We start from the raw sequence: 57671 nt of genomic DNA, 5'->3' as shown, positions 1-57671 counted from the left end.
GCATAGATGTCTTGTCGATCGGTCTGACGTTTCACTTGTGACTGCTCCCCGCCCTAAGCGCTGACGCGCCACGGGCGAGGCTTCCCAATTCTCAGGCAGCAGCCGGCGACATGCCGGACTTATGCAAGCCTCCATGGGCAGAGACGGACAGCCCTTCCGCCTTTAGCTGGATGATGCCTCGATGCCGTATGTTCAGCGCCGCGTTGATGTCCCGGTCGTGCTGCATGTGGCAGGAAGGGCACTCCCACGACCGGACGCTCAACGGCATGGCGTCCATCTTGTGCTGGCAGACATGACAGGTCTCGGAGCTGGCATACCACGGGTCGATTTTGACCAGATGCTTGCCCTGCTCCTTGGTCTTGTAGTCCAGCTTGGTGATCAAAGCGTGCCATGACGCATCGCCGATATACTTGGCGAGGCGGGTGTTTTTCATCATGTTGCGGACTTTCAGTGTCTCGACGAGCACCGCTTGGTTGTCGTCAACGATCTGTCGAGAGAGCTTGTGCTGAACCCCAGACCACGAAGTGCGGGTTGAGCCGCTGTTCGGGGGTGGCGTAACTAAGCGGTTCGCCCTCCTGAGTTTCCACCCGCCCACCGGCTTGCTCGACCACCGCTTGGGCGGCGCCGGTATCCCATAGGCAGGTGGGACCGAGGCGCGGGTAAACGTCCGCACGTCCCTCCGCCACCAGGCAGAGCTTGAGCGAACTGCCCATGGGCACCAACTCATGCTCGCCCAGTTGCTCAAGCCAGGCCGCCAGGTCGGGGCTGGGATGGGAACGGCTACCGACCACCCGCCACGGGGAACCTGCGGAAGGCTTGCCGGCGACTTGGATCGGCGTGCGCTCACCCTCTTTCCCAACCTTGAACGCCCCAACACCCTGCGCTGCCAGGTAGGCGGTGTCCAGGGCCGGCGCTACCACCACGCCCAGCACGGGCTTGCCATGCTCGATCAGGGCGATATTGACGGTAAACTCGTCGTTGCGCTTGATGAACTCCTTGGTACCGTCCAGCGGGTCGACCAGCCAGTAGCGGCCTTGCGCATCCGCCCCCGGAAAGGCGTCGATATCCTCTTCCGAGAGAATCGTGATCGCCTCGGGCAATGCCTTCAGCCCCGCCACGATCACGTCATGTGCGGCCTTGTCGGCTTCGGTGAGCGGGCTCTTGTCCTCTTTCTCCTCGACGCTGAAGTCGCGGGCGTAGGTCTGCATGATGGCGTCGCCGGCTTCGCGGGCGATGCGCTCCACGGCGTCCAGCAGTTCGGCGCGGTTCATGGTCATTCGAATCCTCCATAGTGGCCGTGCATCGTCGGCTCCGTTGTCAGGCGATGATGCCGTGCTCGCGCAGCGTGGCAATCACGGCCTCGGCCGCTTGTTCCGGGCTCTGAGTCGAGGTATCCAGGCGCAGCTCGGGGTTCTCCGGCGGCTCGTAGGCTGAATCGATGCCGGTGAAGTTCTTCAGCTCGCCGCGCCGCGCCTTTTTGTACAGCCCCTTGGGGTCGCGTTCCTCGGCCACTTCCAGTGGCGTATCGACAAAGATCTCGATGAACTCACCCTCCCCCATGAGATCGCGGGCCATGCAGCGCTCGCTGCGGAAGGGCGAAATGAAGGCAGTGAGCACGATCAGTCCGGCATCGGCCATCAGGCGAGCCACTTCGGCCACCCGGCGAATGTTCTCGACACGGTCGGCATCGGTGAAGCCCAAGTCACGGTTAAGACCGTGACGCACGTTGTCTCCGTCCAGCAGGTAGGTGTGCTGGCCGGCATCATGCAGCTTCGTCTCCACCAGGTTGGCGATGGTCGACTTGCCAGCGCCGGAAAGCCCGGTGAGCCACAGCACGGCGGGCTTCTGACCCTTGGCGAGAGCGCGCGCCCGCTTGTGGATGTTCACGTGCTGCATGTGGATGTTCTGGCTGCGCCGCAGGGCGAAGTGCAGCATGCCCGCGCCGACGGTGTTATTGGTCAGACGATCGATGAGGATGAAGCCACCGGTATCCGGGCTCTTCCGGTAGGGATCGAAGGCCACGGTGCGGTCCAGGCTCAGTGTGCACACTGCGATAGCATTGAGGTCTAGCTGCTTGGCGGCCACATGCTCCAGCGTGTTGACGTTGATCTGGTACTTGATGTCGCTTACGGTCGCCGAGACCCAACGCGTACCCAGCTTCATCAGGTAGGGGCGACCGGGCAGCAGCGGCTGCTCGTGCATCCACACCAGCGTAGTCTCGAACTGGTCAGCGGTCTGGGCGGGTTGTTCGATGCCTGAGATCATGTCGCCGCGGGAGATATCGATCTCGTCTTCCAGCAGCAGCGTGACGGACTGCCCGGCAACGGCCTGTTCCAGATCGCCATCGAAGGTGTAGATTCGCTTGACGGTGCTGCTCTGGCCCGAAGGCTGCACCCGGATGGCATCGCCCGGCTTGACCACACCGCTGGCGATCATGCCGGTAAACCCTCGGAAATCAAGGTTGGGGCGATTGACCCACTGCACCGGCATGCGGAAAGGCGCACGCTGCTGAGACTCGTCATCCAACTCCACGGTTTCCAGATAGCCCATCAGCGTGGTGCCGTGGTACCAGGGCATGCGAGAACTGTGCTCAATGACGTTGTCGCCCTTGAGCGCCGACATCGGGATAAAGGTGATCTCTTCGAGCCCGAGCTGCTTGGCGAAGTCGCGATACTCTTCGACGATCGCCTCGAACCGCGCCTTGGAGTAGTCCACCAGATCCATCTTGTTGATGGCGACCACCACATGACGCATGCCGATCAGCGACATCAGGAAGCTGTGGCGGCGGGTCTGGGTGAGAATGCCATGGCGGGCGTCCACCATCAGGATGGCCGCGTCGGCGGTGGAGGCCCCGGTGACCATGTTGCGTGTGTACTGTTCGTGTCCCGGGGTATCGGCAACGATGAACTTGCGCTTATCGGTGGAGAAGAAGCGGTAGGCCACGTCGATGGTGATGCCCTGCTCGCGCTCGGCGGCCAGGCCATCCACCAGCAGGGCGAAATCGATGTCGCTGCCCTGGGTGCCATACTTCTTCGAGTCCGCTTCGATGGCCGCCAATTGATCCTCGAACAGCAGCTTGGACTCGAACAGCAGCCGCCCGATCAGGGTGCTCTTGCCGTCGTCCACGCTGCCGCAGGTAATGAAGCGCAACAGGCCCTTGTGTTCGTGTGCCTTGAGGTAGCCCTCGATATCGCCGGCGATCATGTCGGATGCGTGTGCCATTAGAAATAGCCCTCCTGTTTTTTCTTCTCCATGGAGGCGGCGCTGTCGTGGTCGATCACGCGGCCCTGGCGCTCGGAGGTCCTGGTCAGGAGCATCTCCTGGATGATCGCCGGCAAGGTGTCGGCTTCCGATTCGATGGCTCCAGTGAGCGGGTAGCAGCCCAGCGTACGGAAACGCACCTTGCGCAGCATGGGCACTTCGCCGGGTTCGAGCGGCATGCGCTCGTCATCGACCATGATCAAGGCGCCGTCGCGTTCCACTACGGGCCGCTCCGCGGCGTAGTAGAGCGGCACAATGGGGATGCCCTGAAGGTAGATGTACTGCCAGATATCGAGCTCGGTCCAGTTCGACAGAGGGAACACACGGATCGATTCGCCCTTGTGCCGGCGCGTGTTGTAGAGCTTCCACAGTTCCGGGCGCTGGTTCTTCGGGTCCCAGCGGTGCTGGGCGGTACGGAAGGAGAAGACACGCTCCTTGGCGCGGGATTTCTCTTCGTCGCGGCGGGCACCGCCGAAGGCGGCATCGAAGCCATACTTGTCCAGCGCCTGCTTGAGCCCCTCGGTCTTCATCACGTCAGTATGAATGGCCGAGCCGTGGGTGAAGGGGTTGATGTCCTTCTCCACGCCTTCCGGGTTGATATGGACCAGCAGGTCCATGCCCATCTCCTTGGCCATGTTGTCGCGGAAGTCATACATGGCGCGAAATTTCCAGCGTGTATCCACGTGTAGTAACGGGAAGGGCGGCGGCGAGGGGGCAAAGGCTTTGCGCGCCAGGTGCAGCATGACCGCGCTGTCCTTGCCGACCGAGTAGAGCATGACGGGGTTGTCGGTTTCCGCGACCACCTCGCGCATGATCTGGATACTCTCGGCTTCCAGCCGTTGAAGATGGGTTAACGATGTCATAGCCGGGTCCGGTGAAGGGCGTGAGATGAGAAAGACAGCCCCTCCCCTCGGGGCATGGCTTCCTGAGCTCTACGCAGGGTTTATTAAACGTTACGTCGCTTGCTTTCCGCGCCCAGGGCGTCGGGCGGCACATTGATCAAGTGGAAATCGGGATGCTCTTCCAGCCAGGCCCTTATCTCAGGGCTGGCCTGGAACCAGGCGCCATGGAACACCAAAGCAATCGGGCCATCGGCCTGCTGCAGCAACCGCTCGAACAGGGCCAGGTAGTGTTCGGCCTGGGGCGGCGCTGCCAGGCAGTGCATGAACAGCGCGCCACGCTTGCCATGCAGGTAGAGCTGGTAGCAGCGCGGGTGGTTTGGACGTGCCGGCACGACCCGTACGCCACCCAGCCAGCGGACTCCATCGGCCCGCTCCACAGACTCGAGCGAAGGCTGCACCTGCTGGCGATACCAGCGCCCCGCGGCCGAACGCCGGCGGGCGAGGCCGTCGAGTGCCAACGGCACCGGTGCCAGCCCCCTGGCGTCCCACCAGTGCTCGATGGCCCGCGCCGACACCGCTACGCCGAGCGGGGTTGGCTGCACCTGCAACCACTCGGCCAGGGCCTTGCTGCTCCAGGCCGGCAGCGGTGCAGGCGGCAACGCCGCTAGCTGCTTCTCCAGTGCCTGTTGCTGCGGTTCGCCCAAGGCGTTCGCCTGACCCGCGGGCCGGCCGCGCGGGCGTAGCGGCACCGCCTCCCAGCCCCCTTCTCGAAACGCCTTCCAGGCCGCCGATACGGTCGGTGCCGAAAGCCCGGTCTGTCGGCAGGCTTCGGCGACCGTTTGGCCGTCGAGGCGCAGTCGCACCGCTTTCAGGCGGCGCTGGCTCAGCGATTCAGGCGAAAAATCTTTAGTGGCCAAACATTCACCAACAGTCTGTTTTCAAGTGATTTTTAAGACATATAAGTAAATTAAAAAAAGGCGCAGTTAGACAGCATCATAAAAGGCTGAGTAGAATCGCACAAGCGCTAACGCAGCCAATCCAGGCCGTTTCGCATCCCCTAACCGAATGATCAAGGACACGGCATGATCCCCTGGGTTGTACTGCTCTCCATCGCCGGCTTGCTCGCCCTGTTGGTAACCGGCCTGGTACGTCCCGCCATCGCCTTCGTGACATTGGCTGCCGCTTACCTGCTGCTGGGCCTGATCGATACCACCACGCTACTCCAGCAGTTCACTAACCCGGCGCTGGCCACCCTGCTGCTGTTGCTGCTGGTATCGCTTGCCCTGGAACGCTCGCCACTGCTGGATCGGCTGGCTCAGCACATGTTCAAGGGCCGGCCGCAAATGGCCACGGCACGTCTGATGGGAACCACTGCCGTGCTATCCGCTTTTCTCAACAACACCGCCGTGGTAGCCACCTTTCTCGGCGCTATTTCACGTCAGCGACATATCGCCCCTTCACGGCTGCTGATTCCGCTCTCCTACGCCTCGATCCTGGGCGGGATGACCACTCTAGTAGGCACTTCCACCAACCTGGTGGTGAGTTCCTTCACGCTAGGCAGTGCCGGCTTCGAGCTCGGCATGTTCCAGTTCAGCCTGGTGGGTCTGCCAGTAGCCGCCTTGACGTTCATGGTGCTGCTATGGCGAGCAAAGGCCTTGCCGCATCACGTACCTGAAGACACTGCCGACAAGCTGGCCTATTTCCTGGCCGCCGACCTCCAGGCCGACTCGCCCCTTATCGGCCATAGCATCGAGGCCAACGGACTGCGCCGGCTCGATGGGCTCTATCTGCTCGAGATCGAGCGCCAGGGCCGGTTGATTAGCCCAGTCGGGCCGGAGGAGATACTCCAGGCAGGCGATACGCTGGTTTTTACCGGCGAAGTGGGCAAGGTGCAGACGCTACAGCGCTTTCCCGGCCTGAAGCTGTTCGGTCATCATGCCGATGATCTCCTGGCCACCAACCTGGTGGAAGTAGTGATCTCCCACGAATCGGAGCTGGCTGGGCAAACACTGCAGGACGTGGACTTTCGCAGCATGTTCAATGCCGGCGTGGTAGGCATACGGCGGGGAGGCAAGCGTCTGGAAGGGCAACTCGGCAAGATCCCACTGCGAGTGGGTGATTGCCTGCTGTTGGCGGTGGGTGGCGACTTTCGCCAACATCGTAATATTGATCGCAACTTCCACCTGCTCAGCGGAAGCTTCACGCGACCGCGGCTCAAGCGCAGCGAGAGCCTACTGACTCTACTGGGCTTCGCTACGGCAATTGGTCTGGCAGCACTCAACCTGCTGCCGCTCTTCCATGGTTTGCTGCTGTTACTCGGGGGGCTGGTACTGGCCCGGGTTCTCAGCGTGGCAGAGCTGCGCCGGCGCTTTCCCTTCGAGCTGTGGCTGATCATCGGCTCGGCGCTGGCGATCTCCCAGGCGCTGGGGAACTCGGGCGCGGGGGCACTGCTGGCGCAGGGCATTCAGCAGCTGTTCAACGGCCATGGCGTCTATCCCGCCTTCATCGGCTGCTACCTGCTGACGCTGCTACTCTCCGAGACCGTGACCAACAACGCCGCCGCGGCGCTCGCCTTCCCGGTGGCCTGGTCCACTGCCCAGGCCTTCGGCGTCGACCCGCTGCCCTTCATCATGGCCGTGGCCTACGGCGCCAGCGCCTGTTTTCTGATCCCTTACGGCTACCAGACCCACCTGATGGTCTATTCGCCGGGACGCTACCGCATCGCAGATTTCATCAGGATCGGACTCCCGGTCAGCCTGGTTTACTCCGCGGCCGTGCTGGTGCTTACGCCGATGGTTTTTCCGTTCTAGACCACAGCGCCGCTGCCCGTCGCACATTACCTACTTCTCGCGCTGTCTCAGCTGCTGCTTCGGCCATATTCGCGGCTTCATCGGGATGCGCCAGCAGCCACTCCAGGCAACGCTGCCAGTCGGCAGGATCGTCGCCGGCCAGCATGCCGTTGACGCCATGCTCGATGATCTCGGTGTACGGGCGGCGGTTGGAAAAGATGCCCACCCCGCCCATTACAGCGATATCCAGATATTTGATGAATGACTTGCCGCGGTTGAATGGCGTATCCAACAGCGGCGTCAGGCCGATATGCACCCTGTGGTGCGCCTGATAGCCACGAAAGCGCCTCCACGGCAGCGGCTCTGGACACACCGTGCGGGGTGATCCGGCAAGCTTGGACGGCAGCTGCTGACCCAGCATCAGCTCCAGCTCGGTGTCGTCACGCTCCCGCTGTATTGCTGCTAGTACCGGTGCGATATGCGCAAGATCCGCCAAATGCGCCCGGGTGCCATGGAAGCCGAGTCGCCAAGGCGCCTTGGCCGAGGGCCCGGTGTCGAAGTGGGTCAGGTCAGGTAGCGGCGAGATCAATGGCGGCGTCATTACCCTGATGTTTGCATGCTCGACGCGCAGTCGCTCGGCCAGCAGCGTACTGCAGGCCACCACCTCGTCGGCCAATGCCAGCAACTTTGGCTGCTGGTCTGATGCTCTAGCCATTCTCGCCCGGTAGGCCTCAGGCAAAGTTTCATCCGCTGCCGCTGCACCCAGGTCATCATCGATCAAGTAGAGGATGCGGCCAAAACTCCTGCGCTCCCTCGCCAACCAGCGAAGTGCCGGCTCCGGCAAGGTCCGACACAGCACCAGGTTGGCTCCGGGTTGGCGCGAGATAACCCAGCGCGCCAAGGGCCAGCGCCAGCTACGCACATCCAGCCGGCCGAGATCATGCCCCTCCAAACGCAAGAGAGGCGCGACCGACTCGAGGAAGTAGATGTCCTCGGTCGGCCGCGCCCCGTCACTCAATACCAGCCAGCGCTCCTTACTTGTCACTTCTCGGTCCTCACCAACGGAGCGTTCACCGCAATGAAAAATCCTCATGCACCAGGGTCAAGTTGGGGTTGTACGCCGGGTCGCTATCCAAATGCTCGCCCCAAGTCTCGCGCATGTAGTTCGCCTCGCCGTTGGCCCGGGCGCGCTTGGCGGCGTTGTCCTCGGCGCCGCGCGAGACCGATTCGTGATGGTAGAGCTCGGCGTAGGGCGTCCAGAGGTTGCGGTAGCCGGCCTCGCGCACCTTCAGGCACAGGTCCACGTCGTTGAAGGCGATGGCCAGGTGCTCCTCGTTTAGCCCGCCAACCTCCTCGAACACCGCCCGGCGCACCAGCAGGCAGGCGCCGGTGACCGCCGAGAGGTTGTGCGCCAGGTGCAGCCGCGTGAAGTAACCAGGCGAGTGGCGGGTGAAGTACTTGTGGGCGTGGCCCGCCACCCCGCCGATGCCCAGGATCACCCCGCCGTGCTGCAGGGTGTCGTTGGGGTAGTAGAGCTTCGCCCCCACGCAGCCGATCTCTGGCCGGCACGCCTGGCGCACCATCTCGGCCAGCCAGTCGCGGTTGATCGGCTCGATGTCGTTGTTGACCAGCCCCAGGATCTCGCCGTGGGCGTACAACGCGCCGAAGTTGTTGATCGCCGAGTAGTTGAATGGCTCGTCCCAGCGCAGCACGCGCACCCGCTCGTCACGCTCGCTCACCGCCCTCATGTAGGCCAGCGTCTCGGTGCAGGTACTCTGGTTGTCGAGGATCAGCACTTCGAGGTTAGGGTAATCGGTGCGTTCGAGGATGGCATCCACGCAGGGCTTGAGGATCGCTAACCGGTCGCGGGTGGGAATCAGCAGGCTGACCAGCGGTGCCGGCTCTGGCAGCGGCCAGCGCACCCGATAGGTATTGGGGAAGTCTCCCGGCATCACCCGGGCCTCCGGCATCCGCTGCGCCAGGTGATCGCGCACCGCCGCGAGCCCCGCCTCGCTGGTGTAGTCCTTCTCGCCGCTGCCCAGCGCCGTGGAGCCCGCCCCGGCCCGCCAGTGGTAGAGCACATGGGGAACGTGCACGATCCGCTCCGGCACCAGCCGCGCCGTGACGCGCAGCGCCAGGTCGTGGTCCTGGCTGCCCTCGAAGCCCTCGCGAAAGCCGCCCACCTCGCGCACCAGCGCTGTGCGATACACCCCCAGGTGAGTGAGGTAGTTCTGCGCCAGCAGCAGATCGGGGTTCCACTGCGGCTTGAAGTGCGGGTCGAAACGCTCGCCGCGCTCGCTGAGCTTGTCCTCATCGCTATAGAGCAGCCCGGCCTCTGGGTGGCGATGCAACGCCTCGATCACATGGAAGAGCGCATGGGGCGAGAGGCAGTCGTCGTGGTCGAGCAGCGCCACGAACTCGCCCTTGGCCAGCGCCAGCGCGCTATTGCTCGCCGCGCAGATATGCCCGTTGCGCTCGCGGTAGACCACCTGGATGCGCGAATCGCGCTTGGCGTACGCCGCCAGCACCCGGCGCACCTCCGGGTCGGGGGAGGCATCGTCGGCGATGCACAGCTGCCAGTGGGGATAGTGCTGGCCCAGCACCGACTCCAGGCATTCGCGCAGCCAGTCGAGGTGCGGGTTGTAGACCGGCACCAACACCGAGATTAGCGGCGTGTAGGGCAGCTTGTTGATCACCCGGCGCACCCGTTCCGCGGAGAGCTCGCGGCGGTCTTCCAGCCACTGGGTATAGCTGTGGCGAGTGGTACGCCGTTCGAAGGTCGCCTCGTACTGCTCGAGCGCCAGCTCGCGCCAGTGCCGGCCTTGCTCGCGCGCCTGGCGCTTGAGCGCCGGCAGCACCTCGGCTCGGCTCTTGCCGCGCCACTGGTGATGCATGTTCACCAGGCGCTGGGCCAGGCGGTCGTGGGCGAACCAGGGGCTCAGCCAGGCCAGGCGCAGGTGGCGCAGTGTGAAACGGCCTTCCGTGCCCATGGGGTCGAAGCGCAGCGCCTTGAGCCGCTTGGGCACGTAGAACAGCCGCTTGGTCACCCGGCCGCTCTTCAGCGGCAGATAGATGCTCTGCTCCTCAGAGAAGCCATCGCCGATATCCAGGTAGAGCTTCACCGCGACGCTGGGCTGGTCGTGCTCCATGGCCACTTCCAGCATCTGCCAGCCCGGCAGGGGCAGGCTGCGTTTGAGCAGAAACTGCGGGTCATCGCCGGTGGCTTGCCACTGCCAGCGTTGGTTAGCTCCAAGCGGTAGAAGCTGCTTATGGGCAATCAACCGCTCCTTGGGCATCACGACCAGTGGCGAATATCGTAGGCACTGCTCAAGCAGGCGCGAGCCCTTTTCCAGACGTTGCAACGCGGTGGTGCTCATTAACTCTCGGCTTCCGGTGCTTGGCGAGGACGGGGAGAAGCCACAGCTCGCTGCATAGATAGCCTTTCCTCGATACGCGCCTTGATGTTCTGAATTCCAGGCCCCTTTGGCCGCCAGGCCTGGGCGCGCTCTATGGCGAAAAGCGCATCCTCCAACAGCCCCTGCCGTTCCAGCAGCACCGCCAGTTCGCGCAAGAAGTCAGCTTCCCGGCTGGTTTCCTTTTCCAGCACCGTGCGCTGCTGTGCCGAAAGCCCGGGAAACTTCGCCTGGGCACAAGGCTCGTTGAACTCGATACCCAACACATCCAGCAGCTTGCAGAAGGCATAGTCGCCGCGGCCAGAGTCCCTATGCGCCACGGCAGTGCCACGTACCTGAATCAAGATATCGGGAGCGTCCTTCTCAAGTGCGGTCAACGGAGCCGCAAGGTCGAGCCAAGCACCTACCTCCCTATCAACCGATACAGCAGGAGACTCGGCCACTTCCCGCAAAGCTGGGAAGCGAGTCACCACTGGCGTCATCTGCTGCAACAGGTGATGCTCAAGACGCTCCCGGACCTCTTGCGACAGGTCGGCCATGGTATAGCCTTGCTCTCCTTCGGCACGATCCGAATATCCCTGAAGGCTCCAGTCCACGCGATGAGCCAAGGAGTCCGGCAATTCGGGAAGAACCGTATTGAGCAGGCGCTTGAGTTCCAGAGCCGACTTGACGTAGCTCCTATTCGTTATAGCGACATCGCCTACCAATCTGACGGCCTCTGCTTCGGGTATCCCCAGAACCTGCAAAAACCGCTGCTCAATAGACTCTCCCCCTTGCCTTGGCGAGCGGTAGGGCAGAAACGCGCAATACTCATCACCGAATGCATCGGCCCATTTCAGCAAGGGCAGCCCCACCAGGTGCTGAGTGGGCTGGCTGAGCAGCGTCGGCAACTGTTCATTCAGCCGCTGAGTACCCATATGGCGTTTGATCCCCTGGTTATGGTTACCCAGCAGGTAATCCACGGGATGGCGCAGAAAGCCGATGACCCGTACGTCCAGTTCGCGAGTGATGGCATGCATCTCAGCGACCTTGCCATAGAGCGCTTCGGCGGAAAGCAGCAGGCACAGGCCGCTCTCCCGGGCATGCTGCAGCCACTCCGACAACCGCTGCTCGGCCTGGGCCTGCTTGCCATTCAACAGGGCCCCGGCCAGCTGTGTATGACCGCCGGAAACACCGTTCCTATCCAATGAATGCTCGGGGTAGTAATAGCCCCACTCAGCAAGCGCCTCACGATTCGTCTGGCAGAAGCGCTGTATCGCTGAGGAGCCGGACTTTGGCGCTCCTATATGCAGAACAACATCCGGAAGTTTCCGCTTGTCTTCTCGGCCCCAGGCCCTAATTATCCTCTTGATCATGACCCCTTCTCAAAGCTGACAAGCTTGGCTATTTAAATAACCACTTCATTTATCAAGCGATAATATGCATCGACTGGCTTCAAAAATCAGCAGAAAAACGAGACATATTGAGCAGCGCCTTTCCACATCGCAAGCATTAACTCAATCGCAGTGTGCTGTCTTTAGAAAATCAACCATCAAGGCCAGCAAGGTGCCTCGACTAAGCAGCCAACCGGTCACATTGTGGTCATCGCAGCCTTCCACAGGAAGTAGCCGGACCCCAGGCAAGCCTTTTACATGAGAGGCGTAGTTTTCATCTCTCTCGTCACAATCACCATAAACCATCCATAGCGTCATAGAATGCTTGTTTTCTAATAATGAACGTAAGCTGACGGCATACTGTGGCGTCATTTTTAGAATACGTTCAGCAATGACTTTGGCCCGGCCATCTTGCTGCATCGTTTTCACGCGCAGGTCTGTGATGCCACCCATACACAGAATCTTCTCGGCCCCCAGCTTGTGACCATACAGCACGGCCGCAAAGCTTCCCCCGGAATTGCCATAGCACAGAATACGCTTGGCATGCGAAGGCACCATCGCTTTCAACGTCTCGACGGATGCCTCCAACGAGCCTCCCAACTGCTTGATGCCATTAAGGTACAGCAGGCGCTGCCTGTCCTTGAGATAGATGACATTGAGAGGTTCGTTGGTTAGGATGGCGTGCATGAGTTCCAGGCGAATCCCCGTTCTCTCTCCCGCCCCTGTGAATACGATCAACACTTTATCGCTGCGGGGGTCCCAGTGACAGGCTACCTCCTGATCATGATCCTCGAAGAGCGAAGGCGTGCCCACCACGCCCAGCGACCGTTCCAGCCCCCATTGCCGACGGATAGCCTCGATCTGCAAACGGTGGTCCGGCCGAGGCATCTCCATGAGCTCAGCTGCCTGCAGGGCCTGCTCTGCCTGCGCCGGGTGATTCCATTGCCATAGCGCCTCTATGTATCGCAAGCGATGCCCCATGGGGATATCGCCGAACAACTGCTGTGTCACGGCATCATGGAGCTCCGTGGTATCGAAACGTGCACTGCCCGTGGCCAATTGAACGGCCACAAGCCGAAACAGGCCGTCCGACGAGAGCCGACCCAGCTGGCCGTCAAGCGCAGCAAAGGACGCCGTAACCTGATCGAGGCTAGCGCCAAGCCAGGCGTTGTAGACCACATAAGCGTGTATTTCACAGTCCTGATTTGCATGAGCCAGCCAGTACTGCCAGAACTTTCGTAACGTTTGTTCATCACCTATCTGATGCAGCAGCTGCTCCATGACCGTATACATGGCCGGATTTGGCGAGCATTTATAAGCCACTTCCAAGCATACGGCCAGAAGTGCCTGATTCTCCACCTTGCCTACCAGGGCAACCAGATGCCGCAGAATAGGCAGTGCCCGCTCTCCAGTTGGTGTCTCTTGTTGAACGGCAGCTAGCAAATGCGTGACTGCGGTCTGCACAATGGGTGACGCTGCTAGCTCTCGATACACTCGTGACGCCAGCAGATAACGCGTGATGCGAGGCGGCTGTTTTTCCAGCGTGGGCACTGCCCTATACCAGGCATTCAAGGCCGCCTCAGCCTCAGGATAACGCTGCCTGTTCAACAACAGTGCCGTGCGCTCCTGATACAGCTCTGAGTGGATCGGGAAAGCCTCGATCCCTTCTACCAAGGCTTGCTCGGCACTTTCCCAGTCCAGAGATTCACGGTACTGCCGATACTGCTGTAAGTAGTGCTGGGGCTTCATCACTGTTCATTTCTCGTACTTGTTGTACAGCAGTCACTTGGTTTAACCATTGCCGGACACCACGTCAGACAGAGCCAGCAGCTCGCCATCCGGACAGGTTTCGCGGTACAGCGCGACATCTTCTCGGTATGAAGTGGCCACCGCTTGATAGGCGGCCTTGTCATACAATGATGCGATGCCCGGCAACTTTTCCTCTGCTTTCATGACCATCAGCTCCTTAATGGGGACGTTAGCGAATGATCCATGATTCAGAAGAGAAAATTGATCCAGCCCATGCCGCGTCAACGGGCGGGCATCACGTACGGAGAACTGCAATAACTCTTCCAGTTTGCTGATGGCCTGCGCAAAACGCTCGACACAGAACACATCGTGGTAGTGCTCATAGAGCAGGAAATCGACCTGGGGTCGCCAATGAATATTGGCATTGCGGATTTGTGGGCGTGCCAGCGAATTGACGAAGTGATAAAAAGTCAAATCATCTAGAGCAATTTCGCGACCCATGGCATCGATATACTGCCAGGAAGGTACGTCCTTGCTGACAAATTTATCGAGAAACACACTTGCCAGCCGACGAAAAGGGCAACGCAGCACCACAAAAGTGTAATCCGCCGTGATGGCCTCCCTCAGCGAGGCACGGAATGTGCCATTGTTGGCATGTATCCAGTTAATATCTTTCTCATCACGGATGCACCCATTTTCGAGAGCCAAAGAGAACCGCAAGGTTGAACAAGCATTTTTGGGTATAAAACTGTACAGCGCATTAGCGCGGTACAGCATCAAAGCATGATTCTGGGCAAATTGGTGTTTGGGGTTATTGGCCAGCGGCTGGTTAACCGCGAAAGCATAACGAAACTGGTTCTTTTTTGTTTTCTTCATGCTAATTGTTCAATTCCCTCAGCAATTCACTACTGCAAATACAATACTAAAACAAGACTATTTTAGACAAGATATAGCCTGTGTCGTCAATCACCAAACCATCAAGGGTTTTCTCATCAAGTCTTTGATGTTCTGCCGAACGAGAACCTCCTCCGCTGTCGCCCAAGATTTCCAGTCGGCCTCTTCGCTCCAGCCACTCAGGAACTCGAGTCCAGCCCGGCCGTGCAAGCCGCCCATTAAGCATACTTCAGTTATTTCCTCTAAGAGGTCGCTCTATTGAGTCGATTACTAAAAACCTCGCGCTACTTTAGCCTGCCCAGCCATTCAAAGCATAAATATATTCTAACCGTAGCAGTGTTAGTGGCTCTTCGGTGCTGACAAGTCCTTTCGCCATAGCACTAGGAATACCGCTGATCTGCCTGATCACTAGCAAGCCTCTCTAGTTCTAAGTGTTTCATAAATTTGCCCAGCTAAAATATTCACTAACCTTGCAACTGTTTGGGGGTCATTTTTCAATTCAAATGGTATTACATAATTACCAAGCAAGGATACCAGGGCTGGAATCGATTTTGTGGAGAATCTCATCAGTTCTCCCTCACTAGACACTCCATTATCATAGTTTGCTTCTAACGGCTCGTCCAAGCTATCGTTCATGCGAGCCTTGATCCACTCATAATCGCTTTCAAAAGCAAGAAGAGTACTTTGTATGTATTTCCTAGAAAATTGAAATTTCTGATTCCCGATTGTGCTAATTAATTCGACCAACCTATTATGAACATAGTGTTGTTCTTTTCTGAAATCTGTTTTCGCGCCAGAATGAAAGTTATATGTAAACAGAACCGAAATGGCTTCCTTTGATAGCGACTCATTAACTACATCAGCTTTTGACTCGTTTACACTAAAGCCTAACCTATCGCAAAAATCTTTAACAATATCTCCCCCAGGAAATAGAGAGGGTTCAAACTTGAAAAGCTTTACTCTTTCCACACCAAAAACTCTGTCATAACGCTCGAAGTTTCTGTACTTATGATATACCAGGTTATGATCAAAACTTGCTTGATCATGATATTTTACCAATTGCTGGAAAGCTGAAGCCATAAATGAATAAACAGGCCTTACATAAGCAACAACTAATATTTCATGGAAATATGGTTCTAAAAATTTTTTTAGTTTTTTTATACTTCTCTCGTCGAGATGATATAAGTCTTCGCCAGACATAACCTCAACACTGCTTTTGTGACTCAGAAATCCCTCAATAAGCATTTCTTTTGTTTCATGCCTGAACCGAGACACCTTCTCCGGTGTGTCAATCCCTTTTTTGATAAAAAAATGGTATTGTTCAGGGTTTTCACAAAAAAGCCCGTTAAGCCATCCACTTTGATTCGGATGTGGAAGATTGGCATATGAGACTCGCTCATCTTCAAAGCCATTAAAAAAAGCTTCTTGCAGAGTGCTTGACCCGGTTTTTGGCATGCCGATGTGAACTAAACACAAATCTCTTTTATTAGACATTTAACCTCACGAATTACAAGAAATCAAGTTCCGCAATTTACAAATACTCGCAGACCGAAAAAGGACTTTATAAAGGCAGGCTAACATAGTATTCATTGTTGAATCGAGCAATACTTCTGCATTGAAATGTTCCTGGCTTAAACTTGTCTAATGAAGAACTCCTAGCATCCCAAATAATCAATTTTACGCTCGGAACTTGAGACCGCCCTCCTTGGTTTCACCAGTTCGTTCCTGATGTATATACGCGCTGTATCTTGAAGCCAGCTTCTTCGACCAGCTGCGGAATGACGCGCTCAAAGGCATGAAGCACGGAGCCGTCGTAGGGGATTGGCTCCGGGTAATTGAAGGTACCTTCCGGCCAGCGGTCCAATGCTACCAAGGCGTCGACCCGTGCCCAGAACATCGTGCCCAGCGGAAAGTGCCGGTAATGTGGGCGGCGCTTCAATCCCAGGGGCTCGAGCAGCTTTTCGATGTGGGGGCCGTTCTGCCCTTCATCGACTAAGTGTGGATCCTCCGCGAACACCAGCCCCACCTCATGGTCGCCGAAATGTGCTAGCACTTCGCTGGTACCGACGGGAGATCCCATGAGGTTGGACAATAAGTACTGGCGCCAAGTGTCTCCCGTCCCCGGCGAGAGATCTTTCGATTTCTTGGTGTGAAAGTGACCGACTACATCATAGTTTCCCTGGATTTCTTCCACGAATTGCCGGTGAAACGGATGGACATCTCGTCCGCGGTTTTCCACCTGTTTTAGGTGAAAAGTCCCGCTAATCGATTCGTCCAGTTCCGCGATCTGTCTATCGGTGAGGTTAGGAATGTGTGTGACGAACAAATCAACGTCGTGATCCTGCAAGGTGCGGAAATAGGTACAGTACTCGGAAATGAGTTCGGCAAAGTAGACGTGGAATTGCAGGGCGATCCGCCCCCTGTATGGACGGTGCGCCCCGGAGCCGCTAAGTCGATGAACCGGCATGTCTGTTACGCTGACAGTCATTGCCTTTTCCACCAGTGTCTCGAAATCATCGATATCGCCGCGGCTGTCGAGCACGGCCTGGATATCCGAGCCGGGGAAGGGCTTACCAATCGCCACCCCTTTGCGCAACAAGCTGAGGAAGTGGTTCAGCCGGTTAGGATCATCATCAAAGGAATGACTGTAAAACGTGCCGTCGAAGCGATATTGAACCGCTCGATTCTGAGCTGCAAGTTGTACCTCTCGGCGACGGGTGCCTGCTTCTCCCAGCATGTGACATAATATCTCGACATATTGGTCGAAATCGAGTGCATCCCGGCAGATGCGCGTATTGCGACCGTCACGGCTTGTGAGCCAATCCAGGTTATCTGCCAGCTTCTCGGCCAAGTGTCTCGTATCGCCGTAAGGTGCGAGCACTGCACGCGCCTCCTGAGCCGCGACGAAATCAGCTATCCCGCTACATTGCTCGAAAACTCCTACCCCGCAGTCTGCGTTCATTGCATCCACGGCCACGTTGGGGAACGGATCAAGCCGGGAGGTCAGCAAGTAGAGATCGGCGTCTTCGAGCGCGGCGGCTACATCATGTACTGCTCCAGGAAAGTGCACCCTACCGGCCATGCCGGTGCGCTGTATATAGGCATCCAGCCAGACGCTCACTACGATGTCGTTTTCGTCATACCCATTGCCAAGCCAGACGAATTGCAGGCGCTCTGCACGGTCGTCGCCCCGCTCGTGCAGGATTTGCTGCAATTGTAGGCAAGTCTGCAGAAACCAGTCCACGCCCTTGCGTGGCTGAACGTGACCTGCCCCGACGACGAGCAGGTCGTCTTGGGCAAGTGAAAGATGCGACCTGAGTGAAAAACTTTCTTCTTCTTCATAAGACTTGAAGCCTAGGTAGCCTTGCGGTTGGATGCGTATACTCGTGGGCTGATGCGAAACTCCCAGTTTTTTTCGCAACTCGGCAAGACCGGACTCGGCGAGGGTTGACGCCGGGTAGACCGTCAAATCCGAAGCCAGAAGCACCCGAGACATTCTAGTTACCGGACGGGTATACTCAGCAAACTCGTGAAGAAGGCTCATGGTAGGCAAGCCCAACGCAGCCAACGCCTCAGTTACCAAGCCTGACTCCACCGAATTCAGCAAGGCAGCGGATGCGCCCACTCGCTCAAATAATTTTCTTAGGACGTATTTGTATACGCCAGCACCGACACCTTCCGGGAGGTCGAGATGCAATATTGCGCTTTCTACAAAGTGGCTCCGCAGCGCTCCATCCCGGAGTGTCGCGGTGATAACGTTATAGCGCTTTCCCAGTCGTCGAGCCACTTCCAGCGCCACGGCGGGGGCTCCCGTCGCGGACGCATCATGACTGACTAGTAATATAGTATCGAGTAATTCATTACGTGATTTATGGCCTTCGGTGAGCATCTCATCCATATCCAGCCATCCAACACGTCCCTCTTGGCTCCCATGCTGAATAAAATGGTGTAATGGGTTGATCGGGGCGCGAGCGATATCAGGGTAAATGGCCTCGTAGAGCGCCTGATCGAATAAGCCTTCGATCCGTGCAGCGCCGTACTCGGACACTTCCAGAAGATCTTTGATCCAGCGGCGCACCGGCTTAGGGTCATAGCCCTGCTCAAGTACACCTCGTTCGAGCATGAGGTCGAGCAATTCGCGCTCCAGGGCTGACTCGGAAGGTCGAGACGGCCTTGCCGCGTCAACCTCCTGTTCTGCCTGCTCGACCGTCTCTGACGTGCCCAGCATCTCAGCACAGCCAGCACGGCCTTCGTGGCGCCCGTACAGGAGGAAATGCAGTAACGGATTGCCGCCGTTGTGGCGCACGTCAGGGTGCGCTTCTAGGTAGAAAGCGGAGTCGAACCATCCCGGTATAACCAAAGGGTTCTCCCGGTAATGACTAATGAAGTACTTAATTGGATCATCTACATTTTCAGGTAGTTTATCAGCATAGTCTTGCCAATCGACATCACTTCTCTTCAGTATTTCGTAATGCGTTTCAGCACGAGAACGCTTGGAAAGCTTTCCTAATAATTTCTTCATGCTGTTACCTGCGAGAGCTTGTCGTAAAGATACTCTTGGGCTGTGGGACCACCAATCGTGAAACCGATCTCTTCACGAAAGCGCCTAACCGACACACTGCTTATAACAACATCTTCCTTGCTGGGCTCTGCAATAACAATCTTGGCTTCGGATACTAGGTTTTGAGCCATCTGAACCAGCTCCCTTAGGTTAACAGATTCTCCGCTGCCAATATTATATATTCCCGGCAATCGCTTGTCGGCCATAGCCACCAGCGCCCGTCCCATTTCAGGAGCGTAGATATAGTCACGACAAGCCGAGGGATGAAAACGAGCACAGAACAGCTTCTTGCTCAACACATGATCTATCAATACATCAACTAATCCATGAGTCGGGTGGTCCTCATTTCCAAAAGGGTTGGTTACGCGCGCACAAGTATAAATAACTTCCTTATCATGCGCGAACTGCTGAAACAGGGCTTCTTCTACCACTTTCATGCGACCATACCAAGAGTGTGGGGAAGCAGGATCACTTTCCACATTCGGCCTTCCTTGCGCCTCCCCATATACAGTGCCCGCTGAGGAAATCTGCAGAAGAGCAGCCGGGGGAGCTTTACGCAATAAGCCAAGCACGCGCTGCAAAGAGGACCAGAACTCTTCCATAGCTCTGTTTAAATCCTGTTCGAAATCCCGTGGCTTTAGTCCCCCCAGTGCATTGATTACTACAGGCGACTCCTCCAAAACCGAAAGAATCTCGACTTCATCGTCCAGTGTAAAAACTGGGTTCGCTTCATCCTTCGGATGTCTCGCAATGCCAACCCATGGGCGTTGCTGACGATCCAGCTCTCGTGCAATGTTAGAGCCGATGAACCCAGTAGCCCCTAAAAGTAAAATCTTCTTCACAATTAACGTCCTTGCTTTTCAAGGAAATTGCGGAGCTTTCATAAAATTTTTCCCTGTTTGGTCCTTTTCCGACAAAATCGGGCCTCTTCCTCGGACCAGCGGCCAATCGATGGCCAGGGTGGGGTCATCCCAGCGGATGCAGTACTCGTCGCCGGGGTTGTAGTAGTCGGTGCATTTGTACTGGAACTCTGCCTCGTCGCTGATGACGTAGAAGGCGTGGGCGAAGCCCGGCGGAACCCACAGCATCTGCTTGTTCTCGGCGCTGAGCGTCTCACCGACCCACTGCCCGAATGTAGGGCTCGACTGGCGCAGGTCCACCGCCACGTCGAATACCTCACCGCGTGTAACGCGAACCAGCTTGCCCTGGGGCTTTTCCAGCTGGTAATGCAAGCCGCGCAGGATGCCATGGGCAGAGAGGCTGTGGTTGTCCTGCACGAACTGATAATTGCCGCAGTGCTGTTCGAAGTCGGACTGGCGGAAGGTTTCCATAAAGAAACCCCGCTCGTCGCCTAAGACCCGGGGGCTGAGCAGAACCACATCGGGGATGGCGAGTTTTTCGAAAATCATGTCGTTAATAGCCAATGAGAGTCAGTGACGAAGGGTAATGGCCATGGTGGAGCGGGCACTCAGGGCCAGCGCTAGGCACGGGGCTTCAGGAGCTGCCTGAGGTATTGGCCATAGCCTGTTTTATCCAATGCGCTGGCCTGGACGAGCAGGTCGTCGTCACTGATCCAACCCTGGTGCCAGGCGATCTCTTCCAGGCAGGCAATCTTGAGACCCTGGCGGTGCTCGATGGTCTGCACGTACTGGGCGGCTTCCAGCAGGCTCTCGTGGGTGCCGGTGTCAAGCCAGGCAAAACCACGGCCCAGGCGCTCCACGCGCAGGTCGCCGCGCTGAAGATAGGCGTTGTTGACCGAGGTGATCTCCAGCTCGCCGCGTTTGCTGGGCTTCACCTGCTTGGCGATCTCCACCACGTCGTTGTCGTAGAAGTAGAGCCCGGTCACGGCGTAATTTGATTTCGGCTCGCTGGGCTTCTCTTCGATAGAAACGGCCCTGCCCTCACTATCGAACTCCACCACGCCAAAGCGCTCGGGGTCCTTGACGTAGTAACCGAACACCGTGGCGCCAGTTGTCTGCGCAGCAGCCCGCTTTAGCTGCTCGCTGAAGTGCTGGCCGTGGAAGATGTTATCGCCCAATACCAGGCATACCGAATCATCGCCAATAAAAGCCTCGCCGATGATAAACGCCTGTGCCAGGCCGTCCGGGCTCGGCTGCTCGGCATATTGCAGGCGCACTCCGAATCTTTCGCCTTCGCCCAGCAGTTGCTGGTACTGCGGCAGATCCTCAGGAGTGGAGATAACGAGAATATCGCGTATGCCGGCGAGCATGAGCACCGAGATCGGATAGTAGATCATCGGCTTGTCGTAGATGGGCAGTAGCTGCTTGGAAACGCCGCGAGTGATGGGATGCAGCCGAGTGCCGGAGCCGCCGGCGAGAATAATGCCTTTGCGAGACATGAAACGATTCCTTGTCGCCCGACAGGAGCGACGTCGTAAAAATGATGGGTGGTAGCGAGTCGGCAGGAGCAAGCAGAGCGTTTTGCCGCGAAAATTATCGTTCTAGCGGGTTTCCGATAACGTCAGGGCGAGTTGGGCTTGCCAATGCGGTAGGGCTATACCGAGCGCATCTTCCAGCTTGGAAAGCGAGAGGCGCGAATTAAGCGGGCGCTGGGCGGGGGTAGGATATTCCGCAGTGGTAATAGCCTCGACCCGCTCGGGTGTAATGGCCAGCGCTTCGCCCTGCGCGAGAGCCAGACGAAAAATCTCCCGGGCGAAGCCGTGCCAGCTGGTTTCGCCACGCGGAGCGAGGTGGTAGATGCCGCTCTCAATAGGCTCGCCATGCAGCAACCGGTAGGAGACGAGGGCCGTTATTTCGGCAATGAGCCGGGCGGGAGTCGGCGCGCCGTGCTGATCGCAGACCACCTTGAGCGCATCGCGTTCACGCCCCAAACGCAGCATGGTGCGCATGAAGTTGTTACCGCGCGCGGCATACACCCAGCTGGTACGCAAGATCACATGCTGCGCCACGCTCTCGATGATGGCCTGATCGCCTGCCAACTTGCTGGCCCCGTAGATCGACAGTGGTCCGGTTGGGCTGTCTTCCTGCCACGGAACGGCGTCTCGTTCTAGCATGGCCTCGCCCGAGTACACGTAGTCGCTGGAGTAGTGAATGAGAGGAATGCTCCGGCGCGCAGCGTAAATGGCCAACTGTTCGGGCAGCTCGGCATTGAGCTGGAAGGCTTCGTCACGATGGCTTTCGGCCGCATCCACCGCTGTCCAGGCTGCGGCATTCACGATCAGGCCGGGGCGAGTCCTGGAGAGGTAACCCGCCACGGCATTCAGGTCGGTGAGATCCAGCTCTGCTCGGGTAGGTGCTATCACATTGCCCAGCGGCGCCAGGCTACGGAGCAGCTCGAAGCCGACTTGGCCGGTGCCACCGGTCAAGAGAATGTTCATGGGCTATCCCTGTCGTTACGATCGTTGTGCTTCTTTACAGCTCGCTCGTGCTGGCTTCGGAAAGCGAAACGCCTTGCTGCTTGGCCAGGCCCAGCCGCTCTCCCTGGTAGCTGCCATCCTGCACACGCTGCCACCAACTGCGATTTCCCAAATACCACTCGACGGTCTTCCGCAGGCCGGTCTCGAAGGTTTCGCGCGGTACCCAACCCAGTTCACGTTCGATCTTGCCGGCATCGATGGCATAGCGCAGATCGTGTCCGGGGCGATCGGCCACGAAAGTGATCAGGTCGCGATAGGCGCTTTCACTTGGTACCCGCTCCTGCAGCAGGTCACAGATCGTCTCGACGACCTCCAGGTTCGTCTTCTCGTTATGGCCACCGATGTTGTAGGTCTGCCCTACCTGCCCTTCAGTGGCGACCTGGATCAGGGCGCGGGCGTGGTCTTCCACGTAGAGCCAGTCACGGATCTGCTGCCCATCGCCGTACACCGGCAGTGGCTTGCCGGCCAGGGCGTTGAGGATCATCAGCGGGATGAGCTTCTCGGGGAAGTGATAAGGCCCATAGTTGTTGGAGCAGTTGGTCACCAGCGTGGGCAGCCCATAGGTACGCTGCCAGGCGCGTACCAGATGGTCGGAGCTGGCCTTGCTGGCGGAATAGGGGGAGCTCGGTGCGTAGGGCGTGGTTTCGGTGAAGAGCCCTTCGGGGCCCTCGAGGTCGCCGTAGACTTCATCGGTGGAGATATGGTGGAAACGAAACTCTGCCGCCTTCCTGGCATTACCGATCTGGAGTGCCAGCCAGTAGCCGCGGGCGGCTTCCAGCAGGATCGCGGTGCCGACCACGTTGGTCTGAATGAACTCGGCAGGTCCGTCGATGGACCGGTCCACGTGGCTCTCGGCCGCGAGGTGCATCACGATATCTGGCTGGTGCTGCTCGAAGATGCTCTGCATGGAGGGTGCATGACAAATATCGGCCAGCACGAAGGTGTAGCGAGCACTATCGGCCACGCTTGCGAGTGACTCCAGGTTGCCGGCATAGCTGAGCTTGTCGACATTGACCACGCGGTGTTCGGTGTTCTTGATCAGTTCGCGCACCACGGCGGAGCCGATGAAGCCGGCCCCGCCGGTCACGAGGAAGGTCTTGGGCATTATGGTTTCCTGCGTACGTTGCGTTAGTTTTTTTAGCGACGGCACGTGTCGCTCAGTCGCGATGGTCGCGAACAATCAGCACCAGCATGCTGGCAATAAAGGCGAGAAAGAGCGTGACGATGGCGAATACGCTGGCGTTGTAGAGGCGCTTCGGGCTGGTGGCGTACTCGGGGAATAGCGGGCTCTGCAGAATGCTGACCTGTTTGAGCTTGCGCGCCGCCTCGAGACGGGTGCTTTCCAGCGCAGCCAGGGCGCTGGAGTAGGTTTCCTGGGCGAACTGCGCCTTGAGTTCCAACGTCTGGTATTCCGAGGAGATGCGGTTGAGCGATTCTCCGGTGGCCTGGGCCAGGCGATCTCGCTGGGTCTCGATCTGGTCGCGCATGGCGTCGATCTCGGCCTGCACCCGGCGCATGTCGGAGGAACGATTACTCTGGTAGGTGGCCAGGGCCTGGCGCTGGGCCTGCAAGCGGGCCAGTTCGCCTTCCAGGGTAGCCACCACCTGGTTGATGCTCTCTACCGTCTGGGTGGGTGAGACCAGACCCTCCCGATTTTGAAAGGTCAGCAGCTCGGTTCGTGCGTCATCCAGCCGCGCTTCCAGCCGCGCCAGCTGTTCTTCCAGGAAGCGCACCTGCTCCTCGGCCAGGCGGCGGCCCATTTCGTTCATGTGGGCCTCGCCGGCTTCCAGCAACAGGCTCGCCATGGCGTGGGCGAATTCAGGCGTGTAGGCCTCCACCCGGATGTTGAGCACGCCGGCGTACTCGTCCAGCTCGACCTCGACTCGCCGCAGGTAGTACTCGTGCAGGTCTTCGATGGGTGCCTCGGCATCGCGCAGGCGGGCGAAGATGTCGCCGTGCTGGCTGAAGTGCTGGCGAAAGCCCAGCGCTTCCTCCACGCGGCGCAGCATGTCCACGGAGAGCAGGTGCTCACGTAGCAGCAGCAGGTCGCCCGAGCCCGAGGTACCGGTCAGGATCGAGGAGAAATTGATCTCCGGCGCCGCGATCTGCGGACTTTCCAGCACCACGGTCGCGCGTGAAACGTAGCGATCCTCGGCCCAGACGAACCAGTAGAGAGTAACCAGTACGATGGCCAGAAGAGCCAGGACCCAGTGGGGCTGGCATTTGATGAATGATTTCATAGGGTACGCTGTAAGCCGTGAGAAGAGCTTCAAGCTGCGAGGTTGAAGCGGTAAGAACTGCTCGGGAAACGCCGGTTCTACGGGTCGCCACCCTGCTGCGATTGCAGTGCCTGCACCAGGCGGCGGGCCTCGTGGAGCCGCTCGCGAGCGGCGCGGAAGGCATCGCCGTACACTTTGCGTTCGCGCGGAATCAGGTCGTCCTGCTGGGCCTGCTCGAAGGCCGCCTTGGCCTTATCGAACGCTGCCTTGCATTGGCTCAGATGGCGCCGCGCTTCCGGCAGCGTGCGGGGCAAGGGGGCGGCCGCCGCTGTCTCGGGGGCGGTTTCCGCGTGATAGGCGCCAATCGCGTCGTTGATGTCGTCGTACCAGGTGGCGCGCCCTTCCGCCAGGTGGATGCCGGCCTGGCAGAGTTCCTTCAGGATGCCCTCGCTATGGGAGACCATGATCAGGCTGGCCTGGCCGACTTTCTCCTTGAACGCCTGCGTGGCCTTGGCCCGGAAGGCGCGGTCGCCCACCGCTGTGGCTTCGTCGGAGAGGTAGACGTCGAAGTTGAAAGCGAGCGAGAGGCCGAAGTTCAATCGGGCGCGCATGCCGCTGGAGTAGGTCCGGATCGGCTCGTCGAAGGCATCACCCAGCTCGGCAAAGGCCTGCACCTTGTCAATGATGGGCGCAACGTTGTGGCGCCCGCCGTGCACACGAGCCACGAACTTGACGTTCTGCCGCCCCGTCATGCTGCCCTGGAAACCACCGGACAGGCCGATGGGCCACGATACCCGGCAGTGGCGCCGGATCTCGCCCCGCTCGGGGGTATCCATGCCGGCGATCAGGCGCAGCAGGGTCGACTTGCCCGCACCGTTGCGGCCCAGCAAGCCCACGCTCACTCCCCGGGGGATGGCCAGATTTACGTCGCGCAGCACCCAGTCGCTGCCATGGTGGTTGTGATAGCGCTTGTAGAGGCCGGCGATTTCGATCATTTGGCTTTCAGGCGCTCTTTGAAACGCACATGCAGTAGCATGCCGAGCGCGACCGTGGCGAGTGTCCACATCCAGAAATAGCTGGCACTGGTGCCGTTTACCACCTTGTAGCCATCGAAGAAGCCGGCCCGTAGCAGCTCCAGCCCGTGGACGATGGGATTGAGCATCAGGTATTCCAGCAGCCAGTGCGGCAGGTGATTGAGCGGAAAGATCACCCCCGAGAGGATCAGCAGCGGCAAGCTGATCATGCGCACGATGATGGCCATCTCCTGTACCAGGGTGCCCAACACCGACACCACCAGGCCCAGACCAAGCCCCAGTGCCCATAGCGAGAGCCACCAGCCCATGGCGCGGATGGCGTCGTCGGGGTAGAGGTCCACTTCCAGCAGCAGCGCACCGACGATGAAGAGCACGAACACGAAGCTTCGCAGCATGCCCTCCAGGTAGGTGCGTACCAGGACCGGGTCGATCGGCTGCACCTGACGATAGGCAAACAGCGCACTGTTGGCATCGATAGCCCCCAGGCCGCGCATCATGCCCTCACGAATGAGGAAAAAGCCCATCAGGCCGGTCAGCATCCAAGGGATGAAATCCGCGTTGACGATCAGGTTATCGCCGCTGACAAAGCCGCGTATGGCGACCATGATCAAGGTGAACGCCACGGGCTCGAAGAGCATCCAGAACCAGCCCATGCGATCGGCCATGGTGCGCGAGATGGCCTCGCGCATGAACATGGCGTACCAGACGCTGCGCGTCACTTGCCAGGGGGTGCGGGAGCCTGTGGTGGTTTCGGTGTTGGGCATGGTCAGGCAGCGTTAGAGATCGATGGCGACCTTGGTGGCCACGGCAATCTGATAGAGGATCTGCGTAATGCTGGTGGCGAGCTGCAGGTTCTTGGTCGGCACTTCCGGCATGACGAGGATTTCGTCGCCGGGCCGCAGGCTGACGTCGCGGGCATTGCGCACGGCGCCGTTCTGGCGCACCACCAGTATGTGGCTTTCGTCGGCGCGCTGGGTGAAGCCGCCGGCGCCTTCGATGTAGTCCTTGGCGCTCAAGCCGGGCTTGTAGACCACCGCCTGGGGCACCACGATCTCGCCGCTGATCAGGATGGAGTCACTGACTTCGGGAATGGTGATCACGTCGCCATCCTGCAGGCGCACGTCGCTGATTCGGTCTTCGTGGGCCACCACCAACCGGCCGCTGGGCTCCATCTCCCGGGCGCGCTCGACAAAGGTCTGGATCAGCTCGGCCTCGCGCACGCGAATCTGGGCCTCCTCGTTGGTGCGAGACGATGCCCCCAGGTAGGTGGTTTCCAGACGGCGCAGGCTGTCTTCCAGCGATTGCTGCTGCTGGATGGCCACGCTCTCGCGGCGCAGCGAGATGCTGTGCACCGCTGTCATCTGCTCGGGCACGGCGATGGCGTCGAGCAGTTCGCCCAAACGAGCGTCGCGCGGCAGGGCGTAGCGCGAGGGACCGTAGTAGCTGCCCTCTACCTGCACCACGATGGTTTCGTCACGCTGGTCGGCGCTGAACATCACTTCGTCACCACTGCGTACCGACTGGCCATAGAAGGCGTCAAGCGGGAAGTAGCGCGCGATGGGGCCGTCGGAACGTGAACCGCGCACGAGCACATGCGAGACGCCGCTCTTGAGCCGCGCCAGGTTGACGACCTCGGCCCCGGTGAGGTGCTCGCCGGTCAGCTCGTAGCGGTATTCGCGATGCACATCACCCACCACGGCGATGGCTGGGCCGCGCTCTTCCACCACGATGGTGTCGCCGTCGCGCAGCTGCGGGCGGGCGATCTCACCATCGAGCAGGAAGTCATAGAGATCGACTTGCGCGATGGACTGGGCGCCACGTATCACTCGGATGCGGCGATAGCTGCCCAGCGCATTGTCGATGCCGCCGGCCTGGTCGAGGAAATAAAGCAAAGAGTCGCTGGGCGTGCCGGCGTAGCGGCCGGGGTTCTCCACGTAGCCGGTGACGAACACGCCGATCGGCTGCACACCCTGCAGGTTGGTATAGACCTGCACGTTTTCGGGATAGACGCTGCGGATGGCCTGGCGCACGGTCGCATCAAGCTGTTGGCTGTTCTGGCCCTGCACGGCCAACGGGCCGATACCGGGAAGAAAGACGTTGCCCTGGGCATCGACCGCAAGCACCCGATCGATTTCCGTGGCACCCCAGGCACGTAGGGTGACCTGGTCGCCGGGCTTGACCCGGTATTTCGGATTGAGCCCGTCGGCCATGGTGCCGCGAAAGCCGCCTTCGAACAGGTTGGCACCGAAAGGCGGCAGTTCCTCAGCGGCGTCATCGAGCTGTGCCTGTGACACGGGGCCGTAGGTACCGCTGCTGCGCCAGTCGGCGCGCGGACGCTCCTCGACCTGTTCCTCCAGCGCTTCGACACGTTGGTTCTCGGGCAGGATGCCGCCGGGCAAGCTGAGCGCCTGGGCACTGGCGAGCAGAGGCAGGGCCAGTAGCGCGAGGCCGGCAAGTACCTGGGTCGAGCGAGAAGAGACCGGCATCAGCGCGCGCTCCCGTTGCTGGAGCCTGATTGGCTTGAGGAGGATTGGCTGGCGGTGACCTGGCGTCGGGTCACCCAGTTGCCGGCGGCGGTTTCGCAGGCGATCTCTCGGCGCTCGGCATCCAGCCCGCCCTGGCGAACGGTGAGCTCGCGGCATACCCGCCCGCTGGCGGCGTAATACAGGCTACCGACTTCCACCTGGACCTCGCGGCCCCAGGGGCTCTGGCCGAGCTGGATCACTTCGCCGGGATGGGCGCGAGCCAGCCACTGGCTCAGCTCTTCGCCCACCGGCTTGCCCTGGGTGCCGGTCATCACCGAACCGGCGGTATCGCTCGGCTGGGTGGCCGGCATCGCGCAGCCGCCCAGGACCGCCATCAGCGTCAGCGCCAGCACCTGCATGGTGGCCTGGCGTGGCGCGCAAGAAAAAGGGTGTCGTTTCATGAGGACTCTTGTCGGATCTTTCGGCAGGTGTCGGCCGATAACAGGCTGTCGGCGTAGGTTTCGTGCCGCAAGCGCAGGAAATATAACGAGTATGCCACAACAGGGGGCCATTTTTTCGAACGCCCGGGCACGCTACCGCCCAGGGGTTGATTCCGGACCTCTACCCTTGCCCTGCATAATGAAGATGTAATGGAATGCGTTTCCGAAGCCCGCTTCGCTTCGTTCCGTTTGAGGGCGGCCATTCTAAAGTGCGAGTTACCTTTCAGCTACAAGAACTAGCCAAAAGTTAGGTAACTTTTGACTTGCATCGTCATGTCGTCGCCCTGGTATGAACGAATCCGAGAGGGAGGAAAAAGAAAGGAGGCAGGTTATCCCTGATTGGCCTGCGTTGTAGTCTGCAATAACGGCAATAAAACGCCGCTTTTCCTTGAAACAGCGAATCGGCACATTTTACGCAAGCCGGCCCGCCAGCATGCGGCAGACAGCAGAAGTGAAATTTTTCATGCAGATCGATGCCGACAATTTACGTTGAATAAACGTTATTGAAGACTTCAGAGATAAAGTTTGTACGTTATCTCTTACATGCAGTTTTTTAAGAGCCCTTTTTCCCGGTTGCTGTTGCAATTTGATTGGAGGGTGCGGGTGTGCGCGTAGAAACATGCAGGAAGAAAGCGGGATGATTGGCCTGCCTGGCTTTCATCTCGCTCACAGCCAATGCCCCTGGTCTGGTAGGCCGGGCAAGCCTGGTTCACGGCCCCCCTGACGAGCGACTACGGCCTGCAGGGAGGCTGCACAGCGTGAGAGAGGGAAGAATCTACTCGGAAACCGGCCCGGCCTGAGCAGAAGCGTTGGCTGAACCGGTCGCCAGGGCAGCCATGACGATACAGGTCACCACCAGCGCATAGCGCACGGGATAGCCGCTTCGGATGCGCTTGTTCTGATTGACCACGTGGAACGTGACATTGCCCGTGCCCAGCGCTTGGGCATACCGCTTGCCTGCCGGCTTCACCTGCCACTCCACCTTGTGCTGGTGTGAGGGCAGCCGCGCCTTCCACTCGCTCAGCTGCTGTTTGGAAGAATGGGACGAGCGGGCACTAGGGGTCACCTCGATGACCGCCCCGATGCCGGGATTCAAGCTCAGCACCCACCCCACAAAAGCCAGGCCGGCATCGAGGTCGCGCACCCACACGTGACCGTCCGTGGCACGGTGAAAACGGTAGAAGAAACGCAGATGCGCACGCAGCTGTTTCGGCTGCTGCTCGAACCACTGCGACCAGATGACGCGGTACATGGCATAGGCAATCTGGCGTTCTGCCAGCGAGTGAGGCAGCGGCAGACGCGGAGCCCGCCCCCGGATCGGGGCCAGCAGCTTGCCGGCCGTGGTTCGATAATGACGAAACGCGCTATCGCCTCGCCGCGTGCGTGCCGTGAGCACCCGCAGCGCACAAGCGCTCAACCGCCCTGCCTCGCCTTGGCGAAGCTGGAAGATACGCTCCACCTCGACCAGTTCTCGCTGAGATAGAAGATCCAGTGCAGCCTCGACCTGTTCCAGTGACAACTGGCTAAGCCCGTGGCGCTCAGGCTGCAGCGTGGTCGGAAGCGGCGGTAGGGGCACCACCTCATGCAGGGCCACATCCTTTATCTTGCACTGCGGGTAGGCCTTGCCGAGCCAGCGTAGCGGGTTGTCCCCCAAGCGCTCTTTCCATTTGCGCAGCGTGGCCGGCTTGATGCCCATCACCTGGGTCAAGGGCTCCAATTGGGCAACCGCATGGGGTCGCTCAGCACACTCGACCGAGGTCGGCTGCCGGTGGCAGTAGTGATCCAGCAACAGACAGGTGAAATGCAGGTAGCTGCGCAGCGTTACATCGGGCGACGCGTGGCCCATCACCTGAGCGATGAAATACAACCCCGAGCGTGATGGCCCCTCTGCCACCTCTTTCCAGAGGGCGGCATGATGGGCAGGCACCGCCCAGGGCACCGCTACACTATGGAAGGAGAGCAACAGATAGTTGGCCAGCGAGTGTCGCAGATGGTGGAAGCGCAGGCTGGGGTCCCCGGTGAGGCGACGCATGGCGTCGTGGATCTCGGCCTGGACCCGGTCATCGCGCAAGGGAGCCACCGCATCCCCCCCCTCTCCCAGCAGCATGATGCGTCCATGCCTGGCCACCGCATGCCGATTGGCAACAAAGGCTTTGAAAGCCTCCAGCTCGCTATTGGTCAGCAGAAGATGCAGCGGCAGCTGGCGACGCGAATCCTGACTCTTGATCCCGACGTAGACACTGTTGCGAATGAGCAGGATGACCTCGGTCTCTTTCAGCCTGGGGTGGAGCAGGATATCGTCCAGCTGGATGGAGAGCGCCTCGCCGATTCGCAGGCCAGCCCGGAACCCCAGCACGAACGCCCAGTGGCGAATCTCCCCCAGGCTGTCGGATTGGGAGATGAGGTGCCTGGCCACCAGACAGTACTCCTCTTCCGACAAGCAGTTGGCATCGGCATGGTGGGCCACGCTCGCGCCGGCGCCGCTGAATTCCATGGTCACGTTGGCCAACCCCAGATCCGCGACAAGAAACGCATGGAAGGAGCGCAGCACCGCCCAGCGATAGTGGCGATTCTTCTCCGTCCTGGCCTGCTCCACGACGTACTGGTAGGCCTCCACCAGCATGGCCAGCCGCTCCTGATCGACCGGCGTATTCCCCATGGCCTGAAGCAGCGGCATCGTCACGCCGAGATACTTGTAGAGCGTCGACTGCTTGCGCTTCTGTTTCTGATGCAGGAAGAGCAGCCAGCGGCAGAGGCACTCGGCGATCGACGCCATGCGCTGGGCATCCGCGATGGCATTTTGCAGTTCACCGGAAATCGCCCCGAAGCTCAGCCGCTTCTGATCGCGGCGCTTGTAAAATGCGTTGTGCAGCGATTTCAGCAGCGCTCGCGCCTGATAAAGCGGCTGGTCCCGTCCGTGCTGCTCCGCTGTTATCTGCGCCACCGGCGCCAGCCCTGTGTCACGGGTCGATTCCTCATCCGGTATCGCCCCGCCTCCCGGGACCGCATGCGTGACATACCCGCCGCCGAGCAGCTGCTGCCAGCGCGTTTCCGTGAGCGCGGTCCCCATGTGCTTGCCGAGCGAACTATTGACCAGGTACTCGGGGACATGGAGGCGAAAGGCGGTCGCGGCATAGCTCTGGCACGCCGAGAGCAACATCTCCTCGGCGCCGACGGCACGGCAGAAATGACGCCACGCCTTCTGGGTGTATGCCTTGGCCGCTTGGTAGCCGCTTGCACTCTCGGCGGGTGCGCCGAAACGAGCCACATGGCGCATCAATACCGTCAGGGTCGGTACCCCCAGCAGCCAGCGGCTACGTGGCGGCACCTTGCCGGGCATGTCGTCCGGCACCGCCTCGTGCAGTACCAGCCAGGCCTTCGTTGCATGCATTGCCAGCGTCGCAGTTGCCAGCGGCAGCGAGTTCAGGTGCTTGCTACCCAGCAATCCGTCTCGTGTGATTACCAGATAGAGAAACAGGCCCCAGCTGATCATCTCAGGCTCGAGTCTGCGGTGGCCTTTGCCTCCATTGCCTTGCTGTAGGAGCGTCCGGAAGGCCGACTGCTGAAGCGCCTTGTCGGTATGCCGACACCAGTCGCGGTAGAGGCTCAAACCGGCAAAGGAGGTCGGTGTGAAGGAGCTGGCCGACGGCCTGACCAGCCGCAGCGGCGCCGGCACCACCACGTCCCAGCCCAGTTCCCGCTGGCCGCGAGAAAGCCCCAGCGAGAGGAAATTGACCTTGTGACGGATCTCCACCACCGAGCCGCTGCCGCCCGCTTGCAGAGACGCCTCCCACTGCTGCGTGATGTCTGGCGATAGCTGGACATTCGGTTCGCCACGAATCAGCTCGGGATGCGTTTGCCACAGCAGTGCAAGGACCGCCAGTTGATGGCGGCGCCGAGTTATCAGGTGCTGGCGATGCCGCGCCTCGGCGCCCCCCGCCCCTTCGGGGATTTCAAGCAGTTTCCAGCCGCTCCATACCGACTCCATCCGGTCAGCCATCGGCAAGTCCCTGCTGCACCGTCCAGCCGGCCATCTGGCACAGCTTGCCGAGCGTGGCGGCCAGCTCGCGATACATCTCGACCGGCGTGATCGACGAGAACGCACCGAAAGGTTCCTGGCCTTGCTGGGCATGCCCCATGAAAGCATTGACCAGCTCGCCCCGGATGCCCTCGGCGCGCAGGGCGCTGCGCAGATAGTGCCGGCTGCTGTTGATCGGCAGCGTGAAGAGCGGCACCTGTCGACGCAGGTTCTCCGGCGACAGTTTCACCATCTGCCAGCTATCGCTGATAAAAAACATCAGCGGTACGCTCGGCCGCGGCTCACTCAGCACGTCTTCGATATGCTCGCAAAGCGCTTCTCGCCGATAGAGTCGCGCCTGCAGCATCTCAAGATGGCTGGCATAGCGGCGCAGCTGCTCGCACAGCTCCGGCAACAGCCAGACCACGCGCGCCTGACTTATGGTTTCATCGTCCTTGTCGGAGATGACCAGAAAGCCCGTGGAAAGATCGATTTCCCGCCAGCGAAAGACCAGGTCATTGACGGCGCGATAACCGGTCGAAAACAGAATCCAGAAAGCGATGTACGCCACGAAACTGTTATGGATCAGCCGCCAGCTCTCTTCCCCGGGAGGGAAGCGTCGAGCCGCTCGCAGTTCATGCTTCAGATGCTTGACCAGACGGACGAGCAATGGCGACTTGATGTTCAGCTTGCTGCCATGGTCTCCGCGGTTATCGACGACCTGCTTGAAGGAGTGGAAATGTTTCTCGTCGACACCGAGGTAGCGATAGATGTCGTTGCGCAACCCCACCACGGCATCGTGATAGCGCTTCTCCAGGTAGCCAGCCGGCATGCTGTAGTAATGGGCAGCCACCTCGGAAATCGTGAAACGATGCCCGGTCAGCAAGTACGCCTCCACCCAGTCATTTGATTGCTGGGCGATTTCGTCAAACAGTACCTGACTGATTCGCAGCGGCGTCAGCCGCATACGATTGGCGCGATTGATCCTAGACACGGCCGCCCGCATCGCCCCTTCGATGGCAGCTCGCTGCGTCTCCGGAAACAGCTCACAATATTTCGTCCGTGGCTTGCGCATCAGCCCCAGTCGCGAGATGTACTGTTCTATCCGTACAGGGCTTGCCACGATGACGACGTCATCCACCAGAGCGGGAGCGCTGTCACCGGCCTTGTAGAGCAGTTTCTTGGCATCGTCCTGAAGGCTGTTACGCGTCTCGGGTGAGGGGATGGGCAGAACGAACGCATGCTCCGCTTGCAGGAATGCGAGCAACCCCTTTCGCTGCTGGGGCAACTCGTTCCGATGGGCATAGACCCGCATGGCGAGAAGTTGCTCGACCGGGCGTCCGAGCCAGATCATCAGCATCAGCAGCAGGCCGGCGTAAACGCCCTCCTCGTCACGCTGCGCAAAGCGCTCCCGACCGGTGAAGAGTTGGAAGGCAGCCTTCGCTGCCAACGCCAGCTCGGACCGGCTGAGGCTGGAGTAGCGATAGGGAAGCCGTTGGTTGGCCTGGCTGATGTGCTTGACTTGGCTATCCTGCCGCCTGATCAGGTCACGCAGATCAAAACCCGATGTCGGAGACGCCCTGCTCTCCGTGAAGGAAACCGCGCGTAATGTCTGGGCCTCCTTCGGATGCAAGCCCACCATCCGCTGTCGGCTCTGTGCCTGCTCGTCCCCTACCGACTCCCATAACAGTACCGACTGAGCCGGGCCTTCGCGCTCTTCATCGCTGTCATCAGTTACGACGACCTGCCTTTCCACCAGCCGAGCCGATCGATTTCCGCCTCCCCCTCCCTCTCTGGTTTTCCCCTTGTGGTTGACGACTTTTCGAACCAGCAGCTCAATGCCGGCAAGGCCCTCAATAGGCTGGTCATCCTCCAGTAAAGCAACAGCACGATAGCTATCGAGCGTGGCACCGACCTCGATCTCATGCAGGAGAGCGAGTGATTTTTTACCACTGCCTATATCACGGATATTGCGACAGGCGAGGGAAACCTCAGAGCCGATGCGTGCCTGATGCCGTGTTCGCTGAATCACTGAGCATAGGATGACAATACCGGCGTGCTGCCAGTAGGCAGCACTGGCATGGCATTCCGCCTCGGGTCGCAGAATGAGCATCGCCCACTCGGGATGGGCATCGATGATGCCTCGCTGCTTGCCTGACTGATCCAGCCAGGCCGCCGGACACTGACTTCGGTCACAGGCCTCCAGGGCAGCGACCAGCCGAGCTATCTCCGGTAGGTAATGAAGGAGGCTACAGGCCTCCCCACCCCCCTCATCAACATCCTTCCGTATGCCGGGAGTGCCCTCAACTGACCGAAGTGCCCGCTTCAGGTTGGTCATGACCAGGATGAGCTGAGTCAAATCCGCCGGCGCCTTTAGCAGCGCAAGTAACTTGCCGAGGCGGGCCGGTGTAGCCGCACTGAGTTCCGCGAGTCGTTGAAGATCCATCTCCGGCACCATCACCGCGACTCCATGATCCGCTGTAGCTCGGACTTCCGCCTTTTGGAAGGCGCTATCCGCCGCCCCTCAAGCCCCATGATGGCCTTGAGTTCACGGGTCGATAGTTGGGTTGGCTTCCTGATGCCGTATTTATCTCGCAGAGAGGTAGATAACTTTTTCAACTGTTGATAGACACGCTCCCTGGCTTCCATCGCATCTGCGCAGTGCATCAGACTATGCGAGAAGAGTTCGAACAGGGCGCCTCTCACCAGGCTGGGTTCCTCCGCGCTCGTGATTCGAACTCGGATCTCTTCATCGCTTTCCAGCAGGGTGCTGACCGTATGAAAAGCCCGGAAGCCGCTTACCACTTCATAGTGACGGGAGACCTTGCGAACGAATACGGGATGGTACTTCAGCAGTATTTCTACCAGCTCCACATCCAACCACGCTGTCACGGGCAGTTGATTCGTGATGGCAACGGTGACCCGCTCGATCTCACCGAGCGCACCGGATGGGGATTTGATTTTCGAGAGCGACAGCTTCTCCACGACCACCTCAAGACTGCCATAACCTCAACAATAATTTTTCCTATATCGGCAGGATAAGGCATAGCTTGAGGGAAAACCGGCGGCCCCCCTCGCCCACTCGGGCGGGGCAATAATCCAGAGCCGCGTCACAGCTATGGGTTGTTGCCTCAGCCGCGAGTTGGACCATAAAAAAATTAACGTGCAGGGGCCCGGGTGGCCAAACCTGCGGTAGGAGTCATGAAGGTCGAGATTGATTCCGGGTAACAATATTAAAGCGAAAAAAGCTGCACCCAGGCATTGCTGAGCAGGCTCTAACGCCGGAGCAACCGATCCGGATGAGTGATGCCACCGGCCAACCGCTTCAGGCCGTTCGGTCCGAACCTTGAGGAATGCGGCGGGTAAAAGGCAGCAGAGGACAGTATACCGGCCGTTGCGTTAACGCCCCAAGGTACCCAACCAAGGTGCCCCGGCAGTTCACGATGCCGGGGCGTTGTCGTTTTTTGCTCAGTGTGTCGGCATGGTGAAGTGGTTGGTCTCCTCCCGGATACCGCTGGGCCAACGCTGAGTGATGGTCTTCATGCGGGTATTGAAGCGCACGCCATCCGGGCCGTGCATATGCAGTGGACCGAACAGGGAACGCTTCCAACCACCGAAACTGTGGAAGGCCATGGGTACCGGGATCGGCACGTTCACACCGACCATGCCCACCTGGATCTGCTCGCAGTACTGGCGAGCGGCGTCACCGTCGCGGGTGAAGATGGCGGTGCCGTTGCCGAACTCGTGATCGTTGATCATCTTGACCGCGTCATCGAAGCTGGCAGCGCGGGCGATGGCCAGCACCGGCCCGAAGATTTCCTCGCTGTGAATACGCATGCCCGGCTTGACGTGGTCGAACAGGGTGCCGCCGATGAAAAAGCCGTCTTTGGCCCCCTCGATCACAACCTCACGGCCGTCAACCACCAGCTCGGCCCCCTCGTCCACGCCGGTCTGAATATAGTCGCGAACCTTCTGCAGATGCTCGCGGGTGACCAGCGGGCCCATGTCGTTATCGGGGCCCTCCACCAGCCCGGGCCCGACACGCAGTTCGTCGAGCTTACCGATCAGCTTCTCGCGAAGGCGCTGGGCGGTCTCCTCGCCCACCGGCACGGCGACGGAAATGGCCATACAGCGCTCACCGGCAGAGCCGAAGGCGGCGCCCATCAGTGCTCCGACGGCCTGGTCCAGGTCGGCGTCGGGCATGATCACCATGTGGTTCTTGGCCCCGCCCAATGCCTGGACGCGCTTGCCGTGGGCGGAAGCGGTGGCATAGATGTACTCGGCCACGGGGGTGGAGCCGACGAAGCTCACCGCCTGGACACGCTCGTCGGTGAGCAGCACGTCTACCGACTCCTTGTCACCGTTGACCACGTTGAAGACGCCATCGGGCAGGCCAGCCTCCAGAAGGAGCTCGGCCAGGCGCATCGGCGTGGACGGGTCCTTCTCGGAGGGCTTCATCACGAAGGTGTTGCCGCAGGCCAGGGAGATAGGGAACATCCACATCGGCACCATGGCCGGAAAATTGAACGGCGAGATGCCGGCACAAACCCCCAGGGGCTGCATCATGGAGTAGCTATCCACTCCGGTGCCCACGTTCATGGAGTGCTCGCCCTTCTGCAGGTGCGGGATACCGCAGGCGAACTCCACCACCTCCAGCCCGCGAATCACCTCGCCCTTGGCGTCGGAGAAGACCTTGCCGTGTTCACTGGAAATCAGCCGCGCCAATTCGTCAGCGTGCTCCTCGACCAGCCCCTTAAACTTGAACAGGATGCGCGAGCGCTTGAGCGGCGTGACCTTCGACCAGGACGTAAAGGCTGCGTGGGCAATGCGAACCGCCTCGCGGGTCTCGTCAGCAGAGGCCAGCGACACCTCGGCGCTCTGTTCGCCAGTGGCCGGATTGTAGACCGGGGCGGTACGGCTGCTACGGCCAGGGACGATGCAACCATCAAGGAAATGCGAGATGCTGTTCATGGCTCTCTCCAGATATTGAAAACGGTGGAATTCAGCCGGCAATGCGAAAGCCGGCCGCTTCGGCCAGGCCGCGCAGATTGCGGTAACCCAGTCGGGCATACGTGAGCGGGTGGGCCACCTCGGGGTCCTGTTCGGCCTCCACCACCAGCCAGCCCTCATAACCGGTCTCCTGCAGGTGGGCCAGAGTGGGCAGGAAGTCGATATCGCCATCCCCCGGCACGGTGAACAGGCCGTCGAGCACTCCGTCGAGGAAGCTCTTGTCGCGGTTGCGTAGCTCCTTGAGCACGCCGAAGCGCACGTCCTTGCAGTGCACATGCACCACCCGCGGAGCGTAGCGCTTGGCGATGGCCAGCGGGTCGCCGCCGGCGCCGCACAGGTGGCCCAGGTCGAGCAGTAGGCCCACGCAGTCTTGGGTATTGTCGAGCATGCGTTCCACGTCTTCCTGGCTCTCCACCACGGTACCCAGGTGATGGTGATAGGCCAGGTGCACTCCCTGCTCCTTGAGATAATCACCCACCACATTCAGGCCTTCGGTGAGGCGCCGCCAGTCGGCGTCACCCAGGTGATGGCGCCGAGAGAGTGGAACGCCCTGGTCGCCGTGAATGCAGCGGCTTACCTCGCAAAACACCATGACCTTGGCGCCACACTGCTTGAGCAACTGAAGATGCCCCTGGAGCGCCTCGATCTCTTCCTCCGGGCTACGCTCGAGCAGGCGAGCCGAATACCAGCCGGATACCAGCGCCAGATCGTGCTGCCCCAACACGGCGGAGAGCGCCTCCGGTGTGCGTGGAAACTTGTTGCCCAGTTCGAAACCAGCGAAGCCCGCCTCGCGCCCCTCGCTGAGGCAGGTCTCTAGCGGCGTGTTGGCGCCAAGGCTGGGCAAGTCATCGTTGGTCCAGGTCAGGGGGTTGATTCCCAGGCGTACTGTGGACATCCGCGTGCTCCTTCTTGCGGCGGGCCCAGCGGCCCCCGCCGTTTGTGTCGATGGAGAGATTGAAGGGTGCTGGCCCTTTACTCAGCGATATTGGCGCCGCTTGGCCTCGCGATAACCCGCATAGGCGTCATTGACTTGCTCACGACGTGACACCTCGGGCACGGCCACCTCCCACCAGGCGCCACCCTCGGCGGTGCTGGGCAGGGGATCGGTATCCAGGGCGATGACATAAGTCCAGCTGGCCTGGCGAGCCCGGATCAGCGCCGCCTCCAGTTCCTGAATGCCACGCACGCTCTCGGCCTGGCAGCCCAGCGAGCGGGCATGGGAGGCGAAGTCGGTCTTCGGCGCGCCCTCGGGCACCGTGCGGCAGTCGCCAAGCAGGTTGTTGAAGCCGGCACCTCCGGTGGCCTGCTGCAGACGGTTGATGCAGCCAAAGCCGCGGTTGTCGAGCACCACCACGATGAGCTTGTGACCCAGCATCACCGAGGTGGCCAGCTCCGAGTTGTGCATCAGGTAAGAGCCGTCGCCCACCAGAACGAACACCTCGCGCTCGGGCCGCGCCAGCTTGACCCCCAGTCCTCCGGCGATCTCGTAGCCCATGCAGGAGTAACCGTACTCCACGTGATAACTGCGGGGGATGGCGCATTGCCATAGCTTGTGCAGTTCCCCCGGCAAGCCACCGGCGGCGCACACCACGGTGCCATCCTCACCGGCCTGGCGGTTGACGGCACCGATCACCTGAGCATCCGTGGGCAGATCGCGGCCATCATCGGCGGTGACACGGGCCACCACATCGGCCCAGTCGCGCTTGAGGCTGCCGGCCCGCTCGCGCCAGGCGTCGGAGGCCCGCCATTCGGACAGACCGGCGTCCAGCGCCGCGAGGCCATCGAGGGCGTCGCCGATCAACGGCAGAGCATGGTGCTTCTGACTGTCGAAGCGTCCCACGTTAAGGGCCAGCAGGGTCAGGTCATCACGTTCGAACAGCGCCCGCGAGCCGGTGGTGAAGTCCTGTAGACGCGTGCCCACGGCAAGGATGACGTCCGCCTCCTCGGCCAGACGATTGGCAGCCTCGCTGCCAGTGACGCCGATGCCTCCCACGGCACAGGGATGGGCCTCGGGCAGCGCGCCCTTGCCGGCCTGAGTCTCGGCCACCGGCACACCATGTGTATGGGCGAACTCGCCGAGGCGTTCACACGCCTCGGCATAGTGCACTCCACCACCAGCGAGAATCAGCGGCCGCTCGGCACGGGCCAGGGCGGCGATCGCCGTCTCCAGTTCCCGGGGGTCCGGCTGCGGGCGACGAATGCGGTGCACTTTCGGTGCAAAGAAACGCTCGGGGTAATCGTAGGCAAAGGTCTGGACATCCTGAGGCAACGCCAGGGTCGCAGGACCGCAATGCTCAGGATCGAGCAGGGTCGCGATGGCCTGGGGCAGGCTGGTCAGCAACTGTTCAGGCCGGGAGATCCGGTCGAAGAAGCGCGACACCGGTCGGAAGCAGTCGTTGACCGTGACGGTAGGATCACCGAAGTGCTCCACCTGCTGCAGCACCGGGTCGGGTTCCCGCGTGGCGAAGGTATCGCCGGGCAGGAGCAGGAAAGGCAGACGGTTGGCATGGGCCAGGGCCGCAGCGGTGACCATGTTGGTGGCCCCAGGCCCTATGGAGCTGGTGGCAGCCATCAGCCGCCGACGGCCATTGGCCTTGGCGAAGGCGATGGCGGCATGAGCCATGGTCTGCTCATTGTGGGCACGCAGAGTCGGCAGCTCGTCCCGTGCGTGATAGAGCGCCTCGCCCAGACCGGCCACATTACCGTGGCCGAAGATGGCGAAGACACCCTCGAACAACGGGACCTCGCGACCTTCATATTCGACGCGCTGGGCCGCCAGATATCTGACCAGCGCCTGGGCCATTGTCAGACGGATGGTACTCATGTTCAGGCTTCCTCAAGACGGGGAGTGGCACTACGTAGATGCCGCCACTCCTGGATCAATTCGGCATAGTTGTCAGCAACACATGCCACCAGCGCCGCGTCATCAATGCGGCCCGCCAGCCAATCGCGGCTCGCCGCGGCAAAGAGGGTGCGCCCCACGGTGAAGCCCTTGCAGCGAGCCTGACGGGCGGCGGGGCCGAAGCCGCGCTTCATCTCCTCCATGGGCGCGTCGAGGCCGAGCAGGACCACTCCCCTGCAGTGAGGGTCCTCGGCGTCGATGATCCTGCCCACCGCCGTCCAAGCCTCCTCGGAGAGTGATGGCAGCTTCCACCAGTCGGGGCGGATACCCAGGTTATAGAGGCGCTGCAGGCTGCGCGGCAGGGTGGTGTCGTCCCCCCGCATCTCAGCCGGTGGGATCACCTCCACCAGCAGTTCGAGATGGTTGTCGCAGGCCGCCTGGTAAAGTTGGCGCAGTCGCGCTTCCTGCTCAAGACGCAGTGCCAGGGCATCGTCCGGGTGATAGAACACCAGGCACTTGATGATGTGCTCGGCGGGCCAATGGCGAAGATGGCTACCCAGATCGTCGCCATGCTGGAAGTGAAGTGGGCGAGAGCCCGGGAGCTCCACCGGACGGCCGATCCACCAGCCACGACCACTGGCCTCGTTCAGGGCATCCTGGCCGAGCACGTCGTCCACCAGGATGGCCGGCTTCTCCACGCCGCCACGACGAGCGCCCTCCTCCGCCGCCTGCACCAACAGGCGCTTCAAGAGAGGCAGGCGTGCAGGGTCGGCACGCACCTCGCGGGCCATGTCGGTCAGCTGGCGACGATGGTCGAACGCCAGACCACACACCTCCGTCCATTCGGCCGGTACGCGGGTGGTCACGCGATGCAAGTGGTTGAGACGTTCATCACGATCGGGTCGGGTCACCGACGCCCGGCGTGCCAAATAGTCAAACAGCTCCTCCTCGGTGGGCATGGCCGGGGCACAACCGTGGCGGGACACCACCAGCGCTCCACACGCATTGGCGTAGGTCGCACTGGTTTCCCAACTCTCGCCTCGCAACCACCCCCTCAGCAGGCCACTCATGAAGGCGTCTCCAGCGCCCAGCACGTTCAGCACCTCGACCTTGACGCCCTGGACCAGCGTGCCGTCCTCAATACGCTCGGGAATCTCGCCTTCGAAGACCACGCAACCCATAGGGCCGAGCTTGCACACGAGGGTGGCATCGCTCACCTGGCGCACGGCGCGCAAGGACTCGAGAGTATCGGTACTGCCGCCGGCAATATGGAACTCTTCCTCGGTGCCGACGATCAGGTCAAAGTCGCCTAGCCAGGCCTGCAGGTCGCGGGTCACCTTGGCGTCGGCGATGAAACGGGTCTCGCCGTCGCCGGGGGCCGTCAGGCCCCAAAGTACCGGGCGGTAGTCGATATCCAGCACCCGCTTGACGCCGTGCTCCGCGGCGGCATCCAGCGCCTTGCGGCAGGCCCGGGCGGTAGTGTCGGTGGACAGGTGGGTGCCGGTGATGGCCAGCGCCTTGGCCCGGGCGATAAACGCCGGGTCGATGGCAGCAGGGTCGATCGCCATGTCGGCACAGTCGCGGCGGTAGAACAGCAGCGGGAAGCTATCGCGATCCTTGAGCGCCAACAGCACCAGGCCGGTGTGACGCTCGGGATCGGTCTGCAGGGCGCTGGTGTCCACGCCGGCGCGTTCGAGCTCCTCGCGAACGAAGTTGCCCATCTGCTCATTGCCGACCCGTGACAGCATGGCCGACTGGAGGCCGAGGCGGGCGGTGCCAAAAGCCACGTTGCCGGAGCTGCCGCCCAGGTACTTGGCGAAGCTGGCCACATCTTCTAGGCGGCTGCCCACCTGCTCCGAATACAAATCTACCGCGACGCGGCCGAGGCAGATAAGATCCAGTGACTGCGGATCCTTGGCGGGGTGAAACATGGTGATTCTCCACGTCGCTGGTTGTTGATCTAGGTGTCGGAAGCCTTCAGGGCTGACGCGACAGGTACTGTTGCTGCATGCCGTCCTGCAGCTGCGAGAGGGACCACCTCTCGCCAAGCGCGCGCTCTAGCAGCTGTTGCGGCGTTTCCGGCGCCATCCCGTCACGCGGTGGGGTGCGGTCGAGATTGGCCGGGAAAGCGTAGCCTTCAGCGATGGCGGCGATGCAGGCCTGGAGGGATGGTGACAAGCCCTCCTGCTCATAGCGCGCCTGCAACGCCGGGTAGCAGCGGATCACCAGTGCTTGGGAATCGACGGCTTCCATGCAGTGGCCGAATGCCGAGGAGACCTGCAGCAAGTTGGCCATGCGGCGAGCATCGCTGTGGTTGGCACCCGCAGCATGAAAGAGCGCCGGATTGAAGAAGAGGCCATCGCCTTTGGTCAGCGGCAGTTGAACATGACGCTGGGCAAACACCGCTTGGAATGCCGGATCCCGCCAGGCCAAGTAGCCTTGGGGATAACGCTGGGAGTAAGGCAACAGCTGTGTCGGCCCAGTCTCCAGCGGCATGTCGCTATGCGCGACGGCGCCTTGCAGGGTCAGCAACTGTGAGGCCATCTGCATCGACATCGGGAAGCGTGAAACGATGTCGTCAGGCTGGAAGCCAAGATGGTAATCCCGATGCGGGCTCTGCGCCTGGCCGCCGGGATTGACCACGTTGACCTGCGAGGTAATCCGGTAGAAAGGCCCCAGCCATGCCTCGCAGACCAGCGCCATCAGCGGATTGGCGTAGTAGTCGACGAAGCCGCTGGGATCTTCTAAGCCATGCTTCTGCAAAGCGTTCCAGATGCGATCATTGCTACCAGGCGGGGCAAAGTGGTCGCCGCGCCCCCCCGCGACCTTTTCCTTTTCGATGATGTCGAGAAAGCAGGCACTGGCCTCATCGATCGTCCGGGTGTCGTAGTACATGCCCTGAATGACCAACACACCGGGGCCTTCCAGCAGGCAACGGTGCCACTCCTCGAGCAGGTCGCGACGCGTCGAGGCCTCTTGGCTTGCGGCCAGCATGTCACGGGCGACATAGAGGGGCACCCGTGACTGGATCCGGGCCGCCATGGGGTAGTCTGTGGCGGAGGGTTGGCGGTCGCACAGCGCCTCGAAGGCGGCCACGTCCAGAGCCTCGGATGTGGTGAAGTGAGGGGATACAGGTTGGATCATGATCAACAGTGCCTTACTCCGAAGGTGAACGAGAGCCCTGACTGCCGACGCGTCAGGAGGATGGTCGCGCTCGTCACGAGGCGAGCGCGCCCCAACGTCAGCCCGATGGCAGCGTCATGGCAGCCTTGGGCTGGGGCGTATCCTCGTAGCAGCCCAGCACGTTCTGATCGAAATCGATGATCGCCCCGGTCATCATCCCCGAGGCCTCGGTGACCAGGAACTCAACGCCACGTGCCACCTCACCGGGCTCTAGCAGGCGCCCCATGGGCTGTGCCTTGATGGCTTGCTCGAGCCAGTCATCCTCGGCGCCGTGGAAGGTCTTCTGGATACGATCCTCCCCCGGGGTGTTCATCCAGCCGATGTTGAGGCCGTTGACGCGAATGCGATTGCGCATCAGCGAGAAGGCAGCGTTGCGGGTCAGGGTGGTGAGCGCCCCCTTGCTGCCACAGTAGGCGCTGATGAAGGGCTGACCGCCATGGCCCGACATGCTGAGGATATTGACGATGCGGCCCTCGGTGCCGTCGCGGATCATCAGCTTGGCGGCCTCCTGCATCAGGAAGAAGGGAGCCTTGGTATTCACATTGAACAGCCGGTCGAATGCGGCCTCATCAGTATCGAGCAGGGTGCCGCGTTCGGTGTTACCGGCACAGTTGACCAGCACATCCAGGCGGCCAAAGTGTTCGTCGGCAGTGGCGATGATGTGGCGGCAGTCCGCGACCCGGCCGAGATCGGCGGCCACGAAGTGAGCCTGACAGTGCTCGGTGGACAAGGCAGCCGCTAGCGCCTCGCCCTTGTTGCGGTTGCGTCCGCAGATCACCAGTCCGGCCAGCCCCAGGTCCGAGAGGCGGCGCGCAACCGCTTCGCCAAGCCCCTGTGTCGACCCGGTAACGACAGCGACCTGGCCGCTGAGAGAGGTGTGCTGTGTCATCAGAATTTTCCTCGTCGGGGTTAGGCGCCGTCCAGCGCGATCCAGCCGCCATCATGGTGCGAGCGCTCGATGGCATCGATCAGGGCATTGATCCGCCTGGCCTGACGGAAGTCGGGCGCGAGCGGCTGGCGGCCGGCCAGCCCTTCGATCAGGTCACGGATCTCGATGATCTTCTGGTCGTTGTAGCCAAGCCCGTGCCCTGGGGCCGGACAGAAGTCGGCGTAGTCCGGATGCTGCGGGCCGATCAGCAGCGTGCGAAAACCGCGCCGGCCGGGCGGCCCCTCCTGCTGGTAGAGCTTGAGCTCGCTCATGCGCTCCTGATCGAAGGTGATGGCGCCCTTGGTGCCGGTAACGGTGTAGGCGAGGCCCAACTTGCGCCCTGAGGCGATGCGTGAGGTCTCGATGTTGCCGATCAGGCCGCTTTCGAAGCGCAGCAGTGCCTGGGCATGGTCATCGTTCTCGACCGGGCGCATGCCACTGCCATCCGCCAGCGGACGCTCCGTGATCACGGTCTGGAGCTGGCCGCAGACCTGGGTGATGGACTGTCCGGTCAGGTACTCGGCCATGTTGAGAATGTGCGAGCCCAGGTCGCCCAGGGCGCCTGCACCTGCGGTTTCACGAAAGGTATGCCAGTCGTGGGGCTTGGCCGGGTCGGCCAGGTAATCCTCGTTGTGGCGGCCACGAAAATGGAGCACCTCGCCGATCTCGCCGCTGGCAATGATCTCACGAGCCAGCTGGCTGGCTGGGTTGCGCGCGTAGTTGAAGCCAACCAGCGTCTTGACGCCGGCGCGCTCAGCCGCCGCTACCATCTCGACGGCGTCGGCATCATTCAGCGCCATGGGCTTCTCCAGGTAGACATGCTTGCCCTGGGCGATGGCCGCCAGCGCCATCTCCTTGTGCAGGAAGTTCGGCGCGCAGATGTCCACCACGTCGACCCGAGGGTCGGCTACCAGCGTTCGCCAGTCGCCGGTGGCGCGGGCGAATCCCAGCTCCCGGGCCTTGCGAGTCGCCAGCGTCTCATCGAGCTCGGCGAGCAGCTCACAAACCGGTGTCGCGGACAGGTCGAACACCCGGGGGGCCGCATGCAGGGCGATGGCATGCGCCTTGCCCATGTAGCCGGTGCCTATCAGTCCAAAATGGATGGAGGTCATAGCGTTGGCTCCAGGAGACGTTAGGGGGCCAGGAATCGCGCTCAGGCAACCTGACTTTTCTTCTCTTGGTCGCTGCGCTGGAACTCGGCCAGTTCGGCATCGAGGCTCTCCAACTCCGCCCCACCGGCCATCATGTTCAGCACCTCCTCACGCGTGATCTCTGCCTTGCGGAAGGTGCCCAGGCTGCCGCCACGCGATAGCAGGGTGAAGGCGTCAGCCACCGGAAAGGCGTGATGGACGTTGTGGGTGATGAAGATGACTGCCAATCCATCAGCACGCGCCTTGGCGATATAGCGCAGCACCACTGAGGCCTGCTTGACCCCCAGCGCCGATGTCGGCTCGTCCAGGATCAGCACTTTGGCGCCGAAGTAGACCGCGCGGGCGATGGCAACGCACTGTCGCTCTCCGCCGGAGAGGGTACCGACTGGCTGACTGGGGTCGCGCACATCGATACCGATCTTGGCCATCTCCTGCTTGGCGATCCGGTCGGCGTACTTCCAGTCGATGCGCTTCAAGGGCCCCCATCCCACCGTGGGTTCACGGCCCATGAAGAAGTTACGGGTAATGGACATCAGCGGGATCATCGCCAGGTCCTGAAAGACGGTGGCGATACCCGCATCCAGCGCGTAGGCCGGTGACTTGAAGCGGGCCGGTTTGCCGTCCAGATACATCTCGCCATGAGAAGGACTATGAACACCCGAGAGGGTCTTGATCAGAGTCGACTTGCCGGCGCCATTGTCGCCCAGCAGGCACATGACTTCACCGGAATAGACTTTGATCGAGATGTCGCTTAGGGCGATGACGCTGCCGAAGTGTTTGCTGACGTTGCGCATCTCGATCATGGGCGTACGTTCGCTCATCTTACTTGGCCTCCATCGCCTTCTTGCGCATGTAATTGTTGAAGAGCACAGCGACTAGCAGCATCACGCCCAAGAAGACCTGGAACCAATCGGTATTGACGCCGGTATAGAAGATGCCCATCTGCACCATGCCGAAGATGAGTGCACCAAGGGCGGCACCAATAGCGGATCCATAGCCCCCCGTAAGCAAGGCGCCGCCGATGACCACGGCAATGATCGCCTCGAGCTCCTTGAGCATCCCGCGAATGGTGTCGGCAGAACCCGTGTCCATCACTTGGAGGCAGGCAAAGACGGTGGCCGAGAAGGCGGTGAACATGAACAGCGAGATCTTGACCCGTTGTACCGGTACGCCAGAGTTGCGCGCGGCATTCTTGTCGCCACCGCTGGCGAAGATCCAGTTGCCATAGGGCGTACACAGCAGCACCCAGGTCGCCACGGCGGTAAGGGCCAACCACCAGACGATGGAGACCGGAATTCCTGTGACGACAGGGTTATTGGCAAAATTGGTGGCGATCCAGCCCTGAGAGGCCATCCAGGCAAAGAGGCCAGTAGCGACTTCACCGGAGAACAGGGCCGCAAACCAATCTCCAGGGATGTGGTCGTGCACGCCGCCGACTTGGGTACGGCCGGTTAGCAGACGACTGATGCCGATGGCCAGACCGCGCAGGATGAACAGGAAGCCAAGGGTCACGATGAACGACGGCAGGCCCGTCTTGTTGACCAGGTTACCGTTGATCCAGCCCACCAGGGCGGCACAGGAGAAGGCCAACAGGATGGCGGCCCACAGCGGCCAGCCGTACTCCACGGCGGGAATGGCGATAAGGATGCCGGCCAGGCCAATCATCGAGCCGATGGATAGGTCGAACTCGCCGCCAATCATCAACAGCGCAGCTGCAGTGGCGATGATGCCCAGCTGGGCTGCCACTTCGAGGAAGTTGACGATGCCGGCAGGCGTGAACATGCCGGTGCCACTGGCGGCGACGATAAAGAAGGCAAGGACCAGTACGGTACCGGCCAGGGCGCCCAGTTCCGGGCGACTCAGAGCCTTCTTCCAGAAGGAGACCTCTTGGAGGCGCTCGTCCTGTTGTTGTGCTACCGCACTGGCAGGTTGCGTGGATTCGTTGGGCTTCATGACGGACAACTCCCCGGGCCCGGGTCCACCGGGCCCTACGGTTAAACAAGTATCAACGGATGCCCTGCTCGCTCAGCTCGATAACCTGGGCGGCATTTTCCTGAGTCACGAAACCTGGGCCGGTCGCAACATTGCCTGCCGGCAGCAAGCCGTTCTTTACGTATTGATCGAGGAACATGACCGGCAAGTAGCCTTGGAGGTACTGCTGTTGGTCGATGGCAAAATCCAGACCGCCCTGCTCCAGGCTCTCCAGGATGCCGGGCGAGAGGTCGAAGGTCCCGAGCGTGAACATATCTGTTGCGCCCTGCTCACGCATGGCCTGAAGCATAGGCTCGGCAGCCAGAGCCCCCAGGGTCAGAATGCCGCGTACATCGCTGTTCTCGTTGAGGTAGGCAACGATCGCATTGCGGATCGAAGTCGGGTCGTAGGTGGTTGCCAGCTGCTCAGCGTTGCCATCAAAGCCCTCTAGGAAACCGTCGCAGCGCTGATCGAGCCCCTGGTTGCCCTGCTCATGGTTGACGCAGAGGCCTTTCTCCACCCCCATTTCCTGCATACGTTCAGCGGCCTGCTTGCCCGCCTCATACTCGCTTTGACCGATATGAAGGCGGGTACCGTAATTTTGTGCCACGTCCCCACCGGAGTTAATGGAGATAACCGGAATGCCGTTGTCGGCGGCCCGCTGGACAACTCCGCCTAGGGCGTCTTCGTCGGTAAACGAGACGATCAGACCATCGGGGTTCGAGGCCACTGCCGCATCAACCAGCTGCTGCATCTTGGCCATGTCGAAAGAAGACGGTGCGCGATATTCCAGCTCAGCGCCCACGACCTCAGCGGCCTCCTCTGCGCCATTCTTGACCACGGACCAGAAGGGGTCTGATGGAACGCCATGGGTGACCATGACGAAGCGGTTTCCTTCCTGTGTCTGGGCCGTGTCTTGCGCCTGGGCCGTGCCGGCCACGAGTGCTACAGCAGAAGTAGAGGCGAGTAGCCATTGGGAGAGACGTGCCATGGTTAGATCCTCGTGATTGTCGTTGTGGGGTAAATGCGTCCGAGCGTGACGTATTGGAATATTGGTTCCATACTGGCACTTTTGCAAATTATACATTCTATACTTTGGTATAAATGGAATTTTTATTCCACTACATCTAGACTACCTCCATCAGTACGATCACTGCTGCGCCGCACTCAGGCGACGGCAAGGAAGGAATACCGATGAGCGAGATACCGCAGGACTATAGTCAATTGGAGGCACGCATCACTGCCGACTATCCGTCGCTGAGCCGACGACTACAGCAGACGGCGCGCTTCCTGCTGGATAACCCCCAGGAGGTGGCCTTCGCGACGGTAGCCAAGCTCGCCGTGCAGGCCGACGTGACGCCCTCGACGCTCATCCGCTTCGCCAACCACTTCGGCTACACCGGCTTCTCGGAGATGCAACAGCTGTTCCGTTCCCGGCTGGTCGACGAGCTGCCGAACTACACGGAGCGTATTCGAGCGGTGCGTTCGGCTACCGGCGAGACACCCGACAGTACTCAGCTGCTGTGGGAGTTTGCCGAAGCCAACCGTGAGGTGTTGGAGCAGCTACCGGGGCGCATCGACCCTCGTAGCCTGGAGCTGGCCCTGGACATCTTCGAACAGGCCCGCGCCATCCATGTGATGGGCGCTCGTCGTAGCTTCGTGGTGGCCAGCTACATGACCTACGCGCTGCATCACATCGACAAGCGCACCTTCCTGGTCAATGGTCTGGGCGGCATGTATGGCGAGCAGGTTCGCACCATCGGCGCCGAGGATGCTCTGCTGGTGGTGAGCTTCTCGCCCTATGCGGAGGAGTCCCGCGAGGTGGCGAGCGCGGCACGCGAGCGGGGCATTCCACTGGTCGTGATCACCGACTCCAACTTGAGCCCCCTGGCCCGTCTGGCCGATGTGGCCCTGGTGGTTCACGAGGCCGAGGTCAAGAGCTTCCGCGGCTTGACCGCTTCACTCTGCTTGACCCAGACCCTCGCCATCGCTCTGGGCGTGCGCCAGGACAAGGCACGCGACCGCAAGTCAGCCGATGGCGGCGCAGAACGCGCCTGATGCCCACAACAACGCCAATGTTCTGACCACAAGAGGACACTCTATGAGACTCGCCCTGATCGGCGCCGGGCGCATCGGCAAGGTGCATGCCCAGGCCATCGACGCCCACCCAGAGGTCACCCTGAGCGCCGTAGCCGACTTCCATGCCCCGACCGCCGAGGCGCTGGCTAGCCAATATGGCACCCGGGTGCTCCCCCCTGACGCCATCTTCGAGGATGGCGAGGTCGATGCTATTCTCATCGCCTCCAGCACGCCCACCCATGCCGACTACCTGGAGCGGGCTGCCCGTGCCGGGAAGGCGGTGCTGTGCGAGAAGCCCATCGCTCTGGACTTGGCCCGCACCCGAGACGCCTTGCAGGTGCTGGTGGCACACCCGGTGACCTGCGCGCTTGGCTTCAACCGACGCCATGACCCACAGTTCGCGGCTCTCAAGCAATCCATCGCGGAGGGTCGCATCGGCGACCTCGAGACACTTTCCATTATCAGCCGTGACCCGGCACCGCCCCCTGCGGAATACGTGGGAGCCTCCGGCGGGCTGTTCCGCGACATGATGATCCATGACTTCGACATGGCCCGCTGGCTGCTCGATGAACCCATCGTGCATGTGCATGCCGAGGGCAGTTGCCTGATCGATCCCTCCATCGGCGAGGCGGGCGACATCGACACCGCCATGGTCACCCTGGTCACGGCCAGTGGGAGGCTCTGTCACATCAACAACTCACGCCGCGCCTGCTACGGCTATGACCAGCGCATCGAGGCCTTCGGCAGCGCCGGCATGCTGCAGGCCCAGAACGAGACAGAGACTCGGCTGCGTTTCACCGGCGAGCCCGGCCAGGTGGAAGAGACGCCTAAGTGGTTCTTCCTGGAGCGGTATGCAGATGCCTACCGCCGGGAGATAAGTGACTTCGTTGGCGCCTGGAAGCAGCAGCGTGAACCGCTGGCCAGTGCTAGCGACGGCCTGGAGGCCCTACGCCTGGCGGAGGCCGCCGAGTGCTCGCTTAGGGAAGGCCGTCGCATCGCGCTCAACGACATTCACTGAACGCTACAGGAGCTATCCATGACCTCACTACTGGTACGCCCTAACAAAGCCGATGCCCAAGGCAAGGTGCTGGAAGTGACCCCTGAATCCGCCGGCTGGGAGCACGTGGGTTTCCGGGTGCACAAATTGGCCAAGGGCCAGCGCCTCGAGGCCAATACCGAGGACCGCGAGCATTGCCTGGTGCTGGTCTCCGGGCGCGCCACTGTTACTTGCGGTGAACACCGCTGGGAGGATATTGGCGAGCGTATGGACGTCTTCGAGAAGGTGGCACCCTACTCTGTTTATCTGCCCAACGGAGTAAGTTATTCCGTGGAAGCCACCACCGAGTTGGAACTGGCAGTATGCAGCGCCCCGGGCTTTGGTAACCACGAGCCTCGTCTTATCAGCCCCGACCAGGTCAAGCGCAGCACCCGTGGCAGCGGCACAAACACTCGCCATATCCAGGATATCCTGCCGGAGACCGAACCAGCCGACAGCCTGTTGGTGGTGGAGGTTTTCACGCCCCCGGGTAACTGGTCCAGCTACCCACCCCACAAGCACGACGTGGACGACCTGCCCAACGAATCGAAGCTCGAGGAGACCTACTATCATCGCCTGAACCCCTCCCAGGGTTTCGCTTTTCAGCGGGTCTACACCGATGACCGCAGCCTCGACGAGTCCATGGCGGTGGATAATGGCTGCTGCGTGCTGGTGCCGCGTGGCTACCATCCGGCGGGGGCCCCCCACGGCTACGAGCTCTACTACCTCAACGTGATGGCCGGCCCCAAACGGGCCTGGAAGTTCACCAATGACCCGGACCACGATTGGATTGTGAAGCAGTAGACATCACATGATGAGAAGTTCCCATGGCGTCCTGACCTCTCTTCGCCCCGCCTCGGCGGGGTTTTTTTGGCCTATCACAATGCGCTGCCGCATGCCCCGGCTGGGTTGGCAACGCTCAGTCCAGGCTGGCATCCTCATGCACGAAGATGGCCGCCCTACGTGTCGTACCCTGCGACAGGTTCTCCCTACCTCGGTGCCAGCCGAAAAATCTGCTGTGCCGAGTCGCCGAGGGTCATTCGGTGCCATACTTAGCCCAGCCATCCCTATCGTCGGTTGAGGCCAATTACCGGAGGCGCACCATGGATGAGATACCTGTTCCGGCCCAGTCCGTAGCCCGCCTCGCTGAAGCAATCTTCGAGGATAGGGATAAGGCTATCACTTGGCTGGCTCGCCCCAACGAGGCGCTAGGAGGTCAGCCGCCATACATGCTCTGTGGGACAGAGACTGGTGCCAAGCAGGTCAAACGCATTCTCCATGCTCTTGATTGGGGCGGGGTCGTATGAGGGAGTCTTGGAAGACAATTATCTTAGAGGATCAGCAGATGCGAACCAACGATTGCGAGGTACTTCGCGCTGCCGAGCAGATCAGCGGTGACAGGAAGAAGGCCTTGGCATGGTATCGCCAGTCGCTGCCTCTCTTCGATCACCAGACGCCAGAGCAGTCGGTTGAGGCAGGTCGCAAGACAGCCCTTCTTCGCTATCTCAAGTCGCTTGAAGCTGGGCCGCTTGGTTGAGCAGCTCATGCACGAGCCGAAGGGGAGGGTGCTATGGGCGACTGGATTATTCCCGAGAACTACCCGGAGCTACGCCTGATTTGCTGGTCCATCCGCACGGATCAGCCCATCAAGGAACGAGAAGCCTGGGAAATCTATGAGCGCAACTGGCGCTACGTGTATCAGAACTGGCTGACCGAGGAAGAAAAAGCACTCATCGAGCGACTCAGGAAAAAGTACGGTGTGTCGGATGGAAGTGGCAACTGCTAAGGATTATTTAGAGCTTCGAGATCATGTGTAAATCCTATCTTGCATGAAACCTATGGGGCGCTTCCACCCAAGCCCCATTGCCTCATGATAGCCATCGGTCTGCCGCTGTTCGATCACCCTCGACAGTCCGATAGCCGCCCGCCAAACTGCGACTGCGCTATCCTCCCGCATGGGCACCAGTGGTGTGTCGCGTCGGACCGTCATTACATCCTCCAGCGGCTCCAGGCGCATCTGGAACGCAGGCAGCTCGCCGCGCTCCTCGGCCAGGATCTGCAGATCGTAAAAAAGTTGGCGGCCACCTCGTAGTTCTGGACATTTGCCGCCAACTCGCTCCGGGCCTCCTCCAAGCTCACTCACCACACTGTGCCGGCCTGTCAATGCACTGCCGCCTGGCACGTACCTCTGCCTCTTGTTGCCCTGCCTCCCACCGCGCTTTCTAGACCAGTTAGGCCTGCCGCTGACGCTCATGGGAGGGTTGGCGGCGATGCGCAGCCGGGCAACCGAGCGGTGTGCCATTGGCTCCGCCACTAACGGTTCTTGTCGATCTCGCCCTGCAGTACCTGCATCAGCTCCTCGATGCTGTTGATTCCCTGGGCCTTGAGCGACTCGTCCATGTCGAGGGGCTGCGCCTGTGTCGGGCGCAGCTTACGGGGCGCGTCGCCCTGGCGTCGAAAGCCCGCCTGGAAAGGCTCAAGCATGCCGGCGATCTCCGCCTCGTCCAGCGCTTCGGGATCGAATTCGCCACCCAGCGCCTCCAGCAGCTCCTGGCCGTACTCATCCTTCTCGCCGGCCGCTGCCGCCTTTAGAGCCGCATACCCTCCGGTGCCGCCGATATCCTCCGGTGGGCAGGCCATGGCGCCGTCGATCAGCCGCGGACAGGGGTTGGTCTCCTCTAGCCCAGCCGCCTCTACCACGATGCGGTGCTCCCAGCCGTCGCCAAAGTCGTAGAGGTAGTGGAAGGTACCGTCTTTGGCGCGAGCCGCCAGCGACTTCAGCTTGGCATTGCGTGCCAGTGCGATGGGCCGATCGCTCCACTCGTCCGGCTCGCCGTAGTAGCGGCCATTGCACTCGAACTCGAAGAGGTGGCAGTCTGCCCAGCCCATCACATCCTGAATGAGCTCATGGAGGCGATGCAGGTTGATCTGCTCCGGCACTACCACCCGGCGCCAGACCAGCGGGTCAGTATCGAGCAGTTCGATGCGAAGGCGAATATCGGGCATTGGGACGCTCCGCTGATGTGTGTGCTGCCATAATACTGAACGCGTACAGCGAAGCCAGCCCGTGGGCAGCCGCCCGGTGAGAGGCTAGCCCCATCTTTCTCCCTTGGTGGACAAGGGCCAGCGGTCCGCGTAAAGCAAACCGTCAGAGAGGTTGTCGTTGGATAGGAATCAGTCATAGCCGCCACTACCCGAATACGATAGATAGGCCAGAACATCTCCCGACCGTCCGCCCCCGTTCTGGAGCCGACGTCGTTATGGAGGAGGGAGAGTCAGGTAGGTCACTAGCACGGCGGCGGGCGAGGTCAGCCAATACCGTCAAACGAGAAACAATCTCGTCAACAGAAGCCATACGGTCATTTTTGCTGTAAATTTCTATCTGATCCTTGTGACAGCATTCGTGACACTCAATGGCCCTAGATCTACCTTATCTTCGCCTGCCAAAAAGCGTGCGCCACATATATTTCAGTGCTTTAGATCAAATAACACCACTCAACACCACCCAAAGGCGAACCCCCTCATCAGTCTCATAACCCGAAGGTCGTCGGTTCAAATCCGGCCCCCGCTACCAAACATGAAGACCGAGGCCATGGAGCCTCGGTTTTTTATTGCCCGTACGGCATGAGCCGACGACCGTCGGTTCGCTCTTCGTTTCACGTTCAGCGGCCCCCGCTACCCAACATGAAGACCGAGGCCATGAAGCCTCGGTTTTTTATTGCCCGTACGGCATGAGCCGATGACCGTCGGTTCGCTCTTCGTTTCACGTTCAGCGGCCCCCGCTACCCAACATGAAGACCGAGGCAAAGAAGCCTCGGTTGTTTATTACCCGCTCGGTACCGAACCGACGATCGATTGCTACAGAAGCCATTCGATATCGTTGCGTGCATGAGGGGAAAGCTGCCTGGCGGCACGCGTCGTGAGATGGTGCTCGTCTCGATAGACCACCGTATCGCCCAGTAGGGAGTTGCATCTCCCGCCCGGGCATAGCTGTGCATAAAAATCGACGACCCTGACGTCCGCTTCTTCCTCGGCTATTTCGTGCATGACGGCAAGGATAGCCTCCCTTCTCTTTTCCAGCCGTCGCTGGAAGGTACTGCATGACTCCACCGACCGCCTGGCCAGGCAATCCGTCATGGGAACGCTGAAAACGGGGGTAGGGGCTACGATAATTACTCGCAGCCCGTAACCAAGCAGTGTATCGACAGTATTCCTGAGCCCCTTCTCCGCCAGGGATAAGCGGGCCTCACTGCTAGTCCGTCCCAGCCAGCTGGCACTCAGTACGACACCCGAGAGCCCCTGCTCCACCAAATGGGAAAGCTCGCTCGCCATTTGCTCCTTGAACAGCTCGCAGTTCCGGTCGTTCTCCTGAGGATGGCCCTCAGTATAGCCATGGGAGTAACCCATCAACGGCGGACAGGTACTGAAGGTTCTTTGGAGAAACGCAAACTGCAGATCATCCGAAAGCTCGTCCAGCATTGGCGAATAGTGATCCGCATGTGAATCGCCCCAGAGCAGCAGATCTGGAGACTCCGCATCGGACCTGTTGACACAAATGGATTCTTCCGGCAGCCCTTGGAAAGGAGTGCTCAAATGGCATTTGTCGCGAAGGTCGGGTACGTCTTCCGCAGCACTTTCCAACTGACGATAGAAACCCATGCTCTTCTGTTGATTGGCATGGCTCATTAGGCCAAACGCCGCGAGAGCAAGCAGAACGGAAGACAATGCGCCCAACTTGACGAGTCGCTGGTTGGATACGGATCGCCGCGTAAAAAAACTTACGGCAGGCTTTTCCACCCAACGATATGTCAGGTATGCCAGAAAGAAAGAAAGGGCTGCCAGAGCCACATCGCGCAACAAATTTCCTTCACCCAATTGGTGGGCACGTGCCATGGCCAGCAGGGGCCAGTGCCAGAGGTACCAGGGATACGATATCTTCCCTACGAAGACGAAGGGCCTCGTGGCGAGCAGTTGGGAGATGGGGTTCGGGGCACTGCTGAACCCGGCCACGATCAGCGCCAGTGCCGAGAGCACCGGAAGCGCACCCACCCAACCAGGGTATGCATGGGAGCCTTCGATGAAGAATGCCGCTATCAGTAGCAGCCCCACTCCGAGCGGAGCCAGCGCAGACGCGGCAGTGCGTGAGGCTCGTATGAGCACATGGCCAACGGTGCAAGCCAGCAGCGAACCTGCCAGAAGCTGCCAGCCACGGGAAAGGACGGAGAAGTAGGCCGCGTTGGGGTTGGTGCCGGAAAGCCATACGCCATAGATAAAAGAGGCGCCGATACCTAACGCGGCAATCGTCGAAATGGTTGCCCACTCTCTTTTTCCGTAGCGCCTGGCAATGACAGCGCTGGCGATAAGCAGCACCGGCCAAACGGCATAGAACTGCTCCTCCACCGACAGGGACCACATATGCAATAGCGGCACTTGGTCGGTGGGGCCGTCGAAATAGCCGCCTGTCGTTGCGATAAAGTAGTAATTGGCGAAGAACGCGATGGAAGCGAGGGCGGATTCCGCCAGGCTCTGTTGCTGCCCGATAGGGGTGAGGAGAACATAGCCAAGGACAAGCGAGGAGATGAGCACAACGACCATGGCCGGCATCAGTCGCCGAACACGACGGCCGTAAAAGGAAAGAAGGCTTATCCCGCCAGAATCCTCCAGCTCCCTTATCAGCAGACTCGTGATCAAATAGCCCGATATGACGAAGAAAACATCTACGCCTATGAAGCCGAACCCAAACCCTGGTAACCCGGCATGGTAAGCCACCACCAGAATGACGGCTATCGCCCTCAGGCCATCGATATCCGGCCTGTACTGCGGCTTCTGCATCGCTCCCTCCATCCTTGGGGGTCTTCACTCGACGCGTGATGTCATACTCTTGCTGGTTTGCCGTTAGCGAGCCGCACCACACAACGCGACAAGCCGACAGTATCCGAGAACCATACAGGTAAAGCATAGCCTACGGAGGGCATACCTCATTACTGCTCGGTTCTCGACGCGCCTCCCGTCACGGCATTGCCCGTGCGCGGGCTCCAGCGGGCTTCACAGCGCCTCCATCTTCCTGGCCAACAGGGCGATGCTGCGATCATCGCCGCTGGTACCACGGCAGAACTCCTCGCTGTAGAAGCGGCGCACCAGGTCGCGCTGGCGCAGCCGTCCCTGGCGCAGGTCGTCGAGCCAGTGGCTGAGCTGCCCCGAGACCTGCTGGCCGTCGAGCGAGACCAGCTTCTCTGCAGCGCCATCGCTCAGCAGCGCGATGCCGGTCAGGGCAGCCGCCGATACACAGCCATGCTGCGTCTGCTCTAAGGCAAGGCGTTCATCGACGAAAACCGTCTGATTGGCGAATTCACCCTTGCCGCGCTCACCGAGGATGGAAAGGTGCGGAGCCAGCCCGGGCTCCTCTCCCTCCCGCACCGTAACGGGCGTCGCGCGCTCCAGCACGATTTCGCCATCCCCAACCTTCAGCCATAGTAGCCGTGAGTGTCCCACGACGACGAGCAGCAGGGTACAGCGCAGGTCCCGAACCGGCCGGTGCAGCTCGGTCGCAAGGTCTTCGAGCGTGCCTCGGGCATGACGCACCAGCAACTCGGAGAATTGGCGTACGGCCTCGGGGTCTGGCTCGGCGTCGGCATCGAGCAGCCAGGCCAGTTGCACCTCCAGAGTCTCGGCCAGGCGCAGCATGGCGGCTACAAGGGAACGGGCACCCAGGTCCGAAGCCGGAGAGCTGCCCGCTCCGTCGGCCACCGCGAGCATAGGCCGAGGGCTCGAGGCGGCGCCAGCGGCATCCTGGCATGGCAGCGGCGGAATGCCTTCAAGATGGCTCAGCCCAGTGGTGGCCACGTAAAGCGTCGACCACGCCGACATCGGTTCGCCGTGGGAAAGAGTCGGTTCAACGGGCATGCAGTACCTGCGAACGCTGCGAGCGACCGGGCTTGGCCAGCTGTACGGCAAAC

Annotated in this window: 47 protein-coding genes (2 of these 47 only partly in view); 8 read left to right on the top strand and 39 right to left on the bottom strand. The window is 60.6% G+C overall.

What is annotated here, in order from left to right; genetic code table 11:
- Window positions 1-41, top strand: partial view of an outer membrane beta-barrel protein gene (locus HNO52_RS02140; RefSeq protein ID WP_197567443.1) — the end only. 658 nt of this gene lie to the left of the window's left edge; 41 of the gene's 699 nt are visible here — the last part of the coding sequence; its start codon lies beyond the left edge, outside the window; its stop codon occupies window positions 39-41.
- A gap of 50 nt (window positions 42-91) precedes the next feature.
- Here HNO52_RS02140 and HNO52_RS02135 read toward each other — a convergent pair whose 3' ends face one another.
- The 5 genes from HNO52_RS02135 to HNO52_RS02115 all read right to left on the bottom strand — a co-directional run bounded on the left by HNO52_RS02135 (window position 92) and on the right by HNO52_RS02115 (window position 5020).
- Window positions 92-466: an RNA-guided endonuclease TnpB family protein gene (locus tag HNO52_RS02135; RefSeq protein WP_232090481.1), complete on the bottom strand. Its 375-nt coding sequence runs from the start codon at window positions 464-466 to the stop codon at window positions 92-94.
- Window positions 467-479: 13 nt separating this feature from the next.
- A complete protein-coding gene (gene cysQ / locus HNO52_RS02130; protein ID WP_232090478.1) occupies window positions 480-1277 on the bottom strand; it encodes a 3'(2'),5'-bisphosphate nucleotidase CysQ in 798 nt (265 codons plus the stop codon).
- Window positions 1278-1317: 40 nt separating this feature from the next.
- Window positions 1318-3222, bottom strand: a complete 1905-nt coding sequence (gene cysN, locus HNO52_RS02125) for a sulfate adenylyltransferase subunit CysN (RefSeq protein WP_197567442.1) — start codon at window positions 3220-3222, stop codon at window positions 1318-1320.
- Window positions 3222-4124, bottom strand: a complete 903-nt coding sequence (gene cysD, locus HNO52_RS02120; protein WP_197567441.1) for a sulfate adenylyltransferase subunit CysD — start codon at window positions 4122-4124, stop codon at window positions 3222-3224. Before cysD ends, cysN begins: the two co-directional genes overlap by 1 nt.
- An 83-nt stretch (window positions 4125-4207) precedes the next feature.
- On the bottom strand, window positions 4208-5020 hold the full coding sequence (locus tag HNO52_RS02115) for a helix-turn-helix domain-containing protein (protein ID WP_197567440.1): 813 nt from the start codon (window positions 5018-5020) through the stop codon (window positions 4208-4210).
- A gap of 165 nt (window positions 5021-5185) precedes the next feature.
- On the opposite strand from HNO52_RS02115, the gene HNO52_RS02110 reads away from it, so the two are divergent.
- On the top strand, window positions 5186-6913 hold the full coding sequence (locus HNO52_RS02110; protein ID WP_197567439.1) for an SLC13 family permease: 1728 nt from the start codon (window positions 5186-5188) through the stop codon (window positions 6911-6913).
- Here the strand turns inward: HNO52_RS02110 and HNO52_RS02105 are convergent.
- From HNO52_RS02105 to HNO52_RS01960, 30 genes are all read right to left on the bottom strand, one after another.
- Window positions 6888-7937, bottom strand: coding sequence for a glycosyltransferase family protein (locus HNO52_RS02105; RefSeq protein ID WP_197567438.1), 1050 nt, complete (start codon window positions 7935-7937; stop codon window positions 6888-6890). The two genes, HNO52_RS02110 and HNO52_RS02105, sit on opposite strands and share 26 nt — an antisense overlap.
- Before the next feature lie 25 nt (window positions 7938-7962).
- On the bottom strand, window positions 7963-10269 hold the full coding sequence (locus HNO52_RS02100) for a glycosyltransferase family 2 protein (protein WP_197567437.1): 2307 nt from the start codon (window positions 10267-10269) through the stop codon (window positions 7963-7965).
- Window positions 10269-11660 (bottom strand): hypothetical protein, encoded by a 1392-nt coding sequence (locus tag HNO52_RS02095; protein ID WP_197567436.1) that lies wholly within the window; start codon window positions 11658-11660, stop codon window positions 10269-10271. The genes HNO52_RS02100 and HNO52_RS02095 overlap by 1 nt, the downstream gene beginning before the upstream one ends.
- Before the next feature lie 141 nt (window positions 11661-11801).
- Entirely contained in the window at window positions 11802-13427 is a 1626-nt protein-coding gene (locus HNO52_RS02090; protein WP_197567435.1) for a tetratricopeptide repeat protein, read from the bottom strand.
- Window positions 13428-13469: 42 nt separating this feature from the next.
- The gene (locus tag HNO52_RS02085) at window positions 13470-14303 is read right to left on the bottom strand and encodes a sulfotransferase family 2 domain-containing protein (RefSeq protein WP_197567434.1); all 834 of its coding nucleotides are present in this window, start codon (window positions 14301-14303) and stop codon (window positions 13470-13472) included.
- 426 nt (window positions 14304-14729) lie between these two features.
- Window positions 14730-15815, bottom strand: a complete 1086-nt coding sequence (locus HNO52_RS02080) for a hypothetical protein (RefSeq protein ID WP_197567433.1) — start codon at window positions 15813-15815, stop codon at window positions 14730-14732.
- Between the two features lie 217 nt (window positions 15816-16032).
- On the bottom strand, window positions 16033-18843 hold the full coding sequence (locus tag HNO52_RS02075; protein ID WP_197567432.1) for a rhamnan synthesis F family protein: 2811 nt from the start codon (window positions 18841-18843) through the stop codon (window positions 16033-16035).
- Window positions 18840-19724: an NAD-dependent epimerase/dehydratase family protein gene (locus HNO52_RS02070; RefSeq protein WP_197567431.1), complete on the bottom strand. Its 885-nt coding sequence runs from the start codon at window positions 19722-19724 to the stop codon at window positions 18840-18842. Before HNO52_RS02070 ends, HNO52_RS02075 begins: the two co-directional genes overlap by 4 nt.
- Window positions 19725-19742: 18 nt before the next feature.
- A complete protein-coding gene (gene rfbC, locus HNO52_RS02065; protein ID WP_197569063.1) occupies window positions 19743-20291 on the bottom strand; it encodes a dTDP-4-dehydrorhamnose 3,5-epimerase in 549 nt (182 codons plus the stop codon).
- A 71-nt stretch (window positions 20292-20362) separates the two neighbouring features.
- Entirely contained in the window at window positions 20363-21241 is an 879-nt protein-coding gene (rfbA, locus tag HNO52_RS02060) for a glucose-1-phosphate thymidylyltransferase RfbA (RefSeq protein WP_197567430.1), read from the bottom strand.
- Between the two features lie 102 nt (window positions 21242-21343).
- Complete coding sequence (gene rfbD, locus HNO52_RS02055) at window positions 21344-22240, bottom strand: dTDP-4-dehydrorhamnose reductase (protein ID WP_197567429.1); 897 nt, start codon at window positions 22238-22240, stop codon at window positions 21344-21346.
- A 34-nt stretch (window positions 22241-22274) separates the two neighbouring features.
- Window positions 22275-23384 carry a dTDP-glucose 4,6-dehydratase gene (rfbB, locus tag HNO52_RS02050; protein ID WP_197567428.1) on the bottom strand — a complete coding sequence of 370 codons (1110 nt, stop codon included), beginning with the start codon at window positions 23382-23384 and terminating at the stop codon, window positions 22275-22277.
- A gap of 52 nt (window positions 23385-23436) precedes the next feature.
- The gene (locus HNO52_RS02045; protein ID WP_197567427.1) at window positions 23437-24519 is read right to left on the bottom strand and encodes a KpsE/RkpR family capsule polysaccharide export protein; all 1083 of its coding nucleotides are present in this window, start codon (window positions 24517-24519) and stop codon (window positions 23437-23439) included.
- Window positions 24520-24596: 77 nt separating this feature from the next.
- The gene (locus HNO52_RS02040) at window positions 24597-25493 is read right to left on the bottom strand and encodes an ABC transporter ATP-binding protein (protein WP_197567426.1); all 897 of its coding nucleotides are present in this window, start codon (window positions 25491-25493) and stop codon (window positions 24597-24599) included.
- Complete coding sequence (locus HNO52_RS02035; RefSeq protein WP_197567425.1) at window positions 25490-26296, bottom strand: ABC transporter permease; 807 nt, start codon at window positions 26294-26296, stop codon at window positions 25490-25492. Before HNO52_RS02035 ends, HNO52_RS02040 begins: the two co-directional genes overlap by 4 nt.
- 12 nt (window positions 26297-26308) lie before the next feature.
- Window positions 26309-28018: a polysaccharide biosynthesis/export family protein gene (locus tag HNO52_RS02030; protein ID WP_197567424.1), complete on the bottom strand. Its 1710-nt coding sequence runs from the start codon at window positions 28016-28018 to the stop codon at window positions 26309-26311.
- Complete coding sequence (locus tag HNO52_RS02025; protein ID WP_197567423.1) at window positions 28018-28458, bottom strand: RT0821/Lpp0805 family surface protein; 441 nt, start codon at window positions 28456-28458, stop codon at window positions 28018-28020. Before HNO52_RS02025 ends, HNO52_RS02030 begins: the two co-directional genes overlap by 1 nt.
- Window positions 28459-29272: 814 nt before the next feature.
- A complete protein-coding gene (locus HNO52_RS02020) occupies window positions 29273-32497 on the bottom strand; it encodes a site-specific integrase (protein WP_197567422.1) in 3225 nt (1074 codons plus the stop codon).
- Window positions 32490-34961, bottom strand: a complete 2472-nt coding sequence (locus HNO52_RS02015) for a hypothetical protein (protein WP_197567421.1) — start codon at window positions 34959-34961, stop codon at window positions 32490-32492. Before HNO52_RS02015 ends, HNO52_RS02020 begins: the two co-directional genes overlap by 8 nt.
- 11 nt (window positions 34962-34972) lie before the next feature.
- Window positions 34973-35500, bottom strand: a complete 528-nt coding sequence (locus tag HNO52_RS02010; RefSeq protein WP_197567420.1) for a hypothetical protein — start codon at window positions 35498-35500, stop codon at window positions 34973-34975.
- Between the two features lie 483 nt (window positions 35501-35983).
- On the bottom strand, window positions 35984-37486 hold the full coding sequence (locus HNO52_RS02005) for a CoA-acylating methylmalonate-semialdehyde dehydrogenase (RefSeq protein ID WP_197567419.1): 1503 nt from the start codon (window positions 37484-37486) through the stop codon (window positions 35984-35986).
- A gap of 31 nt (window positions 37487-37517) precedes the next feature.
- A complete protein-coding gene (iolE, locus tag HNO52_RS02000) occupies window positions 37518-38420 on the bottom strand; it encodes a myo-inosose-2 dehydratase (RefSeq protein WP_197567418.1) in 903 nt (300 codons plus the stop codon).
- An 81-nt stretch (window positions 38421-38501) separates the two neighbouring features.
- Window positions 38502-40349, bottom strand: a complete 1848-nt coding sequence (gene iolD / locus HNO52_RS01995; RefSeq protein ID WP_197567417.1) for a 3D-(3,5/4)-trihydroxycyclohexane-1,2-dione acylhydrolase (decyclizing) — start codon at window positions 40347-40349, stop codon at window positions 38502-38504.
- Window positions 40350-40351: 2 nt separating this feature from the next.
- Window positions 40352-42298, bottom strand: a complete 1947-nt coding sequence (locus HNO52_RS01990; protein WP_197567416.1) for a bifunctional 5-dehydro-2-deoxygluconokinase/5-dehydro-2-deoxyphosphogluconate aldolase — start codon at window positions 42296-42298, stop codon at window positions 40352-40354.
- 46 nt (window positions 42299-42344) lie between these two features.
- Window positions 42345-43511, bottom strand: a complete 1167-nt coding sequence (locus HNO52_RS01985; protein ID WP_197567415.1) for a phytanoyl-CoA dioxygenase family protein — start codon at window positions 43509-43511, stop codon at window positions 42345-42347.
- 97 nt (window positions 43512-43608) lie between these two features.
- Window positions 43609-44439 carry an SDR family oxidoreductase gene (locus tag HNO52_RS01980; protein WP_197567414.1) on the bottom strand — a complete coding sequence of 277 codons (831 nt, stop codon included), beginning with the start codon at window positions 44437-44439 and terminating at the stop codon, window positions 43609-43611.
- Between the two features lie 20 nt (window positions 44440-44459).
- Window positions 44460-45590, bottom strand: coding sequence for a Gfo/Idh/MocA family protein (locus tag HNO52_RS01975; protein ID WP_197567413.1), 1131 nt, complete (start codon window positions 45588-45590; stop codon window positions 44460-44462).
- A 41-nt stretch (window positions 45591-45631) separates the two neighbouring features.
- Entirely contained in the window at window positions 45632-46450 is an 819-nt protein-coding gene (locus HNO52_RS01970) for an ATP-binding cassette domain-containing protein (protein WP_197567412.1), read from the bottom strand.
- A gap of 1 nt (window position 46451) precedes the next feature.
- A complete protein-coding gene (locus tag HNO52_RS01965; RefSeq protein ID WP_197567411.1) occupies window positions 46452-47582 on the bottom strand; it encodes an ABC transporter permease in 1131 nt (376 codons plus the stop codon).
- Between the two features lie 52 nt (window positions 47583-47634).
- Window positions 47635-48687, bottom strand: a complete 1053-nt coding sequence (locus HNO52_RS01960; protein ID WP_232090476.1) for a sugar ABC transporter substrate-binding protein — start codon at window positions 48685-48687, stop codon at window positions 47635-47637.
- A gap of 107 nt (window positions 48688-48794) precedes the next feature.
- On the opposite strand from HNO52_RS01960, the gene HNO52_RS01955 reads away from it, so the two are divergent.
- The 6 genes from HNO52_RS01955 to HNO52_RS01930 all read left to right on the top strand — a co-directional run bounded on the left by HNO52_RS01955 (window position 48795) and on the right by HNO52_RS01930 (window position 52501).
- Window positions 48795-49658, top strand: coding sequence for a MurR/RpiR family transcriptional regulator (locus HNO52_RS01955; protein WP_197567410.1), 864 nt, complete (start codon window positions 48795-48797; stop codon window positions 49656-49658).
- A gap of 43 nt (window positions 49659-49701) precedes the next feature.
- The gene (gene iolG, locus HNO52_RS01950) at window positions 49702-50697 is read left to right on the top strand and encodes an inositol 2-dehydrogenase (protein WP_197567409.1); all 996 of its coding nucleotides are present in this window, start codon (window positions 49702-49704) and stop codon (window positions 50695-50697) included.
- An 18-nt stretch (window positions 50698-50715) separates the two neighbouring features.
- Window positions 50716-51519, top strand: coding sequence for a 5-deoxy-glucuronate isomerase (iolB, locus tag HNO52_RS01945; RefSeq protein ID WP_197567408.1), 804 nt, complete (start codon window positions 50716-50718; stop codon window positions 51517-51519).
- Between the two features lie 146 nt (window positions 51520-51665).
- A complete protein-coding gene (locus HNO52_RS21390) occupies window positions 51666-52022 on the top strand; it encodes an MbcA/ParS/Xre antitoxin family protein (RefSeq protein ID WP_442907096.1) in 357 nt (118 codons plus the stop codon).
- Window positions 52023-52060: 38 nt separating this feature from the next.
- Window positions 52061-52252, top strand: coding sequence for a DUF2384 domain-containing protein (locus HNO52_RS01935; RefSeq protein WP_197567406.1), 192 nt, complete (start codon window positions 52061-52063; stop codon window positions 52250-52252).
- 33 nt (window positions 52253-52285) lie between these two features.
- Window positions 52286-52501, top strand: a complete 216-nt coding sequence (locus tag HNO52_RS01930; protein WP_197567405.1) for a hypothetical protein — start codon at window positions 52286-52288, stop codon at window positions 52499-52501.
- 527 nt (window positions 52502-53028) lie between these two features.
- Here the strand turns inward: HNO52_RS01930 and HNO52_RS01925 are convergent.
- The 4 genes from HNO52_RS01925 to HNO52_RS01910 form a co-directional block, all read right to left on the bottom strand.
- Entirely contained in the window at window positions 53029-53721 is a 693-nt protein-coding gene (locus HNO52_RS01925; RefSeq protein ID WP_197567404.1) for a plasmid pRiA4b ORF-3 family protein, read from the bottom strand.
- An 852-nt stretch (window positions 53722-54573) separates the two neighbouring features.
- On the bottom strand, window positions 54574-56547 hold the full coding sequence (locus tag HNO52_RS01920; RefSeq protein ID WP_197567403.1) for an acyltransferase family protein: 1974 nt from the start codon (window positions 56545-56547) through the stop codon (window positions 54574-54576).
- 213 nt (window positions 56548-56760) lie between these two features.
- Window positions 56761-57618: a PP2C family serine/threonine-protein phosphatase gene (locus tag HNO52_RS01915; RefSeq protein ID WP_197567402.1), complete on the bottom strand. Its 858-nt coding sequence runs from the start codon at window positions 57616-57618 to the stop codon at window positions 56761-56763.
- On the bottom strand, window positions 57608-57671 hold the end of the coding sequence (locus HNO52_RS01910) for a kinase (RefSeq protein WP_232090474.1). Its footprint extends 920 nt past the window's final position; only the last 64 of its 984 coding nucleotides appear in the window; its start codon lies beyond the right edge, outside the window — the gene reads right to left on this strand; it ends in the stop codon at window positions 57608-57610. The genes HNO52_RS01915 and HNO52_RS01910 overlap by 11 nt, the downstream gene beginning before the upstream one ends.

Source organism: Halomonas sp. MCCC 1A13316, assembly GCF_014931605.1.
In the GTDB taxonomy this organism is placed as follows: domain Bacteria; phylum Pseudomonadota; class Gammaproteobacteria; order Pseudomonadales; family Halomonadaceae; genus Halomonas.
The sequence above is the reverse complement of the archived record's forward strand: the minus strand, read 5'-3'. Positions and strand labels throughout refer to the sequence as shown.

What these genes read in the sequence shown, in the direction of transcription:
- HNO52_RS02020 (WP_197567422.1), bottom strand. Translation starts at nt 32,497, where the DNA reads ATGGCTGACCGGATGGAGTCGGTATGGAGCGGCTGGAAACTGCTTGAA.
- HNO52_RS02015 (WP_197567421.1), bottom strand. Translation starts at nt 34,961, where the DNA reads ATGGATCTTCAACGACTCGCGGAACTCAGTGCGGCTACACCGGCCCGC.
- HNO52_RS01985 (WP_197567415.1), bottom strand. Translation starts at nt 43,511, where the DNA reads ATGATCCAACCTGTATCCCCTCACTTCACCACATCCGAGGCTCTGGAC.
- HNO52_RS02100 (WP_197567437.1), bottom strand. Translation starts at nt 10,269, where the DNA reads ATGAGCACCACCGCGTTGCAACGTCTGGAAAAGGGCTCGCGCCTGCTT.
- iolG (WP_197567409.1), top strand. Translation starts at nt 49,702, where the DNA reads ATGAGACTCGCCCTGATCGGCGCCGGGCGCATCGGCAAGGTGCATGCC.
- iolE (WP_197567418.1), bottom strand. Translation starts at nt 38,420, where the DNA reads ATGTCCACAGTACGCCTGGGAATCAACCCCCTGACCTGGACCAACGAT.
- HNO52_RS02075 (WP_197567432.1), bottom strand. Translation starts at nt 18,843, where the DNA reads ATGAAGAAATTATTAGGAAAGCTTTCCAAGCGTTCTCGTGCTGAAACG.
- cysD (WP_197567441.1), bottom strand. Translation starts at nt 4,124, where the DNA reads ATGACATCGTTAACCCATCTTCAACGGCTGGAAGCCGAGAGTATCCAG.
- HNO52_RS02085 (WP_197567434.1), bottom strand. Translation starts at nt 14,303, where the DNA reads ATGAAGAAAACAAAAAAGAACCAGTTTCGTTATGCTTTCGCGGTTAAC.
- HNO52_RS01965 (WP_197567411.1), bottom strand. Translation starts at nt 47,582, where the DNA reads ATGAAGCCCAACGAATCCACGCAACCTGCCAGTGCGGTAGCACAACAA.
- HNO52_RS01920 (WP_197567403.1), bottom strand. Translation starts at nt 56,547, where the DNA reads ATGCAGAAGCCGCAGTACAGGCCGGATATCGATGGCCTGAGGGCGATA.
- HNO52_RS01970 (WP_197567412.1), bottom strand. Translation starts at nt 46,450, where the DNA reads ATGAGCGAACGTACGCCCATGATCGAGATGCGCAACGTCAGCAAACAC.
- iolB (WP_197567408.1), top strand. Translation starts at nt 50,716, where the DNA reads ATGACCTCACTACTGGTACGCCCTAACAAAGCCGATGCCCAAGGCAAG.
- HNO52_RS01990 (WP_197567416.1), bottom strand. Translation starts at nt 42,298, where the DNA reads ATGTTTCACCCCGCCAAGGATCCGCAGTCACTGGATCTTATCTGCCTC.
- rfbD (WP_197567429.1), bottom strand. Translation starts at nt 22,240, where the DNA reads ATGAACATTCTCTTGACCGGTGGCACCGGCCAAGTCGGCTTCGAGCTG.
- HNO52_RS01980 (WP_197567414.1), bottom strand. Translation starts at nt 44,439, where the DNA reads ATGACACAGCACACCTCTCTCAGCGGCCAGGTCGCTGTCGTTACCGGG.
- iolD (WP_197567417.1), bottom strand. Translation starts at nt 40,349, where the DNA reads ATGAGTACCATCCGTCTGACAATGGCCCAGGCGCTGGTCAGATATCTG.
- rfbA (WP_197567430.1), bottom strand. Translation starts at nt 21,241, where the DNA reads ATGTCTCGCAAAGGCATTATTCTCGCCGGCGGCTCCGGCACTCGGCTG.
- HNO52_RS02045 (WP_197567427.1), bottom strand. Translation starts at nt 24,519, where the DNA reads ATGAAATCATTCATCAAATGCCAGCCCCACTGGGTCCTGGCTCTTCTG.
- HNO52_RS02030 (WP_197567424.1), bottom strand. Translation starts at nt 28,018, where the DNA reads ATGCCGGTCTCTTCTCGCTCGACCCAGGTACTTGCCGGCCTCGCGCTA.
- rfbC (WP_197569063.1), bottom strand. Translation starts at nt 20,291, where the DNA reads ATGATTTTCGAAAAACTCGCCATCCCCGATGTGGTTCTGCTCAGCCCC.
- HNO52_RS21390 (WP_442907096.1), top strand. Translation starts at nt 51,666, where the DNA reads ATGGCCGCCCTACGTGTCGTACCCTGCGACAGGTTCTCCCTACCTCGG.
- HNO52_RS01925 (WP_197567404.1), bottom strand. Translation starts at nt 53,721, where the DNA reads ATGCCCGATATTCGCCTTCGCATCGAACTGCTCGATACTGACCCGCTG.
- HNO52_RS01935 (WP_197567406.1), top strand. Translation starts at nt 52,061, where the DNA reads ATGCGAACCAACGATTGCGAGGTACTTCGCGCTGCCGAGCAGATCAGC.
- cysN (WP_197567442.1), bottom strand. Translation starts at nt 3,222, where the DNA reads ATGGCACACGCATCCGACATGATCGCCGGCGATATCGAGGGCTACCTC.
- HNO52_RS01975 (WP_197567413.1), bottom strand. Translation starts at nt 45,590, where the DNA reads ATGACCTCCATCCATTTTGGACTGATAGGCACCGGCTACATGGGCAAG.
- rfbB (WP_197567428.1), bottom strand. Translation starts at nt 23,384, where the DNA reads ATGCCCAAGACCTTCCTCGTGACCGGCGGGGCCGGCTTCATCGGCTCC.
- HNO52_RS01930 (WP_197567405.1), top strand. Translation starts at nt 52,286, where the DNA reads ATGGGCGACTGGATTATTCCCGAGAACTACCCGGAGCTACGCCTGATT.
- HNO52_RS01960 (WP_232090476.1), bottom strand. Translation starts at nt 48,687, where the DNA reads ATGTATAATTTGCAAAAGTGCCAGTATGGAACCAATATTCCAATACGT.
- HNO52_RS02110 (WP_197567439.1), top strand. Translation starts at nt 5,186, where the DNA reads ATGATCCCCTGGGTTGTACTGCTCTCCATCGCCGGCTTGCTCGCCCTG.
- HNO52_RS01915 (WP_197567402.1), bottom strand. Translation starts at nt 57,618, where the DNA reads ATGCCCGTTGAACCGACTCTTTCCCACGGCGAACCGATGTCGGCGTGG.
- HNO52_RS02025 (WP_197567423.1), bottom strand. Translation starts at nt 28,458, where the DNA reads ATGAAACGACACCCTTTTTCTTGCGCGCCACGCCAGGCCACCATGCAG.
- HNO52_RS02095 (WP_197567436.1), bottom strand. Translation starts at nt 11,660, where the DNA reads ATGATCAAGAGGATAATTAGGGCCTGGGGCCGAGAAGACAAGCGGAAA.
- HNO52_RS01955 (WP_197567410.1), top strand. Translation starts at nt 48,795, where the DNA reads ATGAGCGAGATACCGCAGGACTATAGTCAATTGGAGGCACGCATCACT.
- HNO52_RS02005 (WP_197567419.1), bottom strand. Translation starts at nt 37,486, where the DNA reads ATGAACAGCATCTCGCATTTCCTTGATGGTTGCATCGTCCCTGGCCGT.
- HNO52_RS02090 (WP_197567435.1), bottom strand. Translation starts at nt 13,427, where the DNA reads ATGAAGCCCCAGCACTACTTACAGCAGTATCGGCAGTACCGTGAATCT.
- cysQ (WP_232090478.1), bottom strand. Translation starts at nt 1,277, where the DNA reads ATGACCATGAACCGCGCCGAACTGCTGGACGCCGTGGAGCGCATCGCC.
- HNO52_RS02080 (WP_197567433.1), bottom strand. Translation starts at nt 15,815, where the DNA reads ATGTCTAATAAAAGAGATTTGTGTTTAGTTCACATCGGCATGCCAAAA.
- HNO52_RS02035 (WP_197567425.1), bottom strand. Translation starts at nt 26,296, where the DNA reads ATGCCCAACACCGAAACCACCACAGGCTCCCGCACCCCCTGGCAAGTG.
- HNO52_RS02040 (WP_197567426.1), bottom strand. Translation starts at nt 25,493, where the DNA reads ATGATCGAAATCGCCGGCCTCTACAAGCGCTATCACAACCACCATGGC.